The 57671-nt window shown below is 70.0% G+C and carries 45 protein-coding genes (2 of these 45 cut by a window edge); 20 read left to right on the top strand and 25 right to left on the bottom strand.

Annotated features, from left to right (window positions below):
* The 4 genes in view from IEZ09_RS07975 to IEZ09_RS07960 are tightly spaced (at most 23 nt apart) and all read left to right on the top strand, a layout consistent with a single transcriptional unit that may run on beyond the window.
* Positions 1-9704 carry the 3' portion of a non-ribosomal peptide synthetase gene (locus IEZ09_RS07975; protein ID WP_189252939.1) on the top strand. The gene continues 1060 nt to the left of window position 1, outside the view, so 9704 of the gene's 10764 nt are visible here — the last part of the coding sequence; its start codon lies off the left edge, out of view; it ends in the stop codon at positions 9702-9704.
* Entirely contained in the window at positions 9691-11382 is a 1692-nt protein-coding gene (locus IEZ09_RS07970; protein ID WP_229812332.1) for an ABC transporter ATP-binding protein, read from the top strand. Before IEZ09_RS07975 ends, IEZ09_RS07970 begins: the two co-directional genes overlap by 14 nt.
* Positions 11379-12338 (top strand): alpha/beta hydrolase-fold protein, encoded by a 960-nt coding sequence (locus tag IEZ09_RS07965; protein ID WP_189252938.1) that lies wholly within the window; start codon positions 11379-11381, stop codon positions 12336-12338. Before IEZ09_RS07970 ends, IEZ09_RS07965 begins: the two co-directional genes overlap by 4 nt.
* 23 nt (positions 12339-12361) lie before the next feature.
* Complete coding sequence (locus IEZ09_RS07960) at positions 12362-12745, top strand: VOC family protein (RefSeq protein ID WP_189252937.1); 384 nt, start codon at positions 12362-12364, stop codon at positions 12743-12745.
* Here the strand turns inward: IEZ09_RS07960 and IEZ09_RS07955 are convergent.
* On the bottom strand, positions 12731-13063 hold the full coding sequence (locus IEZ09_RS07955) for a YciI family protein (protein WP_189252936.1): 333 nt from the start codon (positions 13061-13063) through the stop codon (positions 12731-12733). The two genes, IEZ09_RS07960 and IEZ09_RS07955, sit on opposite strands and share 15 nt — an antisense overlap.
* Before the next feature lie 160 nt (positions 13064-13223).
* Between IEZ09_RS07955 and IEZ09_RS07950 the strand changes: the two genes are divergently transcribed.
* The 7 genes from IEZ09_RS07950 to IEZ09_RS07920 are packed head-to-tail and all read left to right on the top strand — an operon-like array spanning position 13224 to position 20918.
* Positions 13224-14297 carry a hypothetical protein gene (locus IEZ09_RS07950; RefSeq protein WP_189252935.1) on the top strand — a complete coding sequence of 358 codons (1074 nt, stop codon included), beginning with the start codon at positions 13224-13226 and terminating at the stop codon, positions 14295-14297.
* 1 nt (position 14298) lies between these two features.
* The gene (locus tag IEZ09_RS07945; protein WP_189252934.1) at positions 14299-15435 is read left to right on the top strand and encodes a toxic anion resistance protein; all 1137 of its coding nucleotides are present in this window, start codon (positions 14299-14301) and stop codon (positions 15433-15435) included.
* Positions 15432-17039 carry a substrate-binding domain-containing protein gene (locus IEZ09_RS07940; protein WP_189252933.1) on the top strand — a complete coding sequence of 536 codons (1608 nt, stop codon included), beginning with the start codon at positions 15432-15434 and terminating at the stop codon, positions 17037-17039. The genes IEZ09_RS07945 and IEZ09_RS07940 overlap by 4 nt, the downstream gene beginning before the upstream one ends.
* Complete coding sequence (locus IEZ09_RS07935) at positions 17026-17610, top strand: hypothetical protein (RefSeq protein WP_229812331.1); 585 nt, start codon at positions 17026-17028, stop codon at positions 17608-17610. Before IEZ09_RS07940 ends, IEZ09_RS07935 begins: the two co-directional genes overlap by 14 nt.
* 10 nt (positions 17611-17620) lie before the next feature.
* Positions 17621-17986: a cupin domain-containing protein gene (locus IEZ09_RS07930; protein WP_189252932.1), complete on the top strand. Its 366-nt coding sequence runs from the start codon at positions 17621-17623 to the stop codon at positions 17984-17986.
* A gap of 32 nt (positions 17987-18018) precedes the next feature.
* Entirely contained in the window at positions 18019-20337 is a 2319-nt protein-coding gene (locus IEZ09_RS07925; protein ID WP_189252931.1) for a glycoside hydrolase family 3 protein, read from the top strand.
* Positions 20338-20360: 23 nt separating this feature from the next.
* The gene (locus IEZ09_RS07920) at positions 20361-20918 is read left to right on the top strand and encodes a hypothetical protein (RefSeq protein ID WP_189252930.1); all 558 of its coding nucleotides are present in this window, start codon (positions 20361-20363) and stop codon (positions 20916-20918) included.
* Here the strand turns inward: IEZ09_RS07920 and IEZ09_RS07915 are convergent.
* Positions 20909-22216 carry a nucleobase:cation symporter-2 family protein gene (locus IEZ09_RS07915; protein WP_189252929.1) on the bottom strand — a complete coding sequence of 436 codons (1308 nt, stop codon included), beginning with the start codon at positions 22214-22216 and terminating at the stop codon, positions 20909-20911. The two genes, IEZ09_RS07920 and IEZ09_RS07915, sit on opposite strands and share 10 nt — an antisense overlap.
* 77 nt (positions 22217-22293) lie before the next feature.
* Between IEZ09_RS07915 and IEZ09_RS07910 the strand changes: the two genes are divergently transcribed.
* Positions 22294-23013 carry a YqjF family protein gene (locus IEZ09_RS07910; protein ID WP_189252928.1) on the top strand — a complete coding sequence of 240 codons (720 nt, stop codon included), beginning with the start codon at positions 22294-22296 and terminating at the stop codon, positions 23011-23013.
* 293 nt (positions 23014-23306) lie between these two features.
* Positions 23307-25994, top strand: coding sequence for an AfsR/SARP family transcriptional regulator (locus IEZ09_RS07905; RefSeq protein ID WP_189252927.1), 2688 nt, complete (start codon positions 23307-23309; stop codon positions 25992-25994).
* Here IEZ09_RS07905 and IEZ09_RS07900 read toward each other — a convergent pair.
* The 6 genes from IEZ09_RS07900 to IEZ09_RS07875 are packed head-to-tail and all read right to left on the bottom strand — an operon-like array spanning position 25984 to position 33390.
* A complete protein-coding gene (locus IEZ09_RS07900; protein WP_189252926.1) occupies positions 25984-26268 on the bottom strand; it encodes a hypothetical protein in 285 nt (94 codons plus the stop codon). The genes IEZ09_RS07905 and IEZ09_RS07900 overlap by 11 nt on opposite strands.
* A 9-nt stretch (positions 26269-26277) precedes the next feature.
* On the bottom strand, positions 26278-27279 hold the full coding sequence (locus tag IEZ09_RS07895) for an acyl-CoA dehydrogenase family protein (protein WP_189252925.1): 1002 nt from the start codon (positions 27277-27279) through the stop codon (positions 26278-26280).
* On the bottom strand, positions 27276-28817 hold the full coding sequence (locus IEZ09_RS07890; protein WP_189252924.1) for an aldehyde dehydrogenase family protein: 1542 nt from the start codon (positions 28815-28817) through the stop codon (positions 27276-27278). The genes IEZ09_RS07895 and IEZ09_RS07890 overlap by 4 nt, the downstream gene beginning before the upstream one ends.
* A gap of 23 nt (positions 28818-28840) precedes the next feature.
* A complete protein-coding gene (locus IEZ09_RS07885) occupies positions 28841-29698 on the bottom strand; it encodes a 2Fe-2S iron-sulfur cluster-binding protein (RefSeq protein WP_189252923.1) in 858 nt (285 codons plus the stop codon).
* Positions 29695-31464: an NAD(P)H-dependent oxidoreductase subunit E gene (locus IEZ09_RS07880; RefSeq protein ID WP_189252922.1), complete on the bottom strand. Its 1770-nt coding sequence runs from the start codon at positions 31462-31464 to the stop codon at positions 29695-29697. The genes IEZ09_RS07885 and IEZ09_RS07880 overlap by 4 nt, the downstream gene beginning before the upstream one ends.
* Positions 31465-33390, bottom strand: a complete 1926-nt coding sequence (locus tag IEZ09_RS07875; protein WP_189252921.1) for a molybdopterin oxidoreductase family protein — start codon at positions 33388-33390, stop codon at positions 31465-31467.
* Positions 33391-33693: 303 nt separating this feature from the next.
* Here IEZ09_RS07875 and IEZ09_RS07870 point away from each other — a divergent pair, with 303 nt between their 5' ends.
* Positions 33694-34899: an HNH endonuclease signature motif containing protein gene (locus tag IEZ09_RS07870; protein WP_189252920.1), complete on the top strand. Its 1206-nt coding sequence runs from the start codon at positions 33694-33696 to the stop codon at positions 34897-34899.
* Positions 34900-35530: 631 nt separating this feature from the next.
* Here the strand turns inward: IEZ09_RS07870 and IEZ09_RS07865 are convergent.
* A complete protein-coding gene (locus tag IEZ09_RS07865) occupies positions 35531-36508 on the bottom strand; it encodes a 2-dehydropantoate 2-reductase (protein WP_189252919.1) in 978 nt (325 codons plus the stop codon).
* Positions 36509-36614: 106 nt separating this feature from the next.
* Between IEZ09_RS07865 and IEZ09_RS07860 the strand changes: the two genes are divergently transcribed.
* The gene (locus tag IEZ09_RS07860; RefSeq protein WP_189252918.1) at positions 36615-37328 is read left to right on the top strand and encodes a GntR family transcriptional regulator; all 714 of its coding nucleotides are present in this window, start codon (positions 36615-36617) and stop codon (positions 37326-37328) included.
* 240 nt (positions 37329-37568) lie between these two features.
* Positions 37569-37754: a hypothetical protein gene (locus IEZ09_RS07855; RefSeq protein WP_189252917.1), complete on the top strand. Its 186-nt coding sequence runs from the start codon at positions 37569-37571 to the stop codon at positions 37752-37754.
* Here the strand turns inward: IEZ09_RS07855 and IEZ09_RS07850 are convergent.
* From IEZ09_RS07850 to IEZ09_RS07825, 6 genes are all read right to left on the bottom strand, one after another.
* The gene (locus tag IEZ09_RS07850; protein WP_370467659.1) at positions 37745-38695 is read right to left on the bottom strand and encodes a TerC family protein; all 951 of its coding nucleotides are present in this window, start codon (positions 38693-38695) and stop codon (positions 37745-37747) included. The two genes, IEZ09_RS07855 and IEZ09_RS07850, sit on opposite strands and share 10 nt — an antisense overlap.
* Before the next feature lie 24 nt (positions 38696-38719).
* The gene (locus IEZ09_RS07845) at positions 38720-39139 is read right to left on the bottom strand and encodes a hypothetical protein (RefSeq protein ID WP_189252915.1); all 420 of its coding nucleotides are present in this window, start codon (positions 39137-39139) and stop codon (positions 38720-38722) included.
* A gap of 1 nt (position 39140) precedes the next feature.
* Entirely contained in the window at positions 39141-40547 is a 1407-nt protein-coding gene (locus IEZ09_RS07840; protein ID WP_189252914.1) for an Nramp family divalent metal transporter, read from the bottom strand.
* Between the two features lie 212 nt (positions 40548-40759).
* Positions 40760-42910 carry an acetate--CoA ligase family protein gene (locus tag IEZ09_RS07835; RefSeq protein ID WP_189252913.1) on the bottom strand — a complete coding sequence of 717 codons (2151 nt, stop codon included), beginning with the start codon at positions 42908-42910 and terminating at the stop codon, positions 40760-40762.
* A gap of 22 nt (positions 42911-42932) precedes the next feature.
* A complete protein-coding gene (gene frc / locus IEZ09_RS07830; protein ID WP_189252912.1) occupies positions 42933-44162 on the bottom strand; it encodes a formyl-CoA transferase in 1230 nt (409 codons plus the stop codon).
* Between the two features lie 9 nt (positions 44163-44171).
* Positions 44172-45893, bottom strand: coding sequence for a thiamine pyrophosphate-binding protein (locus IEZ09_RS07825; protein ID WP_189252911.1), 1722 nt, complete (start codon positions 45891-45893; stop codon positions 44172-44174).
* 125 nt (positions 45894-46018) lie between these two features.
* On the opposite strand from IEZ09_RS07825, the gene sucC reads away from it, so the two are divergent.
* Positions 46019-47125, top strand: a complete 1107-nt coding sequence (gene sucC / locus IEZ09_RS07820) for an ADP-forming succinate--CoA ligase subunit beta (protein WP_189252910.1) — start codon at positions 46019-46021, stop codon at positions 47123-47125.
* Entirely contained in the window at positions 47125-48003 is an 879-nt protein-coding gene (sucD, locus tag IEZ09_RS07815; protein ID WP_189252909.1) for a succinate--CoA ligase subunit alpha, read from the top strand. Before sucC ends, sucD begins: the two co-directional genes overlap by 1 nt.
* Here the strand turns inward: sucD and IEZ09_RS07810 are convergent.
* The 8 genes from IEZ09_RS07810 to IEZ09_RS07775 all read right to left on the bottom strand — a co-directional run bounded on the left by IEZ09_RS07810 (position 48000) and on the right by IEZ09_RS07775 (position 54599).
* Positions 48000-49043, bottom strand: coding sequence for a serine hydrolase domain-containing protein (locus tag IEZ09_RS07810; protein WP_370467655.1), 1044 nt, complete (start codon positions 49041-49043; stop codon positions 48000-48002). The two genes, sucD and IEZ09_RS07810, sit on opposite strands and share 4 nt — an antisense overlap.
* Positions 49040-49846: a hypothetical protein gene (locus IEZ09_RS07805; RefSeq protein ID WP_189252908.1), complete on the bottom strand. Its 807-nt coding sequence runs from the start codon at positions 49844-49846 to the stop codon at positions 49040-49042. Before IEZ09_RS07805 ends, IEZ09_RS07810 begins: the two co-directional genes overlap by 4 nt.
* Positions 49843-50142 (bottom strand): type VII secretion target, encoded by a 300-nt coding sequence (locus tag IEZ09_RS07800; protein WP_189252907.1) that lies wholly within the window; start codon positions 50140-50142, stop codon positions 49843-49845. Before IEZ09_RS07800 ends, IEZ09_RS07805 begins: the two co-directional genes overlap by 4 nt.
* Positions 50139-50483: a YbaB/EbfC family nucleoid-associated protein gene (locus tag IEZ09_RS07795; RefSeq protein WP_189252906.1), complete on the bottom strand. Its 345-nt coding sequence runs from the start codon at positions 50481-50483 to the stop codon at positions 50139-50141. The genes IEZ09_RS07800 and IEZ09_RS07795 overlap by 4 nt, the downstream gene beginning before the upstream one ends.
* A 14-nt stretch (positions 50484-50497) precedes the next feature.
* The gene (locus IEZ09_RS07790; protein WP_189252905.1) at positions 50498-51115 is read right to left on the bottom strand and encodes an ESX secretion-associated protein EspG; all 618 of its coding nucleotides are present in this window, start codon (positions 51113-51115) and stop codon (positions 50498-50500) included.
* Positions 51112-51414, bottom strand: a complete 303-nt coding sequence (locus IEZ09_RS07785) for a hypothetical protein (RefSeq protein WP_189252904.1) — start codon at positions 51412-51414, stop codon at positions 51112-51114. Before IEZ09_RS07785 ends, IEZ09_RS07790 begins: the two co-directional genes overlap by 4 nt.
* The gene (locus tag IEZ09_RS07780; protein ID WP_229812330.1) at positions 51411-52406 is read right to left on the bottom strand and encodes a hypothetical protein; all 996 of its coding nucleotides are present in this window, start codon (positions 52404-52406) and stop codon (positions 51411-51413) included. Before IEZ09_RS07780 ends, IEZ09_RS07785 begins: the two co-directional genes overlap by 4 nt.
* 99 nt (positions 52407-52505) lie before the next feature.
* The gene (locus IEZ09_RS07775; protein ID WP_189252902.1) at positions 52506-54599 is read right to left on the bottom strand and encodes an XRE family transcriptional regulator; all 2094 of its coding nucleotides are present in this window, start codon (positions 54597-54599) and stop codon (positions 52506-52508) included.
* An 86-nt stretch (positions 54600-54685) separates the two neighbouring features.
* Here IEZ09_RS07775 and IEZ09_RS07770 point away from each other — a divergent pair, with 86 nt between their 5' ends.
* On the top strand, positions 54686-55285 hold the full coding sequence (locus tag IEZ09_RS07770; RefSeq protein WP_189252901.1) for a DedA family protein: 600 nt from the start codon (positions 54686-54688) through the stop codon (positions 55283-55285).
* Here the strand turns inward: IEZ09_RS07770 and IEZ09_RS07765 are convergent.
* Entirely contained in the window at positions 55248-55967 is a 720-nt protein-coding gene (locus IEZ09_RS07765; RefSeq protein ID WP_189252900.1) for an SDR family NAD(P)-dependent oxidoreductase, read from the bottom strand. The genes IEZ09_RS07770 and IEZ09_RS07765 overlap by 38 nt on opposite strands.
* A gap of 107 nt (positions 55968-56074) precedes the next feature.
* Between IEZ09_RS07765 and IEZ09_RS07760 the strand changes: the two genes are divergently transcribed.
* Positions 56075-56917 carry an alpha/beta fold hydrolase gene (locus tag IEZ09_RS07760; protein ID WP_189252899.1) on the top strand — a complete coding sequence of 281 codons (843 nt, stop codon included), beginning with the start codon at positions 56075-56077 and terminating at the stop codon, positions 56915-56917.
* 30 nt (positions 56918-56947) lie between these two features.
* On the opposite strand, the gene IEZ09_RS07755 is transcribed toward IEZ09_RS07760, so the two are convergent.
* On the bottom strand, positions 56948-57671 hold the 3' portion of the coding sequence (locus tag IEZ09_RS07755) for a Gfo/Idh/MocA family protein (RefSeq protein WP_189252898.1). It continues 188 nt past the right edge of the window; the window shows 724 of its 912 coding nt (coding positions 189-912); the start codon falls outside the window, past its right edge; it ends in the stop codon at positions 56948-56950.

Genomic DNA, 57671 nt, shown 5'->3' with positions numbered 1-57671 from the left:
TGCTGCACACGATCGCCCGCCACCGCGTGACGTTCGTGTACCTGGTGTCGTCGATGCTCGACGTGCTGCTGACCATCGCGGGCGACGGCGAGCTGGACAGCCTGCGGCACGTGTGGTGCGGCGGCGAGGTGCTCACGCCCGAGCTGTACGACCGGTTCCGCACGCAGCTCGACATCCCGATGTACCACGGTTACGGCCCGGCCGAGACCACGATCGGCGTCTCGCACGTGATCTACCGCGGCGAGGCGGAGCGGTTGTCGACGTCGATCGGCAAGGCCAACCCGAACACCGACCTGTACGTGCTCGACGACCGGCTGCGGCCGTGCCCGCCCGGTGTCGGCGGCGAGCTGTACATCGGTGGTTTCCTGCTGGGCCGCGGTTATGTGAACGCTCCCGGCCTGACGGCGTCGCGGTTCGTCGCCAACCCGTTCGCGTCCGACGGGTCGCGCCTCTACCGCACCGGCGACCTGGCCCGCTTCGCGCCGGACGGGTCGCTCGACTTCCTCGGCCGCGTCGACAACCAGGTCAAGATCCGCGGCATGCGGCTGGAGCTGGAGGACGTCGAGGTCGCGCTCGCCGAGCACCCGCGGATCCGCCACACCTGTGTGCTGGTCAAGAAGAACTCCGCGGGCGGCAACTACCTCGTCGGGTACGTCGTGCCCGCCGACGAGGGCCTGACCGCGGACGCCGTGAAGCAGTGGGCCTCCGAACACCTCGTCGAGTACATGGTGCCCGCGCACATCGTGGTGATGCCGGAGTTCCCGTTGACCCCCAACGGGAAGCTGGACCGCCGCGCGCTGCCGGAGCCCGTCGTCGAGACCGGGCCGGTCACCACGGCCGCCAACGACGTCGAGGCCGCGATCTGCACCGCCGCCGCGTCGGTGCTGCGGGTCGAGCAGGTCGGCGCCGACCAGGACTTCTTCGAGCTGGGCGGGGACAGCATCCTCGCGATCTCGCTGCTGTCGGCGTTGCGGGCGGAGGGCATCTTCGTCACGGCCACCCAGATCTTCGTCAACCGGACTCCGCGTGCGCTGGCCGCCGTCGCGTCGCTCGACGGTGCCTCGGCTGTCGACCACGACGACGTCCCGATCGGGCCGGTGGCGGGTCTGCCGATCGTGCAGTGGCTCGGTGAGACGACGGACGCGATCGACGGGTTCGTGCAGTCGGTCGTGGTCAACACCCCGGCCGCGCTGACCGGCGAGGCGCTCACGGCGATCCTCGACGCCGTGGTCGAGCGGCACGACATGCTGCGGGCCAGGCTGGTTCGTGGTGAGCGCTGGTCGTTCGACATCCCCGCGAACGGCGCCGCGTTGTGGGGGGAGAGCAACGCACCGGTCGAGGAGTGCGTCGCCGCGGCGACCGAGGGCCTGAACCCGGACGAGGGCGTCATGCTGCGGGCGGTGTGGCGGTCCGCAGCGCGGCAGCTCGTCATCGTGATCCACCACGTGGTGATCGACGGTGTGTCGTGGCGGATCCTGTTCGACGATCTCGCTCAGGCGTGGCAGCAGATCTCCTCAGGTGAGCCCGTCGAGCTCCGGGGAGTCGGGACGTCGTTCCGCCGCTGGACCCAGCTGCTGGAGAAGGCCGACTTCTCGGCGGACCTCGGTTACTACCAGCGCGCGCTGCCGGGAGTGGACCAGCTGCTCGGCCGGCGTGAGCTCACCGACGAGGACGTCGTTGCGGCAGAACGGACGCGCACGTTCACCGTCGGCGCGAGGGCCACGGCCGCGCTGCTCGGTGACGTGCCCGCGCTGTTCCACGCCAAGGTCAACGACGTGCTGCTGACCGGTCTCGCGGTCGCGCTCGCGAAGTGGCGCCGCGACAACGGCCAGGACCAGACGTTCGCGCACATCGAGCTGGAGGGGCACGGCCGCGAGGGCCGGTTCGTACCGCTCGACCCGGACCTGTCCCGCACGGTCGGCTGGTTCACGACGTTGTTCCCGGTCACCGTCGATCCGGGTGCTGACGACGACCTGGCCGTCGCGTTGAAGCGGGTCAAGGAAGACCTCGCGCGGGTGCCGAGCAACGGTGTCTCGTACGGTGCGCTGAAGTACCTGGGGGGCTGGGAGTTCGACTCGCCGCGTCCGCAGGTGTTGTTCAACTACCTGGGCCGGTTCAGCGGTGGCACCACCGGCGACTGGCAGCTCGCGGAGAACGCGGGCCAGCTCGGCGAGAAGCGCGACCCGGCGATGCGGCTGCCGCGCGCGTTGGAGTTCAACGCCTCCGCCGAACCCGGTGCCGACGGCGAACTGGAGCTCGTCACGGTCATCTCGTGGCCGTCCGGCGTCTTCAGCGAGACCGACATCGCGAAGATCGGCTCCTACTTCGTCGAGGCGCTGGAGGGCCTGGCCGCGTTGACCCGCGGCGGGCACTCCCCCAGCGACTTCGACCTGGTGCCGCTCACCCAGGCCGACGTCGATGCGCTCGACAGCCTGGCGTTGCGGGACGTGCTGCCGCTGACGCCGTTGCAGGAGGGCATGTACTTCCACTCGGTGTTCGACGACGAGTCTGCGCACCGGTACGTCGAGCAGCAGCTGCTGACGCTCACCGGATCCGTGGACGCCCGCAGGCTCGAAGCGGCCGCCACGCGTCTGCTGGAACTCTTCCCGAACCTCGCCGCTCGCTTCGTCAGCCTGCCCGACGGCCGGGTCGTCTCCGTGCTGGAGTCCGGCGTCCGGCCGGAGTTCTCCACTGTGGACGGTCAGGGCATGACCGACGAGGAGGTGCTGGAGTTCGCCGAGCGGGACCGCGCCGCCGGGTTCGACCTCGCGCGCGGGCCGTTGATGCGCTTCACGCTGATCCGCACCGCGCCGGGCCGCTACGTGCTGGTGCAGACCGTGCACCACATCATCGCGGACGGCTGGTCGGTGCCGCCGATGCTGCGCGCGCTGCTCGCCGAGTACGACGCGCCGGGTTCGGTGCACGCTCGCGGCAGCTACGCCGACTACGTGCGCTGGCTGGTTCGCAGCGACCCGGCGGAAAGCGACCGCGTCTGGGCCGCGGAACTCGAAGGACTGCCCGGTCCGTCGCTGGTCGTGGAGGGTCATCAGCCGTCGGAACGGTTCGCGGACACGGCGGTCGACGCACCTGCCGGTTTCGACGACATGCTCCGGGCGGCCGGCGTGTCCTTGAGCGTTGCCGTGCACAGCGCGTGGGGCGTGACGCTCGGCGCGATCCTCGAACGCCAGGACGTCGTGTTCGGCTCGACGGTGTCCGGCCGCGACGCCGACGTGCCCGGCATCGACTCCATGGTCGGGCTGTTCATCAACACGATTCCGGTGCGCGCCAAGTGGTCCGACACCACCACGTCCGGCGAGTTGCTGGCTTCGGTACAGCGGCACCAGACCGCCGTGCTGCCGCACCAGCACGTGTCGCTGACGCGGATCGGGCGGCAGGCGGCGTTCGACACCCTGGTCGTGTTCGACATCGCGCTGGACGTGTCCCAGTTCTCCTCGGCCGGTTTCGAGATCGCCGACGTCGTGAACGAGGGCGCGCCGCACTACCCGTTGACGGTCGAGGTCCAGCGCCGCCACGACGGCACGCTGCGGTTCAACCTGATCTACGACACCCTCGTGGTGCGGGAGACCGGCGCGCGACGGATCGTGCGCGCGTTCGCCGACACGCTGACGGCTCTGCTGACCGGTTCCCGGATCCCGGCGCCCGCGCTGACGGACACCCGTGCCGGGGCGGACATCGAGCCGGTGACGCTCGCGCAGCTCTTCGACCGCGCGGCACTGCGCGACCCGGCCGCGACCGCCGTGACGTTCTGCCGCCTCGACGGCACGTCCGAGTCGATGACCTACGCCGAGCTGGCGGAGGCCAAGACCAGGATGGCGGCGACGTTGCAGGCTTGCGGTGTCGGTCCGCACACGCGGGTCGCCGTCGCGCTGCCGCGGTCGCTGGAGCAGGTCACCGCGCTGATCGCGGTCGTGTCGGCGGGTGCCGCGTACGTGCCGCTGGACCTCGCCTACCCGGACGACCGGCTGGAGTTCGTCCTGGCGGACGCCGCGCCTCAGGTCGCGTTGGTCGAACCGGGCCAGCAGGAACGCTTCTCGGCGATGCTCGCGCGCGCCGGGGTGCCGGCTCAGGTGCTGTGCACGGACGACGTGGTGCCCGGCTCGTTCGTCGAGCCGGCGAGCGACTGGCGGCACCCGGCGTACATGATCTACACGTCCGGTTCGACCGGCCGCCCCAAGGGCGTCGTGGTGTCGCACGAGAACGTGGTCTCGCTGCTGGTCAACACCGCGCCGGAGATGGAGTTCGGACCCTCCGACGTGTGGACCCAGTTCCACACCTACTCGTTCGACGTGGCGGTGTGGGAGCTGTGGGGCGCGCTCACCCACGGCGGTCAGCTGATCGTGCCCGAGCACAGCCTGACGCGGTCGCCGGTGGACTTCCGCAAGCTGGTGCTCGACCGGAACGTCACGGTCCTGTGCCAGACGCCGTCGGCGTTCTACCAGTTCATCGACGCCGACCTGAACGCTCCTGTGCCGCTGACCGCGCTGCGCCGGGTGATCTTCGCCGGTGAGGCGCTCGACCTGGGCCGTCTGCGCGGGTGGGTCGCGCGGTACGGCACCGGCCGGCCAGAGCTGGTCAACATGTACGGCATCACCGAGACCACCGTCCACACCACCTACCGGCTGCTGGAAGACCGCGACTTCGGTCTGGACGTCAGCCCGATCGGCGGGCCGATCGCGGGTCTGTGGTGCTATCTGCTCGACGACCGGCTCCGCCCGGTGCCGCCGGGCCAGGTCGGCACGATCTACGTAGCGGGCCCGCAGGTGACGCTCGGCTACAACGGCCGTCCCGGTCTGACGGCGTCGCGGTTCGTCGCGGACCCGTTCGCGGGCAACGGTTCGCGCATGTACCACTCGGGCGACCTGGCTCGGCGCAACCTCGACGGCGAGCTGGAGTTCCTCGGCCGCGCCGACCTCCAGGTGCAGCTGAAGGGTTTCCGCATCGAGCTCGGCGAGGTGGAGTCGGCGATCCTGGAGATCCCTGGCGTCGTCGACGTGGCGGTGACGGTGGCGGACAGCGCCGACCACCTCGTGGCCCACGTCGTGGGCACGCCGTCGGTCGACATCCCGGCCGCTCTGGGCGCCAAGCTGCCGGTGCACATGGTGCCGCAGCGGGTGATTCCGCTGGACGCGTTGCCGCTGACCGTGAACGGCAAGCTCGACCGCAGGGCACTGGCCGAGCGCGCTCGTGCGCAGGACGACGCGCCGCTGCCGGTCGGGTCCGAGGCTCCGGCGCTGGCGGCGCTGGTGGAGGTGTTCGCGGCCGCGCTGCCGGGGTCCTCTGTGGACGCTGACACGGACTTCTTCGCGGCCGGCGGGGACAGCATCATCGCGATCGGCGTGGTGAACCGGGCGCGGGCGCTCGGGGTGCGGTTCGCGCCCAGGGACCTGTTCCTGTGCAAGACGCCGCGGGCTTTGGCGGCGAAGTTCGGTGTTGCCCCGGCTCCTGTCGTGGTGGCTCCGGTGGAGCGGCAGGACGGGCCGGTCGTGCCGACGCCGATCGTGTTGCGGCAGCGGGAGATCGGCGGGGATCTTCGGCGGTTCGCTCAGGCGCGGCAGCTGCCGTGCGCGAGCCTGGCCGAGGCGGAGCGGGCCGCGAACGCCGTGGTGAAGGCTCATGCGGCCCTGCGGATGCGGCTGACGGTCACGCACGGCGTGTGGACGCTCGGAATCGATCCCGATTCGCAGGCCCCCCAGGTCTGCAGCGGAGTTGACGACGCCGAGCTCGCGGCGAACGAGGCCGCCTCCCGGCTCGACCCCGAGGCCGGTGTCATGGCGGCGTTCACCTGGCTGGAGTCCACGAAGACGCTGGTCGCGGTGGTCCATCACCTCGCCGTCGACGCCGTCTCGTGGCTGATCCTCCTCGACGACATGGCGGCGGCCATGCGCGGCGAAGAGCCCGCCCCGACGACCACCCCGTTCCCGGCCTACGCCGCCGCCCTCGCGCTGGACGCCCAGTCCGGCGGCGACCTGCGGCGCTGGGTCGAGGTGCTGGACGCACCGGTGCTCACGCCAGAGCTCGGCGACCTGCGCGAGGTCACCGTCACCCTGTCGGCCGCGATCACCGACCGCGTCGTGCACACCGCCCCGGCCGCGCTCGGCCTGGGGCTCACCGAGCTGCTGTGCGGCGCGTTGCGCACGGCGTTGACCGAAACCCAGGGCACGCCGTCGGATCTGGTGATCGACCTCGAACGCCACGGCCGCGTCCCGGTGCGGGAGCACCACGACTACACCCGCACGGTCGGCTGGTTCACGTCGATCGCGCCGGTGCGGCTCAGCCCGCACACCGACCCGGTCGAGGCCGCCCGCGAGCTCACCGAACGCCAGCCGGACGAGGAAGCGCACGTCGGCTACGGCCAGCTGCGGTACCTCAACCCGCAGACCGCGCCGGTGCTGGCGGCGCTGCCGCGGCCGCAGGTGCTGTTCAACTACCTGGGCCGGGGCAGCGAGTCGCAGGCGCTGCACGTCGACTGCCCGCTGCCCAGCCCGTACGCCGTCGAGGTCAACGCGTGGCTCGACCCGAGCGGCTGCCTGCGTGCGACGTTCGCGCTGACCGAGGAGGTGAGCGACGAGATCGCGGCGCGCTGGTTGCTCGCGCTGGAACGGATCGCGGACGCCTCGGCGACCGCGCGCAGGACCGCGCCGGTCACGCCGTTGCAGCGCGGTCTGTACTTCCAGGCCGAGCTCGCGGGCGACGCCGGGCACTACGTGGCGCAGAGCTGCTTCACGTTCGACCGCAGGCTCGAGGTCAGCGCGCTGGAACAGGCGATGGCGCACGTCATCGCGAAGCACCCGGTGGTCGGTGCCGGCTTCGAGTCCGACGAGAACGGGTCGCCGGTCCAGGTGCTCACGCCCGGCGGCAGGGTCGAGGTCAGCGTGATCGACGTGCTGAACTCCGAAGCCGTCGACGCGATCAAGAACGAGGACCGCGCGACGGGCTTCGACCTCAAGGCGCCGCCGCTGGTGCGGATGGCCGTGCTGCGGCTGCCGGACGGCCGGGACGCGTTGCTGTTCAGCCACCACCTGCTGCTGTGGGACGGCTGGTCGCGCGAGATCGTGCTGCGCGACCTCTTCGACGCCTACCGGGCGATCCTGGCCGGTGACCCGGTCGACTCCGCCCCGGCGACGCCGAGCTTCGAGGACTACGCCCGCGCGCTCGCCGCGAAGGACGCGGGCGCCGCCGAACGGTTCTGGGCGCGCTACCTCGCGGACCTCCCCGGACCGACGCTGCTGGCCGGACCGTCCGCTTCGGACGCATTGCCGGTCAAGATCCTGCGGACGCTGTCGGTCGAGCAGTCCGACCGCGTGCGCGAGGCGGCGCGGGCGCACGGCGTCACGCTCAACTCCGTGGTGACCGGCGCGCTCGGGCTGCTGCTGGGCAGTGAGACCGGGCGTGGCGACGCGGTGTTCGGCGTGACGGTCTCCGGCCGGGAGGAGGAAGCCACCGAGGGAATCGTCGGTGTTCTGCTGAACACCGTGCCGATGCGGGTGACCGCGCGGCCGGGCGACAGCGTCGGGCAGTTCCTCGCCGGGGTGCAGGCGGCGCGGGTCGACGCGATGGAGCACGAGCACATCGGGCTCGGCGAGATCCAGCGCGCGAGCGGCCAGGACCAGCTGTTCGACAGCCTGTTCGTGCTGCAGAACTTCCTGGACGACGACACGTTCACCGAGTTCAACGCCATCAACCACATCACGGCGCACGACTTCGAGGACTCCACGCACTACCCGTTCACGTGGGTGGTGACGCCGGGCAAGCAGCTGACGGTCAAGCTCGAGTACCGGCCCGCGATCACCGCACCCGCCACCGCGGAGCGGTTGTTCGACGAGTACCTGCGGATCCTGGGCGAACTCGCCGAGAGCGACGGCCCGGTGGGAGCGATCCGCGCCACCGGCCCGGAGCCGCAGCTCAACGCGCCCAACGACTTCGGCACCAAGACCGTCGTCGACCTGTTCGACGAGGCGGCCGACCGCAACCCGGACCGGGTCGCCCTGGTCGCGCACGGCAGCACGATGACGTTCGCGGAGCTCAGGGACCGCAGCCGCCACCTCGCGGGGGTGTTGTCCGGCAAGGGCATCGGCGTGGAGACGTCGGTCGCCATCGCGGTGCCGCGCTCGTTGGACTGGGTCGTGGCGCTGTTCGGCATCCTGCGCTGTGGTGCGGCCTACGTGCCGCTGGAGCTCGACCACCCGGACGAGCGGATCGCCGCGATCGTCGAGGACGCGCGACCGTCGTTGATCATCACGACCACCGCGGTAGCGCCCCGCATCCACGGCGAGCTGTTCGTGCTCGACGAGCCGTGGCCAGACGCCGAGCCTGTGACCACGTTCGAGCCGGACAACCCGAACAGGCTCAAGCACGCGGCCTACACCATCTACACCTCGGGTTCGACAGGCAAGCCCAAGGGTGTCGTGACGGAGTACGCGGGCCTGACCAACATGCTGGTCAACCACCAGCGGCGGATCTTCGAGCCGGTGCTGGCCGAGCACGGGCACCGGACGTTCCGGATCGCGCACACCGTGTCGTTCGCGTTCGACATGTCGTGGGAGGAGCTGCTCTGGCTCGCCGACGGCCACGAGGTGCACATCTGCGACGAGGAGCTGCGGCGCGACGCGACCGGGCTGGTCGAGTACTGCCTTGAGCACAAGATCGACGTCATCAACGTGACGCCGACCTACGCGCAGCAGCTGGTGGCCGAGGGCCTGCTGAGCGGGAACCACAAGCCCGCGCTGGTGCTGCTGGGCGGTGAGGCCGTGACGCCGACGCTGTGGGAGCTGCTCGCCGAGACGCCCGGCACGATCGGCTACAACCTCTACGGGCCAACGGAGTACACGATCAACACGCTGGGCGTCGGCACGTTCGACTGCGTCGACCCGGTGGTCGGTGTGGCGATCGACAACACCGACGTCTACGTGCTCGACCCGTGGCTGCGGCCCGTCCCGGACGGTGTCGCCGGCGAGCTCTACGTGTCGGGCGTCGGCATCGCGCGGGGTTACCTCGGGCAGCCGGGGCAGTCGGCCGAGCGGTTCGTGGCGTGCCCGTGGGTGCCCGGTGAGCGGATGTACCGCACGGGCGACCTGGTGATCCGGCGTCCCGACGGCAACCTGCTCTACCTGGGCCGCACGGACAAGCAGGTCAAGATCCGCGGACACCGGGTGGAACTCGGCGAGGTCGAGGCGCGGTTCGCCGCGCATCCGGGCGTGAAGTTCGTCGCCGCCGTCGCGCAGTCCGACCCGCAGGTCGACGGCGCGTACCGGCTCGCGGCCTACCTGGTCCTCGAAGACGGCGCCGACCTCCCGGCGATCGCGGCCGAGGTCGGTGCCGGGATGCCGGACTACCTGCGGCCGTCGCACTACGCCGCGGTGGACGCGATTCCGTTGACGGTCAACGGAAAAGCCGACACGAGCGCCTTGCCCGAGGCCCGTCCGCTCGGCACCCTGGTCACGCGGGAAGATCGGGAACTGACCGAGACCGAGACCGTCGTGCGGGAGCTGTTCGCCGAGGCGCTCGACCTCGACGAGGACGAGGTGGGCATGACGAGCGGCTTCACCGACCTCGGTGGGCACTCGATGCTCGCGGTGCGGCTCATCGCGTTGCTGCGGCGCGAGTTCGGTCCCGTGGTCACGATCCGCGACCTGCTGTCCCTCTCCACCCCCGAAGCGATTGCGCGGCACGTTGACGAACACTGAAGTCCGCACCGGCCGGGAGATCCTGCGGATCGCGTTGCGCCGCAACGTGGGCGCGATGGCGTCCGGCACGGTGCTGATGGGCTCGTACCAGGCGGCCGAGACCGCCGTGCCGATCCTGCTCGGCGTGATCGTCGAGTTCGCGTTGCGCGGCGGCCGGCTGAGCTCGCTCGGGCTGGCGCTGCTCGCGCTCGGGCTCGTCATGGCGACCGTGTCGTACTCGTGGCGGTTCGGCATGCGGATCCTGCAGAAGGCGAACACGACGGAGGCGCACCGGTGGCGGGTCGCGGTCGCCGACCACGGCCTGCAGCCGGTGGCCCGCGACGTCGACCTGAAGTCCGGCGAGGTGCTCACCATCGCCACCGAGGACGCCGACCAGACGGCGGACATCATCGAGGTGGTGCCGCTGCTGGTCAGCTCCCTGGTGTCGGTGGTGATCACCGGGGTGGTGCTGGCGGTGATCAGCGTCCCGCTCGGCGTGCTCGTCTTCGCCGGCACGGTGACGATTCTGAGCGTGCTCAGCGTGCTGTCGCGCCGGATCGGGGCGAGCACGCAGGTGCAGCAGGCGAAGGTCGCGCGGGCCGGGGCGAAGGTGTCGGACCTGATCGCGGGACTGCGGCCGTTGCACGGGTTCGGCGGCAGCTACGCGGCGTTCCAGGCGTATCGCCGGGTGAGCACCGAGGCGAAGAAGCAGTCGATCGTCGTGGCGCGGGTCAACGGTGTCTACGCCGGTCTGGCGCTGGCGTTGAACTCGTTGCTGGCGGCGGCGGTGACGCTGTGGGCGGGGTATCTGACGTTCCAGGGCCGGATCTCGGTCGGTCAGCTGGTGATGGCGGTCGGTCTGGCGCAGTTCCTGATCGAGCCGCTGAAGATGTTCTCCGAGATGCCGAAGTACGTCATGATCGCGCGGGCGTCCGCCGAACGGATGGCGTTGATCCTGGCGGCACCCCCGCGCATGACTCCGGGCGTGGAGGTGCCCGGCCCGGACGGCGGCCTGGAGGTCGAGGCGCTGACGCACGGGACGTTGCGGGATCTGACGTTCTCGGTGCGGCCGGGCGAGTTCGTGGCGATCGCGGCCTACCAGCCGCAGGTCGCCGCCGAGCTGGCATCGGTGCTTTCCGTCGACGTGCCACCGTCTTCGTACTCGGGCGTCGTCAGGGTGGGCAAGCGGGAGCTCTCGTCGCTGTCGATCGAGAGCGTCCGAACGCACCTGCTGGTCAACCCGTCGCACCACGAGGTGTTCGCGGGAACGTTGCGCGACAACGTCGATCCGTCCGGCACCAGCGCGCTGGTGGACGAGGCGGTCGAGGCCGCGATGCTGACCGACGTCGTGGACCTGCACTCCGAAGGCCTCGACCACCAGGTGCGCGACCGCGGCGCGAACCTCTCCGGCGGTCAACGCCAACGGTTGTCACTGGCCCGCGCCCTCGCCGCCGATCCGGAGATCCTCGTGCTGCACGACCCGACCACGGCGGTCGACGCGGTGACCGAGCAGCTCATCGCCCGCAACGTCGCGGCGTTGCGCCGCGGCCGCACCACGATCGTGATCACCAGCAGCCCGGCGCTGCTCGACGTGGCCGACCGCGTGATCGTCCTCGACGACGGCACGGTGACCGGCGAGGGAACGCACCGCGACCTGCTCGGCCGCGACTCCTCCTACCAGCTGGCGGTGGCCCGATGACCCTGTTCGAGTGGCGTGGCGGCCCGGCGACGCTGCGGTTCGAAAGCGTGCTGGAGCCGGTCGAACTGCAACGCCGGGACGACGGTGTCTGGTTCGCCGAGGTCGAGATGCCGGCCCGGCTGCGCGTGACGTACCACTTCCTCTCCGAGGGCGAGGAGCACGCTGATCCGCTCAACCCCGCCGGAGCGGGCCCGAACAGGTCGATCTTCTCGACGCCGGACCTGGAACCGCAGCCGCACTGGCCGGTCGTCGGGCCGGACGAGGTGCTGGACGTGCCTCCGCTGCGCATCCGCTGGAACGGCACGTTGGGGCGCAAGACCGTTCGGGTGCACCAGGGCGGCGAACCCGTCGTGCTGCTGCTCGACGGCGACGACTGGATGTACGTGCACCCGGCCGTGGCGGCGTTCGAGTCGGCGGTGAAGAACGGCGAGATGCCGCCCGCCACCCTGGTTTTCCTGCCCACGCCACGTGATCGCGCCGCCGAGTACAGCAATCCCGCTCTGTGGCAGGCGATCCGGGACGAGCTGCTGCCGTTGCTCGCGTCCAACGGAGTGACGGTCGACCCCGCGCAGCTCGTGGTGGCGGGCCAGAGCCTCGGCGGGCTGAGCGCGTTTCAGGCCGCGCTGGACTTCCCGGACCTGGTGTCGCGCGTGGCGTGCCAGTCCGGCTCGTTCTGGTGGGCACGCGACCTGCCGGGCCACGGGATCTCCCTGGACGGCCCGGCGGGCGGCGACACCGCCGCACGTCTGTCGGGTGCCGATCGGTCCGGGCTGCGCGTCGCGTTCGACGTCGGCGAGCACGAACCCAAGATGCACCGCCACTGCGAGGCCGTGGAGGAGCTGGCGTCGGCCGCGGGCGCGACCGTGCGGGTGAACCGGTCCCCCGCCGGGCACGACCGCGTCGGGTGGCGGCATGCGCTGGTGCGGGACGTGGCCTGGTTGCTCAGCGATCTGTGAGCGGATCCGGCAGGCTGGGCGGCATGTCCGAGCCTCCGGTGATCTCAGTGATGCTGATCGTCCCGGACGCCGGCGCGGCGGTCGCCTGGTACCGGACCGCGCTCGGCGCCACGGAGCTGTGGAACCTCGGTGGCGTCGCCGGTCTGTCGATCGGTGGCGCTGCCTTCTTCCTCCACCAGGTCAACCCCGCCAACCCCGCGGAGGACAGCCCGGACGGCGTGACGCACGTCCGCGTCGAGGTGTTCTGCGACGACCCCGACGGGTTCGTCGAGCGTGCCGTGGCCGCCGGAGCCGTGGGATCGGCCGTCGTGGACCACCAGATGCCGTGGGGCACGCACCGGCAGGGCGGTTTCACGGATCCGTTCGGGCACAAGTGGTCCGTGGGCGACCGGTCACCCCTGCGCTGACTCCAGCGGCCACACCTCCACCACTCCGTGAGCGACCGCGCACGGAGTGTTCGACACGAGCTTGATCGCCTCCTCCAGCGACTCCGCCTCGATGATCGCGAAGCCCGCGACCGGGAGGGTCGCCCGCAGGAAAGGCCCGTGGTCCACCATCGTGCCGGTGTTGCCGGGATTGCGGACCTGCACGGGTTCCCCGGCCACGCCCATCTCGACTCCCGCCGCGCGCAGCCGTTCGTCGTGCGCGTGGGCTTCGTCGCGGACGGCCTCGTCCGTTCGGTCGTATCCCTCGCGGTTTCCATAGCCGATCGTCACGAACTTCATCGCTGAACCTCCTGTTCCTCCGTACCGACTTGGGCGACGTCCGGAACTCATCGGCCCGTTCACCCAGTGTTCATCTCACGATTGCGACGACCTGCCCCGTAACAACGTCGGAGTGACGAAGGATCTGTTCTCCGACAAGAGGTTTCAGCAGAGGTGGACAGTGAAGAGAACGCTCGGCATCGGCCTCGCCGTCGTCCTGTTGGCGGGCGTGGTCATCGCGATCGTCCTCGGCCAGGGCGGTGACGAACCGGCCGGCCTCCGAACGGTGCGCGGCGTGATCGGCTCGGAGAAGCTCGCCTTCTTCGCCGACCAGCGCGTCAAGGACGTGTTCGCGAAGCACGGGCTGAAGGTCGAGGTGGATCCGGCCGGGTCGCGGCAGATCGCGACGGCGACCGACCTGAACTCGTACGACTTCGCGTTCCCGTCGTCGGCGCCCGCAGCCGAGAAGATCCAACGCGATCGCAAGGCAGCCCGGACCTACGCGCCCTTCTCGTCGCCGATGGTGGTGGCGACGTTCGACCCGATCGTCGACCTGCTGACCAAGGCCGGTGTGGTCAGGTCCGGCCCCGGCTACCAGACGTTCGACGTGCAGGCCTACCTCGACCTCGCAGCCAAGGGCACGCGCTGGGATCAGCTGCCGGGCAACACCGCGTATCCCGCGCGCAAGAACCTCCTGGTGACGACGACGGATCCGCGTGACTCGAACTCCGCGGCGATGTACCTGGCGATCACGTCGTTCGTCGCGAACGGCGGGGTGGTGTCGTCGCAGGAGGCCGAGGCGAAGGTGCTGCCGGGGGTGTCGAAGTTGTTCCTGGACCAGGGTTACACGCAGAGCAGCAGCGAAGGGCCGTTCGAGGACTACCTGTCCGCGGGGATGGGCAAGACGCCGCTGGTGCTGGCGTACGAGGCGCAGTTCGTCGACAGGGTGGTGCGGGGCGACTCGACGATCCGGCCGGACATGAAGCTGCTCTACCCGGCGCCGACGGTGCTGTCCAAGCACACGCTGGTGCCGTTGCGCGAGGCGGGAGACCGCGTCGGACAGCTGCTGTCGGGCGACGCCGAGCTGGGCAGGCTCGCGGCGACGTTCGGGTTCCGCACGGCCGATCCCCGGCACTTCAACGACGTCGTGAAGGAGAAGAACCTGACGGTGCCGCAGACGATCGTGGACGTCGTCGAACCGCCCGCCCACGAGACGCTGGAGCGGATGCTCGAAGCGATCGCGAAGCAGTACTGACATGGCCGACTTCGTGCTGACGCCACCCGAGCCCGTCGAACCGGTACCGGTCGACCGCGCGGCCGGGCTGATTCCGATCACCGACAAGGCCGCGCTCGCCGAGAAAGCCGCCGCGTTCGTCGCCGCGCTCGCCGCCGTCGACCCGCAGTCGCCGGACTTCGGCCGGATCGTCGACGACGCGCTGGTGCTGGGCGAGGCGGAGATGCGGGTGGCGGCCCAGATCGCGGGCCGGTTGCTGGACCGCACGCTCGCGTCCGTCTCGTCGCCGTCGTCCGCGCAGATGTCGCTCAGCCTGACCGAGCTGCGCCGTTCGGTGCGGGAACTGGACCCGCAGGACCTGACCAAGCTGACCGGCCGCAAGATCCTGGGCTTCATTCCCGGCGGGAACTCGGCTCGCGGCCTGCTCGCCCGGCTGCGGGCGGCCGACGAGCCCGTCAACCGCATCGTGCTGAAGCTGCGGTCCGGTCAGGACGCGCTGAAACGCGACAACGCGGCCATCAAGGGCGAGCGGCAGCGGTTGTGGGACCTCATGACCGAGCTGTCGCGGCACGCCTCGCTCGCCGCCGAGATGGACGAGGCCGTCGAACGGCAGGCGGCGATCTTCGAGCTGTCCGATCCCGGCCGTGCGCAGGCGTTGCGCGCCGACGTGCTGTTCGGGTTGCGGCAACGGCATCAGGACCTGCTGACCCAGCTCGCCGTGTGCGCGCAGGGGTACCTGGCGCTCGACGTGGTGCGCCGCAACAACGACGAGCTGATCAAGGGCGTCGAACGCGCGGTCAGCACGACCGTCACGGCGTTGCGGATCGGCGTGGCGGTCGCGGCGGCACTGGCCGGGCAGCGCGAGGTGATCGACCAGGTCGACGCCGTGCGCGGGCTCACCGACTCCATCCTGCGTTCCAACGCGGCGCTGATGTCGGTGCAGGGCCAGGACATCCAGCGCATCGCGTCCACACCGGCCGTCGGCATCGAGGCGGTGCGGACCTCGTTCGACCAGATCTACGCGGCGATCGACGCCATCGACACGTTCAAGGCCCGCGCGGCGGACTCGCTGTCGGGAACGGTGTCCGCGCTGGACGCCGAGATCCGCCGCGCCCACGACCACCTGAGCCGCGTGCGCGGCGCTGAGGAGCAAGCATGAACCGCCGCCTCGTCCCCGCGGTCGCCGTTCTGGCGCTGCTGACGGGATGTTCCGACGAAGCCGACCCGTCCAGACCGGTCGGCGATCCCTCCCCCGGCGTCCTGCGCGTGCTCGCCGGCAGCGAGCTCGCCGACCTCCAGCCTGTCCTCGACGAGGCCGCCAAGGCGACCGGCGTCACCGTGAAGTTCAGCTACTCCGGCACGATCGAGGGCGCGGAGAAGGTCGCGAACGGCACCGCCGACCAGGGTTTCGACGCCGTCTGGTTCTCCTCCAACCGCTACCTCGAACTCGTGCCCGACGCCCAGAAGCGCCTGGGGACACCGGCCAAGGTCATGTCGTCGCCGGTCGTGCTGGGCCTGCCCGCCGCGAAGGTGCGCGAACTGGGCTGGGAAGGCAGGCGCGTCGGCTGGGCCGAGATCGCGCAGGCCGCGGGCGAGCGGAAGTTCACCTACGGCATGACCGACCCGTCCGCCTCCAACTCCGGCTTCTCCGCACTGGTCGGCGTCGCGGCCGCGCTGTCGGGGTCGGGCTCCGCCCTCGACGCGGCCCGCATCAGCGCCGTCGCCCCGCAGCTCAAGCAGTTCTTCTCGGCCCAGACGCTGTCCGCGGGTTCGTCCGGCTGGCTGTCCGAGGCCTACGCCCGGCGCGCGACCGAACCGGGTGCCAAAGTGGACGGTCTGATCAACTACGAGTCGGTGCTGTTGTCGCTCAACGCGACGCTGCCAGAACCGCTGACCCTGATCTACCCGAACGACGGCGTCGTGACGGCGGATTACCCGCTCACCCTGCTCACCTCCGCGAGCTCCGAAGCCCGCGAGGCCCACCGGAAGCTCTCCGAGCACCTGCGCGGCGCCGACGTCCAGCGCAGGATCATGGACTCCACGCACCGCCGACCCGCCGTCCCGCAGGTGCAGCCGGACGCGAAGTTCGCGGTGAAGGACCTCGTCGAGCTCCCGTTCCCCGGCAGCCAGTCCGCTGTGGACGGTCTGATCACCACGTACTTCGACCAGCTGCGCCGCCCGTCCCGCACGCTCTACGTGCTCGACACGTCCGGCTCGATGCAGGGCGACCGCATCGACGGCCTGAGGCAGGCGCTGGCCGGGCTGACCGGCGCCGACTCCTCGCTCGCCGGAAAGTTCAACCGGTTCCACGGCCGCGAGCAGGTGACGTTGCTGCCGTTCAACAGCACCGCGCGCCCGCCGGTGAAGTACGAGGTGCCCGCCGACGACCCGCGCCCCGTCCTCGACCAGATCCGCGGCACCGCCACCTCGCTCGACGCGGCGGGCGGCACGGCGATCTACAGCAGCCTGCGCGACGGCTACGACGTGCTGCGCGAGCAGATCAACGCCGATCCGGACCGGTTCACGTCGATCGTGCTGATGACCGACGGCGAGAACACCGGCAACGAGAACATCGACGACTTCGAGCGGTTCCACAGCGGCCTGCCGCAGACCCTGAAGGGCATCCCGATCTTCCCCGTGCTGTTCGGCGAGAGCGCCACGGCCGAGATGGAACGGGTGGCGAAGATCAGCGGCGGCAAGGTGTTCGACGCACGCAGCCGCTCGCTGTCCGCGGCGTTCAAGGAGATCCGTGGCTACCAGTAACCCGGTGGTGCGCTACCTGGCGTCCTGGAAGAACCTCGCGGGCTGCGCCGGCGGCCTGCTCGGCCTCGGCCTGCACTTCGCAGGGCTCGCCGGTTCCTACTGGGTCCTCGTGGTGATCGGCCTGTACGGGGTGGGCGCGCTCGCCGCGCCGCCCGAGCGGATCATCCTGGTGACGGACCCGGAGGAGGAAGCAGGTCAGCTGCGCACCGAGCTGGACGCGCTGGTGAACCGGGTGCGCGGCTTCGGCGGCCGCGTGCCCGGCGAGGTGGCGCCGAGGCTCGGGGAGATCGCCGAGGTCCTGCGCGGCATGCTCAACCGCCCGCGCGAGCTCCGCGCGGACCCGGACGCCCTGCACGCCGTCACCCGGCTCGTCGGCACCGACCTGCCGCTGTCGATCCAGACCTACCTGAACCTCCCGTGGTGGTACGCCGCCGCGCGCGGTTCGGGTGCGGAACTGGTGCGGCAGCTGGACCTGCTGCTGGCCGACGCCGTCCGGGTGGCGGAACGGTTCCACGCGGCCGACGCGCAACGCCAGGCCGACCACACCCGCTACCTCGAAGATCGCGAGTAGCCTCCCGATCATGCGTTACGTCAGGGTTTTCGCGGACGAGAACGGCAAATCGGCCTTCGAGGACGTCGAGGTGGAAGGCACACCGACGGTCGCGGTCGAGGGCGTGCCGCCGCTGCTCGTGTCCGGCCCCTTCCCGGCGTCCGAGATGCTGGTCGTGGAGCAGCCGCCGGGTGGCACGCCGGAGTGGGAGCCGCACGTCGCACCGCGCTCGCAGTGGCTCGTCGTGCTGACCGGGCGGGCCGCCGTCACGGTGTCGAACGGCGAGCGCCGCGAGTTCGGACCGGGATCGCTGCTGTCCTTTGAGGACACCGAGGGCGAGGGGCACGTGTCGGCCCCGCTGACGGACGACCTGTCGTTCGCGATGTTCCCGCGTTGACCGCGGACGCGCCATCTGGTGCGCTCGACCACATGGACATCGAGAAGGCGATCGCGGGTCTGGACCTGCCGCGGAAGGTGCGGCTGCTGACCGGGTCCGCGCTCTTCGCGCTCTGGCCGGAGCCGGAGATCGGGCTCGCGCCGCTGACGCTGTCCGACGGGCCGACCGGGGTCCGCGGCGCCGAGCTGCGGGGCGGGACGATCGCCTGCGTGTTGCCCAACGCCACGTTGCTCGCCCAGCACTGGGACACCGCGCTCGCCCACGAGGCCGGCGAGGTGCTGGCCGACGAGGCGGCCGCGCAGCAGGTGCACGTCCTGCTCGGCCCGACGATCAACCTGCACCGCACGCCGCTCGGCGGCCGGTTGTTCGAGGCCTTCAGCGAGGACCCGCTGCTGACCGGCGCGCTCGCCGCCGCGTACGTGCGGGGCCTGCAGGGCAAGGGCATCGCGGCAACGCCGAAGCACTACGTTGCCAACGAGTCCGAGACCGAGCGGCGCACGGCGAGCTCCGAGCTGGACGCGAAGACGTTGCGCGAGGTGTACCTGCTGCCGTTCGAGATCGTCGTCGAGGACGCCTCACCGTGGGCGATCATGGCGGCCTACAACAGGGTCAACGGCGTTCCCGCGACCGAGCACACCGAACTGGTCGAGGGAGTGCTCAAGGGCGAGTGGGGCTTCGACGGCCTGGTCATGTCCGACTGGTTCGCCACCTCGTCCACCGCCGCGAGCGCGAACGGCGGCCTCGACCTGGTGATGCCCGGTCCCGGCGGTCCGTGGGAGGACAGGCTGGTCGCGGCGGTCCAGGCGGGCGAGGTCGCCGAATCGACCGTCGACGACCACCTCCGCCGCCTCCTTCTTCTCGCCCAGCGCACCGGCGCGTTCGGCACCGTGCGCGAGTGGCCCTCCGACGTGCCCGCGCCGGACAGCACCACCCGGCGCGAGCAGCTGCGCCGGTTCGCCGCGGGTGGCATGACCGTGCTGACGAACAACGGTGTGCTGCCGCTCGACGCGCCAGGGGTCGCGCTGATCGGCCGGCACGCGATCGACACGGTCGCGCAGGGCGGTGGTTCCGCCGGGTTGCGGCCGCCGCACGTCATCAGCATCGCCGACGGCCTGACCTCGCTGCTGGGCGATCGGGTGTCCGTTGTGGACGGTGTGGAGGTCCGGCTCCGGTACGCCGCTCCCGGTCCCGGCGTGCTGCGTGACATCCGTGCCACGACGTTCGACGCGTCCGGCGAGGTGCTGGCGTCGCGCGAGCTGGAGGTCGCCGAGCTCGCGGCGTACGGCGGATGGGCGCAGGGGGCCGCGTCGATCGAGGTGTCCGGCGAGGTCGTGCTGGACGAGCCGGCCCGGATGGTGGTCGGGGTGCGGGGATTCGGCGCCTGGACGCTGGACGTGTCCGGCGAGCAGCACGCCACGAGGCTGGCGTGGGCGGGCGGCGTGGTCGAGGAGGCACTGCTCAAGCCGCCGTTCTGGACGACCGAGGTCCTGGTCTCCCCCGGCGACCGGATCACGGCTCGTGTGCGCGAGGCGGCCGCGCTGGTCGGCCTCATCACCCAGCCGATCCCCCGTCCTGCCGCCGAGGCGATCGACGCCGCCGTGCGGGCCGCGCGCGAGGCGGACGTCGCGGTGGTCGTCGTGGGCCTGACCGAGGAGCAGGAGACCGAGGGCTTCGACAAGACCACGCTGGCGTTGCCCGGCGAGCAGGGCGCGCTGGTCGCGGCGGTGGCGGCGGCAGCGAAACGCACCGTGGTCGTGGTGAACGCCGCGACGCCCGTGCTGATGCCGTGGCTCGACCAGGTCGACGCCGTGCTGTGGGCGGGGTTGCCCGGCCAGGAAGCCGGTGACGCCGTCGCGGCCGCGTTGCTCGGTCACGTCGAACCGGCCGGACGGCTGGTCACCACGTTCCCGCGGACGGACGCCGACGCGGTGAGCCCGGTGCCGGTCAACGGCTCGTTGCGCTACGACGAGGGCACGGCCATCGGCTACCGCGGCGCGTCCGATCCGTTGTTCTGGTTCGGCCACGGGCTCGGCTACACGACGTGGGAGTACGGCGAGGCGACCAAGTCCACTGTGGACGATGTGATCAACGCGGTGTCGGTGTCGCTCACCAACACCGGCGAACGGGCCGGGCGTGAGGTCGTGCAGGTGTACCTGCGGCCGGACGACGAACCCGTGCGGCTGATCGGCTGGGCGATCGCGGACGTCGCGGCGGGCGAGACCGTGCGGGTCGAGGTGCCGTGCTCCCCGCGCGTGCAGCGGATCTGGCAGGACGGCTGGCAACCGCTGCGAGGCGGCGAACTGCTGATCGCCCGCGGGCTGGGCGACGTCCGGGCCACCCTGGAACCGTAGGCAGCTCCGGACGTCCTCAGGACATGCGACTCGTTCCGGTTCGGCGCAGACGTCTGCTCGTCGTGCTCGGCTCCGTGATCGTGCTGACGGCCGCCGCCGTCGGGTACTGGGCGGTGTTCGTCCGCTCGACCGTGGATCCGGGACGGGAACTGGCCCTGCAAATAGCGATCGCCGATCATCTCCAGCAGAACCACTGGGGTTCCGGGGATCAGCGGGCCCGGTGGTTCTGCGAGGTCCGGGTGATCGAAGAGGATCAAAGCTCCGAGGAGTCCGAGGTCGGCTTCCTGACGATGTGCAACCAGTTCTCCGCAGAGCGCGGCGAACTGCTCAACAGCAGCGGCGAGGTAGGTCCGAAGCTCGCCATCGTGACATCACCGCCCAATCCCGTCGAGGTGCTCCGGATCGAGTCGCCTGGCGACGGCTCCGCCTACTCACCGTGGATCAAGGCCAACTTCTCCTGGACCGGAGCAAAGAAGCTGCATCGGCTGCAGGCGAGCGAGGTCCGGAACCTGGAGAACGCGACGAGGGACAAGGCCCGCGCCGCGTTCGGGCTGCCCCCAGACGCACCGGTTCATCGCTGAGGCCGCCGGGTGTGGTGGAACAACAGGTTCAGCACGAAGGCCGTCAGCGCCGCGCTGGTGATGGCGCTGCCGGCGATCACCTGCGCCCACGCCGGAAACGACTGGTAGATCTTCGGCGCCACGACCGGGAGCAGACCCACACCGATCGTCACCGCGACGATCAGCAGGTTCCCGGTGTCCTCGAACTCGACCCGCCGCAGGATCCCGATGCCCAGCGCCGCGACGGTCGCGAACATGACCAGCCCGGCCGCACCGACCACGGGGCCCGGCAGAGCCGCGACGATCTCGCCGAGCTTCGGGATCAGGCCCAGCACCACCAGGATCCCGCCCGCGACCGCGGCGACGTACCGGCTGCTCACCTTCGTGATGCCGACCAGGCCGACGTTCTGGCCGAAGACGGTGTCGAGGAACCCGTTCATCACTCCGCCCAGCACACCGGAGACGCCCTCGGCGGCGAGACCGCGGGCGAGATCACGTGACGTGACCGGACGGCCCGTCATCTCCCCGACCGCGAGCATCGAGGCGGTCGACTCGGTGAAGGTCACCAGCATCACCACGCACATGGAGATCACCGCGGCCGGCGGGAACTGCGGCACGCCGAAGTGGAACGGAGCGGCGATCCCGAGCCACGCGGCGCCGCCGACGCCGGAGAAGTCGGTCATGCCCAGGAAGATCGCCACGATCGTGCCGCCGACCAGCCCGATCAGCACGCCCAGCTGGCCGACCAGGCCACGCGCGAACCGGCCGACGAGCACGATGACCAGCACGATGCCGAACGCCAGCGCCAGCTTCGACGGCGCGGCGTAGCCGGGAGCCGACTCCTGACCGGTGATCAACCCGGCCGCGACACCGATCAGCGACAACCCGATCACCGTGATCACCGAGCCGGTCACCACGGGCGGGAAGAACCGCACGGCGCGCGCGAACGGCACCGCGATCAGGATGCCGAACACACCGGCGGCGAGCATCGACCCGTAGACGGCCTGCACGCCGTACTGCCCGGCGATCAGGATCATCGGTGTCACGGCGGTGAACGTCGCCCCCGCCACGACCGGCAGCCGGATACCCAGGACGTTCCCGACGCCGAGCGCCTGCAGCAGCGTGATCAAGCCGGCCACCAGGAGGTCGGCGTTGACGAGCAGGCCGATCGTGTGGGTGTCGAGGCCGGCGGCGGCGCCGAAGACGAGCGGCACCGTGACGCAGCCGGTGTACATGGCGAGGACGTGCTGCAAACCGAGCAACCCCAGCCGCGCGGGTGGCAGCACCTCGTCGACCGAATGCTTCAGGGCGGTCTCCATGTGCCTTTCGTAGCCCGTCCGGATTGCGGTGGCGTCACGTCGGTGAGAAGTCGCCCGCTCAGCGGTACGTTCGGGGCATGACCGAGCCGCTGACGCCGGTGACGCCGCGGCCTGTGCGGTTCGCGACCGTCGGGCAGTGGTGGCGTGACGTCACGTTCCTCCACTGGGCCGTGCCGCCGGAGCCGGTCGCGGGGTTCCTGCCCGCCGGCACCCGGCCGGACGTGCTGGGCGGCGTCACCTACGTCGGGCTGGTGCCGTTCCGGATGCACCCCATCGGCGGCCGGGTCGGGCCGAGATTGCCTTACGTGGGAACGTTCTGCGAGACCAACGTCCGGCTCTACTCGGTCGACGCGCTGGGCAGGCGCGGGGTGGTGTTCCTGTCGCTCGACGCGAGCAGGCTGGTGCCCGTTCTCGGTGCTCAGGTGAGTGCGCGGCTGCCGTACAAGTGGTCGGCGATGCGGCTGGAACGCTCCGGCGACCTGCTGACCTACACGTGCCGGCGCATCTGGCCCGGACCTCGTGGCGCCTCCAGCCGCGTGGTCGTGCGGGTCGGGCCCGCCGTGGTGCCCGGCGAGCTGGACCGCTTCCTGACGGCGAGGTGGGGCCTGCACGTGGCGTGGCACGGGCGGACGCTCTACCTGCCCAACGATCATCCCGAGTGGCCGCTGCACGCGGCGGAGCTCGTCGAGCTGGACGACGGGCTGGTGGCGGCGGCCGGTCTGGCAATCCCCGCGGGACCACCGGTCAGCGTGCTGCACTCGCCCGGCGTGCCGGTCAGGTTCGGCGTACCCGCCTAGTTGGGGTGGTGGCCCAGCTCAGTCTGGGGGACCCGACCAGGCCACCGGTCCAAAGGTGGCCGACGTGCGCGGTGACTTTCACACGCCGGCCGGGTTCTTGGGGGAACCGGACCCGGCAACTGCGCCGACCCCCTGTCCCGGGTGTTCGGGCCCGGCGGCGCAGGTACCGGATCTGGGTACAAAGGTGCCAGGCGCCGCGCACAGATTTCGCCCAGGCGGCGCACAGAGCATCCGAAGTACGCGAGGATGGCTCGACCCCGAACGACGGTGACCGGTCGAGGAGAGATGCACCTGTGGAGTTCCTGCTGCTCGGACCGCTGGCGGCACGGCGGACGGGCACACCGCTGGAGCTGGGCGGACCCCGGCAGCGAGCGGTGCTCACGATGCTGTTGCTGCACGCCAACCAGGCGGTCAGCGTCGCACAGCTCACCGAGGCGGTCTGGGACTCGCCGCCCGTTTCGCCCGAGTCGAACCTGCGCACGTACGTGGCGGGCCTGCGCAAGGTCCTCGGTGACCGGCTGATCACCAGGCCCGGCCGCGGTTACCAGCTCGTCGTCGAGCCGGGCGAGCTCGATCTCGACGCGTTCGACGACCTCGTGCGGCAGGGCGAGGAGGCTCTGGCCGAAGCCGACGTCGAGGCGGCCGCGGAGTTCTTCGCCCAGGCGCTGGCCAAGTGGCACGGCACCCCGACCGCCGAGCTGAGCGCGGGACCGTTGCTGCGCGCGGAGTTCACCCGGCTGCAGGAACGCAGGCTGGCCGCGGTCGAGCGGTACGCGAAGGCGGCGCTGGAGCTGGGCCGGTTCGACGACGTGATCGACAGGCTGCGGCGGGAGACGGCGCAGCACCCGTTGCGCGAGGAGCTGTGGGCGCAGCTGATGCTGGCGCTCGACCGGTCCGGCCGCCGCGGCGAGGCGCTGGAGGCCTATGCGGCCGCCCGCAAGCACGTGGTCGAACAGGTCGGGGTCGAGCCGGGCGCGCGGCTGCGGCAGCTGCAGCAGGTGATCCTGGAGAGCCGGGTGCCCTCGCCCGCCGCGTTGAACGCGCATCGCCAGCTGCCGATGGACATCGCCGAGTTCACCGGACGAGAGACCGAGCTGCGCAGGCTGTGCGAGCCGGGACCGCAGACGACCGTCGTGATCTCCGCGATCGAGGGCATGGCGGGAGTCGGCAAGACGAAGCTCGCCGTGCGGGCGGCGCACCAGCTCGTGCCGCGGTATCCGGACGTGCAGCTGTGGGCCGACCTGCACGGGTTCGATCCGGACGAGCTGCCCTCCGACCCCGCCGCCGTCCTGGAGAGCTTCCTGCGTCTGCTGGGCGTGCCCGGCGGGCAGATCCCGGAGTCGCTGGAGGCACGGGCGGCGCTGTACCGCGATCGGCTGGCGGGCAAACGGGCGTTGGTGCTGCTCGACAACGCGGCGGGCGAGGACCAGGTCCGGCCGTTGCTGCCGGGTAGCGCGAGCTGTCTGGTGCTGATCACCAGCCGCCGCACGCTGCTCCGGCTGGACGGCGTGAAGTCGGTCTTCCTGGACGTCTTCACGCCCGGCGAGGCCATCGCGCTGCTCTCCCGCATCGCCGGAGAGGACCGGGTGCACGCCGACCACGAGGCCGCCCAACGGGTCGCCGAGCTGTGCGGCCACCTGCCGATCGCGGTCGCGCTGGCCGCCAAACGGCTCGCCCGCCGTCCACAGTGGACGGTGCGGGACCTGGTGGCGCAGCTGGAACGGGGTGGTGTCGGCGCGCGAGGCGTGTTCGACCTCTCCTACCAGGCGTTGCCGGACAACCAGCGACGATTATTCCGGCTTCTCGGGCTCCACCCAGGCGAGGACGTCACGGCCGAGTCCGCCGCCGCCCTCGCCGGGCTGACGGCGTACGAGACCGAAGACCTGCTGGAGACGTTGCTCGACGAACACCTGCTCCAGCAGCACACGCCCGGCCGCTACGGGCTGCACGACCTGTTGCGCGCGTACGCCGTCGAGCAGGTCATGGCCGCGGAACCGCCTCCTGCCAGGGATCTGGCGCGGCGGCGGGTGCTGGACTGGTACGTGCACACCGCCTGGCACGCCGAGCTGCAGCTCAACCCCGTGCGGAAACTGGAGATCGGCACGGCGGACCCGGCCGTGCATCCGCGCACGTTCGCCGACCGCGACGCCGCACTGCAGTGGTGCGACACGGAAAGAGCCAACCTGGTGGCCGCGATCCGCGACGCCGCCGAACACGGCCTGCCGGAGCACTGCTGGAACCTCGCCCAGTGTCTGTGGGACTTCTTCAACCTGCGCAAGCACTGGGCCGACTGGATCGACACGCACGGCGTCGCGCTGGCGGCGGCGCGGTCGGCCGGTGACCGCAGTGCCGAGGGCCGGATGCTGATCACGCTCGGCATCGGGCTGCGCGAGATCCGGCGGCACGACGAGGCGATCGAGTGCTACCAGCAGGCCCTGGCCATCTTCCGCGCCCTCGGGGACAGGTCGCGGCAGGAACCGACGTTGAACAACCTGGGCATCGCGTACATGGTGCAGGGACGGGTCGACGAGGCGTTGTCGTGCTACGAGCAGTCCGCCGAGATCGCGCGCGAGCTGGGCAACCTGCACTCGGAAGCCGTGACGCTGAACAACATCGGGCTGCTGCACGCCGACGCCGGACGGTTCGACGCGGCGCTGGAGCGGTACCTGCGGGCGTTGGAGCTGCGGCAGCAGATCAAGGACCCGTACAGCGAGGCGATCCTGCTCAACAACATCGGCGAGGTGTACCGCGGGCTGCTCGACTTCCCCGAGGCCGTGTCGTACATCGACCGCGCGCTGGAGACGTTCCGCGCGATCGGTGATCTCTTCGGTCAGGCCGAGGCGCTGGACAACCTCGGGCTGGCGCTGGACGGTCTCGGGGACCGGCGCGGCGCGGAGAAGTGCTGGCTCGAGTCGGTGACGTTGTTCGAGGAACTGGGCGAGCCCAGAGCCGACGAGGTTCGTGAGCGGCTCAGTGCATGACGACGTTGGCCATCGCGATCGCCCCGATGACCAACGCCAGCAGGGACAGCATCGCCCCGATCGCGGCCATCGGCTTGCCCTTGCGGTGGCCGAGCAGGCCGAGGGCCGCGATCACGAGTCCTGGCAACCCGAACGTCCACGCGACATAGGGACGCGCGAGGTCGAGGTTGACCGGGAGGAACGTGACCACGACCGCGAACGCCCCGAGGACCAGTGCGAGGAGACCGAGCAGGGGTCCCCTGGGAGGTGCCTGCTGCGGTGATCCGTACGACATGCCGCGACCCTAGCCAAGCGACCTTTGGATCTCCACTGAATCCACCAGGGAGGCCACGGTCGGCTCGATCGCCGCGGCGGCCCGCGCGTCCCGAAACCTGCGCTCGATGCCCAGATCCCGGCGGAACGCCGCGTCCCCGCACACCTTCATGGCCAGGTCCGTCACGGCGACGGCGGCTTCGGTGGCGGTCACCGCGAGCAGCCTGGCCCGGTCGGCGGACCGCTCCGGATGCCACGTCACCGCGGACAGGGTGTCGTTGTACAGCACGCGAACCGAGTCGGTGCGCAGCCGCATCCGCACCAGGTCGGCCCTGGTGCGCGGATCACCGCCGCCGAGATGTCCCAGCGCGGCGGCCAGCGCTCCCTCCATCAGTCCCAGCGACACGGCGGCCCCGAGCACCAGGAACCACGGGAACGCCGGCTCGTCCGACCACAGCCGGTTGGAGGCGGGCACCCGCACGGGATCGGCCTCCACACAGGTGGCGACGGTGCCTCGCAGGCCCATCCCGGCGTGGTCGGCTGGCACCAGCAGTCCCGGTGCCTGTGCCGGTACCAGCCACAGCTGTGAGCCGCACGACCAGACGTAGCTGTCGGCCTCCCCTGCCGCGATCACCCAACTCTTGCGCGCCCGCACCTGCACCACGTCGCCGTGTGACGACACCGTGCCGGACGAGCCGAAAGCCGCCAGCGTCGACAGGTGCCGTCCCGCCGCGATCTCCGCGCGCAGCCGGTGCGGGCCGGAGCGGTCGAGCACGGCGGCCGCGGCGTAGTGCGAGCGCAGCACGGAAGCCGTTGCGCCGCAGACACGAGCGACCTGTTCGACCACCCGCCCCGCCGATCTCAGGTCCTGCCCGCCCCCGCCGGCCGTACGGGAGATCGTCATGCCCAGCAGGCCGCACGCGCCCAGGGCGTTCAGGGCGGCGCGCGGGAATCTGGCGTGCTGGTCGATGTCGGCGGCGTTCGGCGCCACCACGTTCTGCACGATGCGGAGCAGGTCCGCCCGGTACGTCACGTCGGCGGGTAGAGCGAGTAGGAGGGGAAGTTGCCGTACGGCCGTTCGCCGGGAGGTCCTTCCGTCACGGCGTGGACCAGCAACTCACCGCCCACGAACGCGCCGCGCCACGAGGCCCCGCGCCCGCCGAACACCTCGTCGCGGTCACCGCGGGACCGCGGCTTGTTGATGCCGACCTTGAACGCCTGGACGTCCGCGCTCAGCCGGCGGGCCGTGGCCTCGTCGTCGCAGGCCAGAGACGCGACCAGGGCACCGTTGGACGCGTTCATCGCGGCCAGCAGCTCGGCTTCGGTGTCGACCAGGACGATCGTGTCGACCGGCCCGAACGGTTCCGCGTGGTGCAGCACGGACGACCGCGGCGGGTCCAGGATCGCGACCGGCGCCAGGTAGGCCGAGGTGTGCTGGCCGGGCAGAAACCGACCCTCGTCCAGCGATCCCCGGTACAGCGGCACGCCACCGGCGCGGATCGCCTCGTCCACCACGTCTCCGAGTTCCTTGGCCTTCGCGTCGTTGATCAGCGGCCCGAAGTCCAGCGCCGGCAGCTCGTCGCCGGGCGAAGAGACGGCGAGCGGGTGTCCGAACGTGACCTCGCGAACCGCGGGCAGGTACACGGACAGGAACTTGTCGAACAACGACCGCTGCACGACGTAGCGCGGGTAGGCGGTGCAACGTTGCTTGCCGTAGTCGAAGGCCTTGCGGATCTGGGTGCCGAGCAGGTCCCAGGAGTCGAACTCCCAGACGCCCCAGCAGTTCAGGCCCTCCTGCTCCAGCACGTGCCGCCGGTTCGAGTCGACCAGCCTGGCCGCGATGGCACTGCCGACGTCCCGGCCGCCCACGAAGGACACACAGCCGAGGAACGACGAGCCGACCAGCACCGGCGCCAGCTCGGCCCCGCTGCCGCTCACCAGCGTCAACGGCAGACCGGACCGAACGGCCAGCGCGGTCGCCAGCGTCAGGCAGCTGACGCCGCCGTCGGTCGGTGCCTTGGCGATGACCGCGTTGCCCGCCAACGCCTGCACCAGCATCGCGTGCATCAGCACGCTCATCGGGTAGTTCCACGAGGCGATGTTGCTGACCGGGCCGGAGAGCGGCTCCCGGCCGTGGAGCATCCCGTCGATTTCCTCGACGTACCAGCGCACGCCCTCGATGCAACGGTCGACATCGGCCGTCGCGAGCCGCCACGGCTTGCCGATCTCCCACACCAGCAGCAACGACAGCAGGTCGCGGTGCTGGGTCAGCGCGTCCAGGGCTGCCGACACCCGCGTCTTGCGTTCGGCGAGCGGCACGTTGCGCCACTCGATGTGCTGGTCGACGGCGGCGACCACGGCGCGGCCCGCGACGTCGAAGTCGAGGAACGGCGGGCCCGCGATGGTGGAGCCGTCGACGGGGCTGGTGGCGGGCATCGGTTCACCGGACCGGCTCCACCCGCCGCCGAAGTGGTTGAGCAGCCGATCGTCGTGGAACGCTTCGGGTGCGAGCCGCACGCACTGCGAGTAGACCTCGTCCCACGAGGTGCCAGGCTTGAGGATCAACGACATCGGGCGCCCTCCCTGCAGAAGGATCAGCGGTTTTGCACGTGCTGCCAGCCGAACCGGCCCTTGATGCACAGGTTTCCGTGCGTGACGGTGCTGTCGTGCGGTGACGTCACCTTCACGATCTCGTTGTCCTGCACGTGCAGGGTGAGGTTGCACCCGACACCGCAGAACGTGCACACGGTCGTGGTCCGGGTCTGCTTCGACTCGTCCCAGGTGCCGTCCTCGCGCTTGTCGTGCTCGCGCTTGAAGCTCAGCGCCCCGGTCGGGCAGACCTCGATGCAGTTGCCGCAGTAGACGCAAGCGCTGTCGGGCAACGGCGTGGCGAACTCCGTGGAGATGTGGGCGTCGAACCCGCGCCCGGCCACGGAGATGGCGAAGCTGTTCTGCCACTGGTCGCCGCACGCGTCGACGCACTTGTAGCACATGATGCACTTGCCGTAGTCGCGGACGTAGAGCGGATTGTCCACTGTGGTCGGTTGGAGCTTCGTTTCGGCATCGGGACCGAACCGGGAGGGGTCGGCGCCGCACGCGGACATCCACTCGTCCACGTGCGGCGTGGTGGACAGGTCGGTTGCGGACCCCAGCAGTTCCAGCACCAGCTTGCGGCTGTGTTGCGTGCGCTCGGAGTCGGTGCGCACGACCATGCCCGGCTCGACCTTGCGCGAGCACGACGGCACCAGCGTGCGTGAGCCCTCGACCTCGACCATGCAGACGCGACAGGCGTTGGCGGGCTTCAACGTGTCGCCGTAGCACAGCGTCGGGATCGACTTGCCCACCGCCGTGCACGCGTCCAGGATCGTCGCGCCCTCCGGCACCCGCACACTTTCGCCGTCCAGCGTGAACTCGACCAGACGCTTCGGAAGTCCGATTTCGACGATCGTCATTTCGTCGCCTCCTCGGCGTAACCGAGCCTGTCGAGCGCTGATTCGATGGCGTTCCAAGCGGTTTGACCCAAGCCGCAGATCGAGGAGTCGCGCATGACCTGCCCGACTTCCCGCAGCAGTTGGAGATCAGCCGCGCTGGTGCTCAGCGGACGTTTGCCGACGAGCCGGTGCAACGCTTCTTCCTGCCGCACGGTCCCGATCCGGCACGGCACGCACTGCCCGCACGACTCGTCGCGGAAGAACGCGGCGATGCGCAACAGGAAGCTGCCCAGGTCGGCGGTGTCGTCCAGCACCAGCACGACACCGGAGCCGAGCGTGGTGCCGGCGGCGCGCGCGTCCTCCAGGGTGAGCGGCAGGTCGAGCTCGTCCGGGCGGACGAACCCGCCTGCCGCCCCGCCGAGCAGTACCGCTCGCAGCTCCCGGCCTGGCGGCACGCCACCCGCCAGATCGAGGAGTTCGGAGAGCGTGGTGCCGAACGGCACCTCGTACACGCCCGGACGACTCACGTTCCCCGACAGGCAGAAGAGCTTCGGCCCCGTGGAACCCTCGGTGCCGATGCGCGTGTAGGCCTCGCACCCCTCCGTGAGGATCACCGGGACGTTGACCAGCGTCTCCACGTTGTTGACCACGGTCGGCTTGCCGAACAGCCCCTGCTCCACCGGGAACGGCGGCTTCGACCGCGGCTCGCCGCGGAAGCCCTCGATGGAGTTGAAGATCGCGGTCTCCTCGCCGCAGATGTAGGCACCGGCGCCGCGGCGGATCTCGATGTCGAACGAGAAACCCTCGTGGCCCATGACGTTCGTGCCGAGGAAACCCCGCTCGCGCGCCTTCGAGATCGCGTTGCGCAGCAGGTGCAGCGCCCGCGGGTACTCGCCGCGCAGGTACAGGTAGCCCTTCGAGCACCCGGCCGCGAACCCGGCGATCGTCATCGACTCGATCACCGCGAACGGGTCGCCCTCCATGAGCAGCCGGTCCTTGAACGTGCCGGGCTCGCTCTCGTCCGCGTTGCACACCAGATAATGCGGCCGCACAGGCTGGCGGGCGGTGGCGTCCCACTTGCGTCCCGTCGGGAACGCCGCGCCGCCACGCCCCATCAGCTTCGCGTCGCTCACCTCGCGGATCACCCCGGCCGGTCCGAGCAGCAGCGCGGTGCGCAACGCCTGGTAGCCGCCCGTCGCCCGATAGTCGTCCAGGCTCTCCGGATCCACCACCCCGACCCGCTTGAGCAGCCGCAGGCCGGGCGCACCGGCCTGCGGCACCTCCGCGCGCTCACCGTCCACACGGGAGGGACCGGCGGCCGCCACCGCGATCACCTCACCGGCGTGAGTGGGCGCGAGGAGCTGCTCCTTCGCCACCTCTCCCGCCTCGAACGCGAGCGCTGCCGGAGCCTTCTCGCACACCCCGAGACAGGGGCTGCGCAGCCATCCGCTCCCCGCCCCCGCCGGCCCGAGTTCGTCGGTCAGCCTGTCGCACACCGCTTTCGCGCCGTTGACCTGGCACGCGAGGTCGACGCAGACGTGCACGACCTTCGCGGGCCGTTCGGTGAGCGAGAACAGCGAGTAGAAGCTCGCCACGCCGTACGCCTCGGCCGGCGGGACGTGCAGCACGCGGCAGATGTGGTTCAGCGCGCCCTGGCTGATCCAGCCGACCCTGTCGTTGACGGCGTGCAGTGCGGGCAGCAGCTGGTCCCTCCCCATTCCGGTGAACAGGTCGACGACGACGCGCTCGGCCTCGGTGGGCTCGGCGTCGAGCAGTTTGAGGTCCACTCAGCCCACCTTCACCGGGAGCTTGTCGATGCGGATCGCCGCTGCCTTGTACTCGGCCGTTCCCGCGATCGGACAGGTCGCCTCGATCGTGATGATGTTGACGTCGATCTCGTCCGGGAAGTGGAACGTCATGAACACCAGGCCGGGCGTGAGCCCGTCGTCGATCCGCACCGGAGCCTGGATCTGCCCGCGCCTGGACGTGATCCGCACTTCCTCGCCGTCCTCGACGCCGAGCTTCGCCGCGTCCTGCGGTGACAGGTCGAGCGTCTCCCCCTTGCGCAACGGCGACTCGAACCCGTGCGACTGCACGCCGGTGTTGTAGGAGTCGAGCCGGCGCCCGGTGGTGAGCCGGAACGGGAACTCCTCGGTCAGCTCGTCGACCGGCGGGCTGTGCAGCACCGGAGAGAACGGCGCCGGCCTGCCGCGCTTCACCGGGTCGGACTCCCACAGCCGCGCGTGCAGATAGCTGGGTTCGAGGCTGTCCTCGCTGGGACACGGCCACTGGATGCCACCGAGCGCTTCGAGCCTTTGGTAGCTCATGCCGGTGTGCAACGGCGACAGGCCGCGCAGCTCGTCCCAGACCTCTTCACCGGTCATGTGCTGCCAGTTCGCACCGAGCCGCTTCGCGATCTCGCTCATGATCTCGATGTCGTCCCGCGCACCCTCAGGAGGGTCGAGCGCTTTGCGCACCCGCTGAACGCGGCGCTCGCTGTTCGTGAACGTGCCGTCGGTCTCGCACCACGCGGCCGCGGCCGGCAGCACGACGTGTGCCATCTTGGCGGTCTTGGTGAGGAAGATGTCCTGCACGACGATGTGGTCCAAGTTGGACAGTCGCTTGATGGTGTGTTCGCAGTCGGCCTCGGACTGCACCGGGTTCTCGCCGATGATGTAGACGGTGGTCATGTCACCGCGCTCCATCGCCTCGAGCATCTGGGTGAGGTTCCAGCCCTTCTTCGGCTGGATGCTCGCACCCCAGGCGGCGTTGAACCTGGCCGTGACGTCCGGATCCGTGATGTCCTGGAAGCCGGGCAGGCGGTCAGGAATGGCCCCCATGTCACCGCCGCCCTGGACGTTGTTCTGCCCGCGCAACGGGTTCAGCCCGGCCCCGTACCGCCCGACGTGCCCGGTGAGCAGCGCCAGGTTGATGAGGCTGAGCACGTTGTCCGTGCCGTTGTGGTGCTCGGTGATCCCGAGGGTCCAGCTGAGCTGCCCGCGATCGGCCTTGGCGTAAGCATGTGCGAGCTCGCGGATGAGCTCAGCTGGCACGCCGGTCTCCAGCTCGGCGACGGGCAGCGTCCACGGCTCGACCGCCTTGACGAACTCCTCGAACCCTTCGGTCGCACGCTCGATGAAACTCAGGTTCGCCAGGTTCGACGCGATGATCTCCCGCGCGATGGCGTGGGCCAGCGGGATGTCGGTGCCGACGTTGAGCCGCAACCACCTGTGCGCCCACTTCCCGGTGCTCGTCAGCCGCGGGTCGACCACGTACAGCTTCGCGCCCTTGTTGACCGCCTTCAGCACGTGCTGGAAGAAAATCGGGTGCGCCTCGCGCGCGTTGGACCCCCACAGGATGATGAGGTCGGCGTCCTCGATCTCCTGGTAGGACGATGTCCCACCACCACTGCCGAAGACCTTGGCCAGCCCCGCCACACTGGGCGCGTGACACGTGCGGTTGCACGAGTCGACGTTGTTCGTGCCGATGACCGCCCGCGTGAACTTCTGCGCCATGTAGTTCATCTCGTTGGTGGCCCTGGCACAGGAGAACATCCCGAACGCGTCCGGCCCGTGCCTGGCCACGTTCCTGCGAAACCCCTCGGCCGCGCGGTCCAGCGCTTCGTCCCAGGTGGCAGGGCGCAGGATGCCTGCGTCGCGCACCAGCGGCTGGGTGAGCCGCACGTACGGCTCGGTCTTCTTCCGCCTGCTCATCACGACACCTCCTGCCCTCCATACTGTATGCAATCTTCGGTATGCGCTAGCCCCTGTTGCGGTTTGGCGGCTGGGACGCGGGCCGCGCGCGGGTCGGCTCGCAGCGGGCCGGGTCGCGGTGGCCGGGTCGTAGCGGGCCGACAGAGGGGTCTTAGCTTGCGTGACGCCACCTCGCTTCGGCCGTTGCGTGGGTGTTTTACCGAGCGAGGACATTTCATCGCCGCTTCCGGAAATTGCCACTTCACTCGATAGTGTTCATTTTCGACCGTAATATTCTCGTGATCTTGCGGTAGAGTCGAACACGTGAGCGACCCCGGGCTTTCCCTCCTCCCTACTGACGAGCTGCTGCGCAGCATCGTCGGCAAGGTGACGGAAATCCGGGCCCGCGAATATGCGGTGATGCAGGACATCGCCGAGTTGAATCGGCGCGGAGCCGCCGCGGAGCTGGGGTACAAAACTCTGCCGCAGGTGCTGCGGCACGCCCTCCGCTGGGACCCGGCGACCGCCAAGCGCTGGGTGGATCAGGCCGTCCTGCTCAGCAGTGAGATCACTCCGACCGGCAGCGAACTCGCCCCCGCCCTTCCGGTGACCGCCGCGGCGGCGGCCGAGGGCGCGCTGTCGCTCGACCACGTCGTCGCGGTCGCGGAGGCGATGAAGAACCTGCCCGCCGAGGTCGAGAACCTGGTCGTGGACTGCGCCCGCGACCACGAGCCCGCCGCGGTGCGCACGTTCGGCAAAGACCTGGCCTACGGCCTCTACCAGAACGACCCCGAACCCCGCGACCCCGAACCCGCCCCGCCGGGCAACCGGCTCACGCTGCGCCAGAACAAGGCCGGGGACTGGAAGCTCGCGGCAACCCTGGACGCGATCACCGGCGCCAAGTTCGCGACCCTGCTCGACCCGCTGGCCAAGCCCCGCCCGACCACCGACGAAGGCCCCGACCCGCGCTCGCTCGACGAACGCCAGGGCGACGCCCTGGCCGAACTGATCGACCTGACCCTGCGCGCGGACCAGCTGCCCGAACACGGCGGCGAACCGGTCGCGTTGACCCTGACCATGGCCTACGAGGACCTGGCCGCGCAGATGGGTCACGCGGTGCTGGACAACGGCGACCGCATCCCCGCTGACCAGGTCCGCCAGCTCGCTTGCTCTGCGGGCATCATCCCGATCGTCCTGGGTGGGAAATCCCAGCCGCTCGACGTGGGCCGCCGGTCGCGGCTGTTCACCGCCGGGATCCGCCGCGCGCTGGTCGCCCGCGATCACGGCTGCGCCTTCCCCGGCTGCCACCGCCCGCCGAAGCATTGCGATGCCCACCATGTTCATCACTGGGCCGACGGCGGCGACACCCGCGTCGACAACGGCGTGCTGCTGTGCCGTCACCACCACACGCTCATCCACCGCAGCGGCTGGGAAGTCACGATCGAGCAGGGCGTGCCGGTCTTCTACCCGCCCGCCTGGCTCGACCCTCAACGCAGACCCAGACGCAACCAGCTCCACACCGCCGCCTGACCCCGACCAGGGGAACGCGAGCGGCCCCCACGCCAACCGCCACGGCCGTGCAGCACCACCACGGCCGTGGCACAGCCATGCCCACAACCCGGCCAGACACAGCCGGAAGCCGAGACAACGACAAGAGCGATCACCCGAAGACAAGCACCGATCCCACTGCGGCAATACGACACAAACCACAAAGCCCCCGCCGCCACGCATTACCAACGGCAAAGCCGAGGTGCCTCCCCGAAACTGCGACGGCGAAGCCGAGCCGTAAAGGCCTGATGCCACGCTGTTCAAGCGGTAATCTCCGGAACCCGACCGCCTAACGCAACCACGCACGCTCGCGATTGGGGCTTGACTTTGGGTGCGAGGTGCTACCGTGTTCGGATCGGCCGGGCTCCTCATGCCCGGCTTTTGAAGGCCGATCTGCGCCTCGCAAGGGCCCCGAAGTCAAGCCCCAATCGCGAGCGTCGCGAAGCGGCGATGAAATGACCCGGCTCGTCAATGCCCACGCAACCACCCACGCAAGGCGACGTCACGCCCACGAGTCCACATGGCTGCCACGACCACGGAACCAGCTCACGAACGGTCACACCCATCACCGTTAGAACAGCACGCGAACAGTGCCCGCAAACCCAGCACCGGCTCAGGACACCAGCGAGGTGCGCGACAGCAGGTCGATGGCCGCGTAGACGTGCCGCAGCGTCGGCGCCGGCACGCGGGTCAGCGAGGCGATCTCCACCACTGCGCCGATGATCGCGTCGATCTCCAGCCGTTTGCCGGCCTCCAGGTCCTGCAGCATCGAGGTCTTGTGGTGTCCGACGCGCCGCGCGCCGTCGATGCGCTTCTCGATGGAGATCTGCGGGTCGCAGCCCGCGGCTCGGGCGATGGTCAGGGTTTCGGCCATCATTTGCGCCACCAGCGAGCGGCTGTCCGAGTGGTCGCAGATCTCCACCATCGTCGCGCGGGTCAGGGCGCTCAGCGGGTTGAACGCCACGTTGCCCATCAGTTTGATCCAGATGTCCTCGCGGACGTCCTTCTCCACCGGGCACTTCAGGCCGCCCGCGATCATCGCCTCGCTCAGCGCCACGCAGCGCGGGGAGATCGACCGGTCTGGCTCGCCGATCGAGAAGCGGGTGCCTTCGAGGTGGCGGATGATGCCGGGCGACTCGATCTCGGTCGAGCAGTAGACAACGCAGCCGATCGCTCGTTCCATCGGCAGGACGGCCGTCACCGCGCCGCCGGGGTCCACGGCCTCGATGCGGTGGCCTTCGAGCGGGTGGCCCGTCATGCCGTGGAAGTACCACCACGGGATGCCGTTCTGCGCTGCGATCACCGCGGTGGAAGGGCCCAGCAGCGGTGCCAGCAGGTCGCCCGCGGAGGCGTACGAGTACGCCTTCAGGCCCAGGAACACGTAGTCGACCTCGCCCACCTCCGAAGGTGAGTCGGTCGCGTGTGGACGCGCGGTGAAGTCACCGCGCGGGCTCAGCACTCGCACGCCGTGCTGCTGCATGGCGGCGAGATGGGCTCCGCGCGCGATCAGGTGGACTTCCACGCCCGCGCGGTGCAAGGCCGCACCGACGTAGGCACCGATCGCTCCGGCTCCGAGAACAGCGATCTTCATGTCACGCCCCGCTCCGCCAGCCAAATCGATTGCATACAGTATACGGACAACACGACCAAAGCCCTAGAAGTGCTTTTTGCATACCAAAAGCTGTATTCTGTCGCGCATGACCTCTTTGCCCAGTGGCCGCCGAGCCGGCAAGAGCTCGCTCAGTGCCGCAGCGAGCCGCCGGGTCGAGCGGCCGGCGCCGTTGCGCCAGGCCGTGTACGACGCCCTGCTCGAGCTCATCGTCAACCGCACGCTCGCACCCGGCCAGCACCTGGTCGAGGCCGAGCTCGCCGAGTACCTGGGCGTGAGCAGGCAGCCGGTGCGAGAGGCCCTGCAGCGGCTGCAGACCGACGGGTGGGTCGACCTGCGTCCCGCCCAGGGCGCCTTCGTGCACACCCCGACCGAGGAGGAGGCCGACCAGCTGCTCGCCGTGCGCAGCGTGCTGGAGACCTACTCCGCGAAGCTCGCCGCCGAGCACGCCACCCCGCAGGACGTGAAGCAGCTCAAGAAGCTGCAGAAGGCCGGCGAGGACGCGCTGGCCGCCGCCGACGTCGAACGCCTGGTCCAGGCGAACGCCGACCTGCACGCGGCCGTCGCGGCGATCGGCCGCAACAAGGTCCTCGCCGAGATGATCGGGCTGGTCGACCGGCGGGTGCGGTGGTACTACACGCCGATCGCCCGTCCGCGCAGCCGCGACTCGTGGAACGAACACGCTGAGCTGATCGCCGCCATCGCCGACGGTGACGCAGAGCGAGCAGGCGAGGTCATGCACCACCACGCGGAGCAGACCCGGCAGACCTACCACGACCGGAAGACGACCGAGAGTAACTAGGTCATTACGCTCAGATCATCCTAAATCGGTCATTTGGTGCCACACGGGTGATCCGCGACACGATGGCCGTGGATTGCATACAAAACGCAGTATGCTGAATGTCGACGGGGATGGGATCACCGAGGCCCCCGAGTGGGTACCCGGTGGACGACATCCCAGCCGCACCCCCGTGACCCCCGCGCGACACCGCCTGGTGGGCTGGTGCGCGCCTCGGGGACGACCATCGACAGGAGGAAGACCATGTCCCGCTTCAAGAACTTCGTCCGCGGGCTCACCCAGCCGCGTCAGGGATTCTCCGCCGACGGCCGCACGCTCGGCCTCGGGCTGACCACCGCGCTGAACGAACAGCGCAAGGACGCCGAGGCCGTCGCGGCCGTGGCCAAGACGCTCCGCAAGGACGCCGAGGGCCACACGATTCACGGCTGAGCGCCCTCGATGCGTTGAGAGCGCTGAGCTTCCGCCTCCTCCACGGCGGCACGGGCGGCCCGCCGGGAGGTGTGCAGGCTCCACACCGTGGTGATCGCGAGGGTCACCACGATCACTCCGAGAGAGACCACGATCGGGAACTCCGGCGCCCAGGGAACACCGTGGTGGTGCATCGCCTCCAGGATCAGCTTGAGCCCGATGAACGCGAGCACCACCGCAAGGCCCTTGCTCAGGTGCACCAGGCGATCCAGGAGACCGCCCACCAGGAAGAAGAGCTGGCGCAGGCCCATCAACGCGAACGCGTTGGCGGTCAGCACCAGGTACGGCTCCTTGGTCAGCCCGAAGATCGCCGGGATCGAGTCCACGGCGAACAACAGGTCCGTGGTGCCGACCGCCACCATGACGATCAGCAGCGGACTCGCGCGGGGGAACACCTTGCGCACCGCGCGCAAAGCGGCGTTCTCGGAGAACTCGGCCTCCTCGCTCTCGTTGTGCGCCACCAGCTTCCACGCGGTGTAGATGAGGAACGCGCCGAAGACGTAGAAGAGCCAGTCGAACCGGGAGATCGCCTCGGCGCCGATCGCGATGAAGACCGCACGCAGCAGCAACGCCAGCAGGATGCCCACGATCAGCACCTTCTGCCGCTGTTCCCGCGGCACCGCGAACCGGGCCATGATCAGGACGAACACGAACAGGTTGTCGACGCTGAGCGAGTACTCGGTGATCCAGCCCGCGAAGAACTCGCCTCCGTGCCGGCCGCCGGCGAGCAGCGTCACGCCGAGTCCGAAGAGGACGGCCAGGCCCACGTAGAACACGACCCAGCACACGGATTCGCGGAACGAGGGTTCGTGGGGCTTGCGCACCACCAGGTAGAAGTCGAACGCGATCACCAGGGCGAGCCCGCCCATGGTCGCGATCCACACCCAGACAGGAAGATCCAGCATTCTCGCTCCTCCGGCGGAAGGTCAGCGGGCAGCGGTGGCACGGAGGCGAAGACGCATCGCGACGCGCTCGTGCAACCACAGGAAGCCGATCGCCCAGCCGAGGCTCACGATTCCCTGGTAGGCGAGGAAACCGGCCAGGTCAGAGGGCAGCCGGACCTGGCCGGTGAGCACGACGCTCACCGAGATCTCGTGCAGCAGCCGGGCCAGCGGGAATCCCACCAGCCAGAAGAGGGCCACCGGGGCGAACCTGCCCGCCGGGAGCCGGCCTGCCGCCACCAGCAGGCCGAATCCACCGCCGAGCAACGCGAGCGGCACACCGAGCGAGAGGACCGTCACCAGGGCCCACGCGACGGGCTGACCGACGAGCGCGGCCAGCCCACCTGCGATCAGCCCGGCAGCAAGTCCCACGAACGCACCGGGGATTGCTTCTCGGATCTGCATGTCAGCCCACCACCACGCCGAACTTGACGAGGCTGAAGAGCAGCATGCCCAGGTAGAACACGGCACCGAAGCCCACGATGAGGTTCGTGATCAGCTTGGGCCTGATGGGTTTGGGCAGCATCCGGTTGTTCACCAGCAGCAGCACCACGCAGTAGGCGCCCATGGCGAACGTCGACAGGAACGCGAGCACGTCGAGGATCGCTCCCGGTCCGTCGGCCGGTCCGAACAGCAGGATCAGGATGCCGAACGTGATGACACCCCACAGGAAGCCCGCGTAGAGGTGCGACATCCGGAACCTCTTCGCGCCGGGCACGAAGTGGTAGGTCATGTCCGCCTGGCCGCGCGAGAACGAGTCGAAGAGACCGAGCGTGGCGTTGAGGCCGATCAACGCGATGAACCCGAGGAACACCGCACCGAGCACCGGTCCGCCCGCCGACGCGAAGGCGTCCGACATGGCGTTGAGCGCCGCCTCGCGTTCACCGGACTCGATGAGCGCCTTCACGTCCGGCGACGTGCGGCTGGCCGACTGCGCGAGAACCGTGAAAGAAACCGTGACGAGCATCGTGATGCCCCAGAACAGCAGCAGGGCGTCGAACGTCACCCAGCGCCGCCAGCCCTTCCACTTCGCGAGCTCCGCGGAGTCGTCGGTGTCGAACATGTAGCCGCGCGAGGGCATCTGCTCCTCCTCGCCCGCGTGCCGCAGGCCGCGCAGCTTCGGGATGTGCGCGCCCATGCCGGCGCCGCTGTCGCGCAGGTGCAGCGTGTACCACATCTGCTGCATGCCGGACGGGCCGGCGAACGCGATCGAGCCGACGATGATCGGGAACCACTCCGGCGACATCGCCTGCGCCGGGAAGTACCCGAACTGGAACATGCCGGTCACGGTGCTGGTCAGATCGCCCCACGTGCCGACCATCGCCGCCACCACCGCGGTGCCGACGACGAGCAGTCCGATGAGGATGGACAGCAGGTTCTCGAGCAGGTTGTAGATGACCTTGGCGAGGCTGAACAGCACCCCCACCAGCACCAGGCCCACACAGGCCGACACCGTCCAGGGTATACCGGTGATCCGTTCCAGAGCCGCCGCTCCCGCGGACAGGTGGCCCGGCCAGATGTAGACGAGTATCGCGACGACGAAGAAGAACCACATGATCGGTTTGAACACGCGGGCGGCGCCGAAGAAGATGCTCTCCCCCGTCGCCATCGCGTACCTCGCCATCTCGAGCATGACGACGGCCTGCAGCGTCACGCCGATCAGGAAGAGCCACCTGATGTCCGGTCCGAAGACCAGCACCAGGCGCGGCCACATGTAGGACTCGCCCATGCCCACGCCGAGAGCCACCAGGAAGACGGTGGGGCCCAGCAGGTGGATCGACGGTGGCGCGTCGGGCAGTTTCCTGATGGGCATCGCTTCCAGCCTGCCCGCAGGCCAGACACGCTCCTTCAGAGAGTCTTTCTGAGGCGGTGCTGACACTTCCGTGCGGGCGACCAGATTTGGATCATCCACGGTTAACAACCTCCAGAGGACCGGCTGTCTTCGTTGACCTCCCTGGCGGGTTCGCGACCGTGGGCGTGACACGGTCGCGGACGGGCCATCTCCCTTACAAACTCGCGTTGCCGCTAGCCCAGCAGCCCGGCGGCCCTTGCCCACCGGTACTTGGCGCCCAGTACTGCGACAGGTTTCTCCGTTGTGTACGGATACGCAACCACTCCGTTCCGGTACAGGTACTCGCTGGCCTCCTCCACCTGGACGTCGCCGGCGAGCGAGGCGACGACGGGCTTGTGGATGCCGTTCGCCCGGTACTCCTCCACGACGTCGACCACGAGCTTCGCGAACACCATCGGTGGCGTGACGATGGTGTGCCAGTAGCCCAGGATCAGCGAGTGGATGCGGTCGTCCGCGAGGCCGAGCGCGATCGTGTTCCGGTACGTCGAGGGCGGTTCGCCGCCGGTGATGTCGACGGGGTTGCCCGCCGCGCCGAACGGCGGGATGAACTTCCGGAACGCCGCGTCCAGATCGTCCGGAATGCTCATGAGCGACAACCCGTTGTCCACACAGGCGTCCGAGAGCAGCACACCCGAGCCGCCCGCGCCGGTGATGATGACGACGTTCTCGCCCTTCGGCGTGGCGAGCAGCGGGATGCCCCGCGCGTACTCCAGCAGGTCGTTGAGGCCGGGTGCGCGGATCACGCCGCTCTGCCTGAGGATGTCGTCGTAGACCCGGTCGTTGCCGGCCAGCGCGCCGGTGTGCGAGCTGGCCGCCTTGGCGCCCTGATCGGTTCGTCCCGCCTTGAGCACCACGACCGGTTTCTTCTGCGACACGCGCTTCGCCGTCTCCGCGAAGGAACGGCCGTCCTTGAGGTCTTCCAGGTGCATCGCGACGAGCTGGGTGTTCGGGTCGGACTCGAAGAACGTCAGCAGGTCGTCCTCGTCGATGTCGGCCTTGTTGCCCACGCCGACGATCGCGGAGACGCCCATGCCCGCGGAGCGGCTGAAGCCCAGGATCGCCATGCCGATTCCGCCGCTCTGCGACGAGAGCGCGACTCCGCCCTTGACGTCGTACGGCGTGCAGAACGTCGCCGAGAGGTTCTCCGGCGTGTAGTAGTAACCGTAGATGTTCGGCCCGAGGATGCGGACGCCGTGCTTGCGCGCGATCGCCACGATCTCGTTCTGCAGCTCGACGTTGCCGGTCTCGCCGAAGCCGGACGGGATCATGATCGCGCCGGCGACGCCCTTCTTGCCGACCTCCTCCAGGGCGGCGGGCACGAACTTGGCCGGGATGGCGAACACCGCCACGTCGACGTCTCCCGGCACGTCGGCGATGCTCGCGAACGCCTTGCGGTCGAGGATTTCGTCGGCTTTGGGGTTGATCGGGTGGATCTCGCCCTGGAACCCTCCGTTGACGAGGTTCTTCATCACCGAGTTGCCGATCTTGCCCTCTTCGTTCGAGGCACCGATCACGGCGACGGCGGCGGGCTTCATGATGCGGTTCATCGCGGTCAGGATCTCGTCCTGCGTGAACCGCTGCGGTTCGGCGGCGGCGTTCTCGTCGACCAGGATCCGCACGTCGACCGCGGTGGCACCACTCGGAGTGGCCAGCACCGGGTTGAGGTCGACCTCGGCCAGCTGCGGGAAGTCGGTGACCAGATCCGACACCCGGTGGATCAGGTCGGCGAGTTTCGCGGCGTCAACCCCTTGCGCGCCACGGACCCCGCGCAGGATCTCCGCGGCCGCGATGCCGTTGACCATGGAGAGCGCCTCGGACGTGCTCGTCGGTGCCAGCCGGAACGTGACGTCCTTGAGCACCTCGACCAGCACACCGCCGAGGCCGAACGCGACGATCTTGCCGAACGTCTCGTCCGTCACCGCGCCCACGATCACCTCGTGAACGTCGTTGCCGGTCGGCAGCTGCTGCTGGACCTGGACGCCGGTGATCTCCGCGTTCGCCTTGTAGTTGCGGGCGTTGTGGATGATCGTGCGGTAGCCCTCGGCGACCTCGCTGGAGTTCTTCAGCCCCACGAGGACGCCACCGGCCTCGGTCTTGTGCAGGATGTCCGGTGAGACGATCTTGAGCACGACCGGGTAGCCGATCTCCTCGGCGAACGCGACGGCGCCCTCCGACGACTTCGCCAGCGCCTCGGCCGGGGTCGCGATCCCGTAGGCGTCGCAGACCCGCTTGCCCTCCGGTGCGGTGAGCGACGACCGTCCCTCCGCCCGCACCTTCGCGAGTACGTTCTCGACCGCGGCGCGGTCGTAGCCGTTGTCCGGCATGAGGATTCGTCTCCCTAAAGGTTCAGATGACGCCGGCGGTGCGGAGTTCGGCCAGTCGCTCGCTGCTGTAGCCCAGTGCGCCGAGCACCTCCTCGTTGTGCTCACCGAGCAACGGCGAGCGGTGCACCTCGACCGGCGAGTCGGAGAGCTTGAGCGGGCAGCCGACCGTCTTGAACGTGCCGCGCTCGGGGTGCTCGACGGAGACGACGGTCTCCAGCTCGGCGAGCGTCTCGTCCTCGATGATCTCCTTTGTGGACAGAATGGGTCCGCACGGGATGTTGTGGGCGTTGAGCATGTCCATCACCTCCCACTTGGTGTGCTTCTCCGTCCACTCCTCGATCAGCGCGAACGCCTTGTCCAGCTTGGAGAGCCGGACCTCCGGCGTGGCCCACGCGGGGTCGTCGGCGAGCTCCGGCCTGCCGATCAGCTCGGTCAGCGGCCTCCACCCGACCGGCTGGATGATCACGTAGATGTAGTCGTTGGGGCCGCCGGGGGCACAGCGCACCGCCCAGCCGGGCTGGCCACCACCGGATGCGTTGCCGGAGCGGGGAACCTCGTCACCGAACTGCTCGTTCGGGTACTCCCCCAGCGGCCCGTGGGCGAGTCGCTGCTGATCGCGCAGCTTCACCCGGCACAGGTTGAGCACCGCGTCCTGCATCGCCACCTGCACGCGCTGCCCTCGCCCGGTGTTCGTCCGTTGGTAGAGAGCGGCCAGAATCGCGGCCACCAGGTGGATCCCGGTGCCCGAGTCGCCGATCTGCGCGCCGGTGGCGAGCGGCGGCCCGTTCTCGAACCCGGTGGTGCTCATCGAGCCGCCCATGGCCTGCGCGATCACCTCGTACGCCTTGAAGTCGGCGTAACGGCCGGGGCCGAAGCCCTTGATGGACGCGTAGATGAGCCTGGAGTTGAGCTCGTGCAGCTTCTCCCACGGGTAGCCGAACCGCTCGACGACGCCGGGACCGAAGTTCTCGACGAGGATGTCGACCTCGCCGACGAGCTTCTCGAAGATCTCCTTGCCCTCTGGGGCCTTCATGTTGAGGGTGATGCTCCGCTTGTTGCAGTTGAGCATCGTGAAGTAGAGACTGTCCACATCGGGCAGATCGCGCAGCTGACCGCGGGTGATGTCGCCGCGGCCCGGCGTCTCCAGCTTGATGACGTCCGCGCCCAGCCAGGCGAGCAGCTGGGTCGACGACGGTCCGGACTGCACGTGCGTCATGTCGAGGACTTTGACGCCCTCCAGGGCCTTGGTCATCCCACTCACCTACTTGTACATCGTCTGGTTCATGGTTCCCGGCGCGTACACGTCCGGGTCGATCCACACGTTGATCAGCGAGGGCTTGCCGGACTCGCGGGCGCGCCGCAACGCCGGTCCGATGTCCTTGGGATCGCGCACCTCCTCGCCGTAGCCGCCGAGCATCTTGGCGAACTGGTCGTACTTGACGTCGCCGAGCGTGTTGCCGACGCGCTCCCGCTCGAGGCCGTACTTGGCGGCCTGGCCGTAGCGGATCTGGTTCATGGACGAGTTGTTGCCGACGATGCCGACGAACGGCAGGTCGTAGCGGACGAGCGTCTCGAAGTCCCAGCCGGTGAGGCTGAACGCGCCGTCACCGAAGAGCGCCACGACCTCCTTGTCGGGCCTGGCGAGCTTCGCGGCGAGCACGAACGGGATGCCGACGCCGAGCGTCCCGAGTGGACCGGGGTCCATCCAGTGGCCGGGCGACTTGGGCTGCACGACCTGGCCGGAGAACGTGACGACGTCGCCGCCGTCGCCGATGTAGATGGAGTCCTCGGTGAGGAAGTCGTTGATCTCGCTCACCAGCCGGTACGGGTGGATCGGCACGTCCTCGGAACGCAGGTGCTCCAGGCGCTTCTGCCGGGCCTTCTCCTCGACCGCCTGCAGTTCCTCCAGCCACACCTTGCGGCCCATCGCGCCGTTGTCCTCCCGGCCGGAGGCGGCCTGCGAGACCGCCGACAGCACCAGGTCCGCGTCACCGACGATGCCGAGGTCGACGTCGCGGTTCTTGCCGACGGTGCGGTAGTCGAGGTCGATCTGGACGACCGTCGCGTTCGCGGAAAGCCTGCGGCCGTAGCCCATCCGGAAGTCGAACGGGGTGCCGACGATCACGATCACGTCGGCGTTGTCGAAGGCGTACCGGCGCGACAGCTGGAAGTGGTGCGGGTCGCCGGGAGGCAGGGTGCCGCGGCCAGCGCCGTTCATGTAGGCGGGGATGTTCAACGTCCGCACGAGCTCGATCGCGGAGTCCGTGGCGCGCGTCGTCCACACCTGGCTGCCCAGCAGGATCGCCGGCTTCTTCGCGTGCACCAGCAGGTCCGCGAGCCTCTCGACGTCCGCCGGGTCACCGAGGCTGCGCGTGGACGCGCGGTAGTGGCCAGCCTGCGGGATGCGGGCCGAGCTGAGGGGAACCTTGGCGTCGAGGACGTCGCGCGGGATCTCCAGGAACGACGGGCCCGGCGCGCCGGCGTTCGCCTCGCGGAACGCCATCGACACCATGTCGGCGATGCGCGCGGTGTGCGGGACGTTCGCGGCGAACTTGGTGATCGGCGTCATCATGTCGACGTGCGGCAGGTCCTGCAGCGAGCCCATCTTGTGCTGGCTCAGCGCACCCTGGCCGCCGATCAGCAGCATCGGGCTCTCCGCGCGGAAGGCGTTGGCGACGCCCGTGACGGCGTCGGTGGTGCCGGGCCCTGCCGTCACCACGGCGCAGCCGGGCTTGCCGGTGATGCGCGCATAGCCGTCGGCCGCGTGCGCCGCGACCTGTTCGTGTCGTACGTCGACGACGGCGATGCCCTCGTCCACGCAGCCGTCGTAGATGTCGATGATGTGGCCGCCGCACAGCGTGAAGATCGTGTCGACGCCCTCAGCCTTGAGCGCCTTGGCGACCAGATGGCCGCCTGAAATCGACCCGGAATCGGGCCCGGAATCCGGCCCGGATTCCGGCACAGCCTCCGCGGAACTCGTCATCGGCGATCAGCTCCCCTTGGCGCTCGACTGTAGATTGCATACCGTATGAGGTAGGCATATCGTTACTCCGCTACCAACCGGATGTCCATAGATGGCCGCAAGTTTTCGGCGAGAGGACGCAGACGGTGGATCTTTTCGAACACGAGGCCCGGGACCTCTTCGAGCGGTACGGGGTGCCCGTTCCGCGCGGTTTCGTGGCGGACACTCCTGAATCCGCGCGCGAGGCCGCAGCGAAGCTCGGCGGCACCGTCGTCGTGAAGGCTCAGGTGAAGACCGGCGGACGTGGCAAGGCGGGCGGCATCAAGCTCGCCACGTCTCCCGAGGAAGCCGCTGCTGCCGCCTCCGTCATCCTCGGGATGGACATCAAGGGTCACACCGTGCACAAGGTGCTGGTGACCGAGGCGAGCGAGATCGCAGAGGAGTACTACCTGTCGTTTCTTCTCGATCGTGCCAACAGGACGTTCATCGCGATGGCGTCGGCCACCGGCGGCATGGAGATCGAGGAGATGGCGGACACGATCACTCGAATGCCAGCTTCGTCCTTCGACGCAGCTGCGGTGTTTTCACCTTCGGTGGCCGACGAAGTGAATGCCGTCGCTTCCGCTTTGTGGAAGGTCTTCGTTTCCGAGGACGCCACTCTCGTCGAAGTGAACCCGTTGGCGCTCACCAAATCCGGCAGGATCGTCGCGCTGGACGGCAAGGTGACGCTCGACGACAACGCCGCGTTCCGGCACTCCCGCACCGATTCAGGCGCGCAGGGTGACCCGCTGGAGGTGCGGGCGGCCGAGAAGGGCCTCAACTACGTCAAGCTCGACGGCACGGTCGGTGTCATCGGCAACGGCGCAGGCCTCGTCATGTCCACATTGGACGTCGTGGCGCTGGCCGGTGCGCAGCCCGCGAACTTCCTCGACATCGGCGGCGGCGCCTCGGCCCAGGTCATGGCCGACGGTCTCGACGTCGTCCTGTCCGACCCGTCGGTGCGCAGCGTGTTCGTGAACGTGTTCGGCGGCATCACCGCGTGCGACGCGGTGGCCGGCGGAATCGTGCAGGCACTGGGCCTGCTCGGCGACCGCGCCGACAAGCCGCTGGTGGTGCGGCTCGACGGCAACAACGCGGAGGCGGGCCACCGCATCCTCGACCAAGCACGACACCCGCTGATCACGGTGGCGCACACGATGGACGACGCGGCCGGCCGTGCCGCCGCGCTCGCCGGCGCCGGTGAGGAGTCCTGATGGCGATCTTCCTCGACGAGCACAGCCGCGTGGTCGTGCAGGGCATGACCGGGTCGGAGGGCTCCAAGCACACCCGCCGCATGCTCGCGGCCGGCACGCAGGTCGTCGGCGGCGTCAACGCGCGCAAGGCCGGCACGTCCGTGGACTTCGACGACGTCTCGTTGCCGGTCTTCGGCACGGTCGCCGAGGCGATGGAGCAAACCGGCGCGAACGTGTCCGTGCTCTTCGTCCCGCCCGCGTTCACGAAGGACGCCGTGATCGAGGCGGTCGACGCCGGGATCGGGCTCGCCGTGGTGATCACCGAGGGCGTCCCGGTCCACGACACGGCCCGGTTCTGGGCGCACGCGCAGGGCAAGCGGACGCGGATCATCGGGCCGAACTGTCCCGGCATCATCAGTCCCGGCAAGTCGAACGCGGGCATCATCCCCGCCGACATCACCAAGCCCGGCTCGATCGGGCTGGTGTCGAAGTCGGGAACCCTGACCTACCAGCTGATGCACGAGCTCAAGGACTTCGGCTTCACCACCTGCGTCGGCATCGGCGGCGACCCGATCGTCGGCACCACGCACATCGACGCGATCGCGGCGTTCGAGGCCGATCCGGAGACCGAGCTGATCGTGATGATCGGCGAGATCGGCGGCGACGCGGAGGAACGGGCAGCGGAGTTCGTGCGGGACAACGTGTCCAAGCCCGTGGTCGGCTACGTCGCCGGCTTCACCGCGCCCGAGGGCAGGACGATGGGCCACGCGGGCGCCATCGTCTCCGGGTCCTCGGGCACGGCGGAGGCCAAGAAGCAGGCCATGGAGGCGGTGGGGATCAAGGTCGGCAGGACGCCGTCCGAAACCGCCGCCCTGGCCAGGAGCATCCTGACCAGCTAACCGCAGATCGCCTTGTCCGCCACGTCGATGGCGGACGGCGACGTGCCGGGCGCGTTCGTGTTGGTGACCACGGACGCGAACCGGCCGTCGTCGGTGACCAGCGTCAACGAGTAGTGACCGGTGGTCAGGGCACCGTTGTGACCCCAGGCCACACCACAGCTCAACGGCACCTGGGCCAGGGCGAGCCCGTAGGAGTTGAACGTCCGGCGCATCTCCGCGAGCGCGGCCGGCGACACGACCCGCCCGCCGAGCAACGCGCGGTAGAACCGCTGGATGTCGTCCAAAGTGGACGACATCGCGCCGGCGGTGCTCCAGAACGACAGCTCGATCGCGGTGGTCATCTCGGTCCAGAAGAAGAACGGGCCGAGGCGGCCGCCGACGTAGCCGTTCAGGAACGGGCTCTTCAGCGCGCGGTTGCCCGCCGCGGGGAACTCGGTCTCGGTCAGGCCCAGCGACCGGATGATCCGTTCGGTGATCACCTCGCCGGCCGGCTTGCCGGTGATCTTCTCGATCAGCAGGCCGATCACCAGGTAGCCGACGTTCGAGTAGTTCAGCGCGGCGCCGGGTGCGGACTGCGCGGGCTCGTCCATCGCCGAGCGGACCAGCTCGGCGAGCGTGAACGTGCCGTCCGGGTTCGCCCGCGCGTCGCGGACGTCCCGCACCAGGCCGCTGGTGTGCTGCAGCAGCTGGCGGACGGTGATCACGTCGCCGTTGTAGTTGCCCGTGACGACGCCCGGCAGGTACCGGGAGATCGGCGCGTCCAGCTCGACCCTGCCCTCGTCGACGAGCTGCAGGACCACCGAGGCGGTGAACGTCTTGGTCTGGCTGCCGATCCGGAAGTGGTCGGCCGCGGTGATCGGCCGCTGTTCGTTGATCTTCCCGGTGCCCGCGGTGCGAGTTCCGGAAGCCGAGTGCACGGCGGCACCCGGCCCTGCCTGCGCCTGGTACCGGTCGAGCACCGTCTGCACCGCGTCGTCGGCCCTCGCCGGGGCGGCGCCGACGAGCATGATCGCGCAGACGATCGTGACGAGACGCTTCACGCCGTCGCCCCCTTGGCGGTCGGCAGCTTCGCGGTGCCGGAACCTGTGCCCTGGGCCTGCTCACCGATCACCGACAGGGCCTGTTTCACGACCTTCAGCACGGCCTGCGCACCCTCGACCAGCTTGATCAGGTTCTCGCCGCTGGCCAGCAGCTCACCGAGCTTGGCCGCGATCTGCACTCCGCAGTCGACGGCGATCTGCACGCACTGCGGGATCGCGACGGCGATGCTCTGCCCGAACGTCGCCGGTGCCGCCGCGATCGCCTCCGTCATGATCGGCACGATCTTGCCGATCGCCTCGGTGATCAGCCGGGTGACCTCGGCGACGACCTGCGCGACGACCTGACCCGCCTTGATCAACGCGGTCGCGCTGCCGAGCGCGGTCTCGGCGACCGACAGCACGCCGTCGACGAGCTGCTTGCCGGTCTTGGCGTAGTCGGTCGCGCTCTGTCCCGACCAGCCGTCGGTCTCGCTCTTCGCCTTGTCCTGGTAGTCCTGGGCCAGCGAGGTGGCCGACCTGCTCGCCTTCTCGAACTCGCCGGCGCCCTGCTGGACGCCGTCCGGGTCGCCCTTGAGCTGGTTCAGCGGCTCTTCCAGGAACGAGATCATCGGCGTCAGGAAGCCGACGCCCGCGCTGTCGAGCGCCTGCAACGGTTTCCCGTTCGACCCGAGCTCGCTGATGTCGGCCTTCGGCGCCGCGGCCAGGTCCGACGAGAGCCACTCGTCACCGGCGATGGCCTTCGTGGTGGTGCGGAGTTCGCTCAGCAGAGCGGCGATCGTGCCCGCGTCCGTCGCTGTCGTCATCGGGCGGCTCCCACGACCGTCGCGGCGTTGTCGTCGTCAGTGCGCTGGTACAGGTCCGCGGTCTGCCGCATGCCCTCGCCGACTTTGTCCATTGTGGACGCGATATGGGCGAACGCGTTCAGGGTCTCCCCCATCGCACTGCCCAGACCGGACGTGAGGAACCCGGCGAACGAGCCCAGCGACTCCTGGCCGAGCCCGCCGGGCAGCTGCGTTCCGGTCGCGGAGAGCTGGTCGGCGTACCCGGCGAGCGTGGCCGCGTGCTTGCGCAGCTGCTCGTGGTCGACGGTGAACGTCATCGGACGGCCTCCGGCAGATGTGAGGTGATCTGGTGCAGCGCATCGCTTTCACCGAGGTAGTTGGCCATCACCTCGGCCATGCGCGCGCTCGCCAGCCGTTGCGCCTCCCGTGCGGTGGAGACGATCAGCGTCGCGAGCGTGTCGACGTCGAGCTTGCGCGCCGCCGGCGTCAGGGCGACGTCGCCGAGCACACCGCCCGCGTTGACGGTCACCGTCACCTCACCGCGCGGCGAGGTCGCGCTCGCCCCGACCTCGGCCAGGCTCGCGCTCGCCGACCGCGCGCTGTACGCCACCCGTTCCAGGCGTTCCTGGTAGTCGGCCAGCCACTGTGCTGGATCCACTTCTTCCCCCTCTTCTAGGCTCGCGCCATCGCGGCGAGCTCACCGATCACGCGCACCACGTCGTGGTGCCGCATGGGATTCACACTCACCCAGCCGTCGTCGCCGACGTCCACCCTGACCCTGCCGCCCGGACTGTCCAACCAGGACACTTCCCGCCGCTGCCCGCCGAGGACGACCCCGGCCTGGCCCTGTCCGGTGACCTCGAGGTCGAGCCCGGCGCCTGGCGGCAGGGTGATCGGCATCAGCTGGGCGGGCCGCAGTTCGGGGACCAACGCCACGAGCTCGTCGCCCAGCGTCTCCGCCTCGACGTGCGTCACGCGGACCGTGCTGCCGGACTGCGTGCACACGACCGCGTCGGCGCCGTAGACCATCGCGACGGCACCCGTTCCCGGCACGACGAGGTCCACGACGGCGGTGTGTTCGCGCAACGCGGTGACGAGCTCGGCGGCCATGCCCGTCGGTCCGTGCGGCTCGGCCAGTCCGCGCGCCTGCAGCCCGTGGCCCGCCTCGGCGAGCAGCGCGGCCCGTTCGTCGGCGAGTTTGCCGAACGACGGCACCCGCAGCGGGAACGGCCAGCGCACCCCGGCGTGGGTGGCGAGCAGGTCCATCTCCACCAGGTCGAACGCGATCATCGTCCCGCCTTGCGCGCCTGCTCGGCGTCCGTCTCGGTGTAGGTGCTCCTGATCTCGGCGAGCATCCGCTGGAACTCGCGCACCTCGCGTTCGGCAGCGCCCACCTCACCCGCGAGGCCCGAGCCCGCGGCCTTGAGCCGGCGCGCCAGGTCCTGGGCGGGCGGGGCGGTGCCGAGCAACGGCTGCCGCTCGGCGAGCCTGCTCGCCGTCGCCACCAGGTCGCCGGTCAGCTCGGCCAGCCTGGTGAGCGTCCTGATCCGGTCCTGCAACGCCTCCGGCGCGACCTCGTACCCGGTCACGACTCCTCCCCGATCACCGCGGGCGACACCCGGTCGTCCACCACGAACAGGCCGTGGTCGAGCGTGGGCATCTGGTTCTCGTGCGGCTGGTCCTCGTCCTTGCGCGCGCCACCGGCCGGTGGTGCGGCCATCGCGTTGTTCTGGCCGCTCGTCCGGGTGTCCGCGGTGAGCGCGCCCGTCGCGGCGGCTCCGACTGGCTGTCCGAACATCACCCCAGCCCGCATGCCGGGGCTGACCTGCTGGTTCACCGGAGTGGCGCCGATCACCGGGCCTCTCGCCGACACCGCGGAACCACCGACGAGCCGTTGCCACGGGACACCGCCTGAGCTGGGCGTTCTCACCGGCTGCGGCACGGCACGCGGTGGCGGTGGGGCGGCCTGCGGGATGTTGCCGCGGGCGTCGTCGATGAGGCGGCCGCTGCCGTTCAGGCTGGACTCGTAGGTCTGCATCGCGCGGACGGCCTGCGCCTTCTGCGTGTCGGCGTCGACGGCGCCGAAGTAGAAGTAGAAGCCGGAAGTGGCTCCCGCGGGCATGGTCGGAGCGCTCGGCAACGCCATCGGCGCCGGTGCGCTCGGCAACGTGAACGGCATCGACGGAACCGTCGGCAGCCCCGCGAACGCGGGCATCGTCGCCGCGTCCGGTGGCGGTGGCATGGCCGCCCTCGCCGCAGCCAGCGCGTCGGCCGAGTCCTGCGCGGCCTTCTGCCCGGCGGCGGCCAGCTCGCTGATCTTCTCGATCCGCTCGGCCAGCGCGGTGAGCCGGGCCGCGGCCTCCTCCGCCGCTGTCCCCTGCCACCCGTCGAGCAGCGCGGTCCGTTGTTCCCTCAGCACCTCGGCGTGCGTGTCCAGCGCGGCGCGGTGCCGCGTCCACTCGTCGGCGACCTTGCTCACGTCGGCGACGTCGGCGTCCTGCCACAGCATCCGGTGGAGCTCTTCGTGGCTGTACGCCTCCCAGTTGATCTCGCTCGGCGGCGGCGACTCGTTGCCTGACACCCCTGCGTTCCCTCCCTCGGTCCGGCATGGCAAACGATCACAGCCGGGCCAAACGAAGGACAGGCCAGACGACCGGCCACTTATGGCCGGTCGGTCTGATCAGCGCAAACGCGCGAAGTGTTCCTGCAACCGCGCGTGCCGGAACTGGTAGACGGCACCCGCCCGCCGCAGGACGCCACGCCGGTAGGCGTCGTCGAGGAACTCCGGCAACCGCCACGGCAACCGTCCGGTCAACGGCAACCACACCCGCGCGAAGACCACCCACTGCCCCCACGCGGTCAGGCTCAGCACGTAGGCCAGCCCACCGCCGACACCGGTGACGAGCCCGAGCGTCAGCGCTCCTGCCGGAGTCCACAGCACCGGCCACCGCACCGCTCTGAGCCCGCCCACGGCGACCGCGGTGGCCGCCACGACGAACAGCCCGAACACCGGCACCACCACCGCGACCAGGCCGAGCACGTGGCGCCGGTTCGCGTCGATCACGTCGCCGGGACTGCCCGCCGACCGAACGTCCAGCGGCGCCTCCATCGCGGCGACCAGCCCGAACGCGAGCGCGGCGCCGAGCCCGAACACCGGGACGTACACACCGGCGTCCACCAGCAGGTCCGCCGCGCTCCTCAGACCGGGCGAGAACAACAGGAACGCCAGGCTCTGCACCAGCGAGAACGCGCCGCCGACCGCCCCGCCGAACCCGAGCCCGAGCAGGCCGCGCGACCACACCCGCTTCCCGAGGCGGCCACGCAGCCGCAGCCGCGTCCGCACAGGTCCGAGCGGCGCGGTGCGCGCCACGTACCGATGCACCACGCCGAAGACCACACCGGCGACCAGGCCGATCAGTGCCGCGAACACCAGCCCTCTGGTGGTCAGCGCACCGAACACCACGGCCTCGATCAGCAGGTCCGCCAGCCCGACCGCGATCCCCACCGCCGCCCCGGTCACCTTCGCCGAGGTGCCGAACTGCCACCACGCCACGTCGTGCGTGCCCAGCCGGGTCAGGTGGTCCGCCAGGTAACCGAGCCACGGCCGCACCCGCTCGGCCTCGGCCCCGTACACGGCGGGGACGAAGCTGCCGAGCAGGTGCCGTTCGATCTCGTCGGCGTCGTGGAACCGCAGCAGCTCGGCCGGATCGTGGTCAGGGGTGTCGCTGTAGATCCGCCTGGCGAGCGCCACCATCAGCGGCGTCGTCAGCACCTTCGCCAACGCCCCGCCGCCGCGCACCTCGTCGAGCACCGGCGTCCACACGTTCTTGCGCGTGGTCCGCGGCAGGTAGTCCGCCAGGTCGTCGCACGTCAGGTCGGCCAGCACGATGGCGGCCGCCGAGGTCAGCACGTCCGTGCCCTCGACCGCGTCGCGGTACTCGTCCACACGGCTCGTGAGCAGCAACGGCAGGGTGGTGGTGTTCAGCGCGTTGAGCGCCGGGCGGTGCAACCCGGCCGCGATCTCGTCGAACCCGTCCAGCACCGGCAGCACCCGTTGCGCGTCCACGAGAGCCGCGGCGACCGTTCCACCGCTGGGACCCGGCGCCCCGAGGAACGGATGATCGCGGATGAGCTGCTCGGCCATCCAGTCGCGCAGCCCGACCCGTTCCGGATGCCACGACCCGAGGCTGAAGATCACCGGCACCGGGTCGGTGACGTCCCGCGCCTTGAGCAGGTCGAGCACGAACCGCGTGGTCAGCACCGTCTTGCCGGATCCGGCGCGCCCGAGGACCACGAGCCGCCGCGACCCGACCTTCCGGTAGACCTCGACGACCTGGTCCAGCCGCCCGCGCAGGTCGGCCTCGCCGCCGATGTTGAGCCAGCTGTCCTGCAGCTCGACCGGCGCAGGGTCCCACCGCACGGGCAACGGCACCGGGTCGTGGATCTGCCGCTGCTCTTCCTCCCGCCGCCAGCGCGCCTCGACCGCGACCTTCAACGTCTCCGCGGCCTCGGCGAGCGGGTCGAAGCGCACCGGCTCGGCCTGGACCGGTTCGTCACGCCCGGCGGCGGCGAACAACTCGGCCCGCTCGGCCCCGGTCAGCTTCAGCGCATCCGCCAGCGACCGCACGGTGCCCATGCGCGGGTCGGTCCGTTCCCCGATCTCCAGCCCGCGCACCGTGCGAATTCCCACGCCGGCGAGCTGGGCGAGCGCTTCCTGGCTCAACCCCGCCCGCTGCCGCCACTGGCGCAACAACACGCCGAACTGGCTGCTCACGCCGCCCCCTCGATCCGGTGATCCACACCTTATCGAGACGCCAGAGTTCACGGCGCGGATCCCGCTGCTGGAGGAAGATCGGGAGTGTGCTGACCCAGTGGCTGCAGACCGTTCCACCGCTGCTCGTCTACGTCGTCGTGGGCCTGGTGGTCGGCATCGAGAGCGTCGGGATCCCGTTGCCCGGCGAGATCGTGCTGGTCACGGCCGCGCTCATGGCCTCACACCACGACGGCGTCTCGCCGGTCCTCGTCGGCGTCTGCGCGTCGGCCGGCGCGATCATCGGCGACAGCACCGGGTACGCGCTGGGCAAGCGGTTCGGGCCGCGCCTGTTCGGGTGGGCGGGCGAGAGGTTCCCCCGCCACTTCGGCGAGGACAGGATCGGCCGCGCGCAGGCGCTGTTCGACCGCTACGGCGCCTGGGCGGTGTTCTTCGGCCGGTTCGTGGCGTTGCTGCGGATCCTCTCCGGTCCGCTCGCCGCCACGATGGGCATGCACTACGGGAAGTTCCTGCTGGCCAACGCGGCTGGCGGCATCGCGTGGGCCGGCGGCACGACGGCGGCGGTCTACTTCGTGGGCGAGGCGGCCGAGCACTACCTCGCCGAGTTCTCCTGGATCGCGCTGCTCGTCGTCGTGCTGGCGGTGATCGGATTCAGCGTCCGAGCCCGGCTCCGCCGTTCACCCCGATGACCTGGGCGGTGATGTGCCCGGCCTCGGGTGAGGTCAGGAACGCGACAGCGGCGGCGACGTCCGCCGGGGTGCCCGCGCGGCCGTTCGCCGGGTTCCCGACGAGTTTCCTGCGCCGCTCCTCGCTGAGGGTGCCGCCGAAGAACTCGGTGTCCTCGGTGACGCCCGGCGAGACCACGTTGACCGTGATCCCCCTCGCTCCCACGGCGAACGCGAGGTCCGCCGTCCACGCCTCGACGGCCGCCTTGGCCGCGCCGTAGGCACCCGAGCCGCGCCGTGCGGCGATCGACCCGAGCGTCACCACGCGGGCGTTGTCGGCGAGGCGCGGTTCCAGGGCCGTCGTCACCAGCACGGCGCTGATCACGTTGGACTCGTAGTTGGCGAACCAGAGGTTCTTCACATCCGCCAGGTTCTGCGGCGCGGGCAGGCGCCTGGTCATGTTGCCGCCCGCGTTGTTCACCAGGACGTCCACAGAGGACGGCAGGTCGACGAGCGCCGCCTCGACCGCGTCCGGGTCGGCCGCGTCGAACACCACCGCCCGCGCGCCGATCTCCTCGGCCGCCGCCTTCAGGACGTCCTCCCGCCGTCCCGTGATCACCACGTCCAGGCCCTGCTCCACGAGCCGGGCCGCCACCGCCTTGCCGATGCCCGTGCCGCCGCCGGTCACCACTGCTGTTCGCGTCATGCGATCTTTGATAACAGCCGAATACATGCAGGTCGATCGGCTTGTTGGCCCATCGGGGTTCACGTCTGTGACTAGGCTGCTCACACCTACCGAACTGGGGAGCAACGATGCCAACTCACACTCTGGAAACCGACGGAGCAGCCGTCGTCTACGACGTGCACGGCGAAGGTGGCCGCCCGTTGATGATGATCGGCCAGCCCATGGACGCGAGCGGCTTCAGCGCCCTGGTCGCCCAGTTCCCGGACCGCACGGTCATCACCTACGACCCGCGCGGCCTCGGTCGCAGCACGCGGTCGGACGGCAGCACCGAGAACAGGCCCGAGATCCAGGCCGCGGACGTGCACGCCGTGATCCAGGCGGTCGGCGGCCCGGTCGACCTGTTCGCGTCCAGCGGCGGCGCGGTCACGGCGCTCGAGCTCGTCGCGACCTACCCGGACGACGTGGTCACGCTCGTCGCGCACGAGCCGCCGATCATCGACGTGCTGCCCGACGCCGATGCCGCCCGCCGTGCCCGCGACGGGTTCATGGAGGCCTACCAGGCCAAGGGCTGGGGCGCGGGCATGGCCGCGTTCATGCAGATGAGCTCGTGGCAGGGCGAGTACACCGACGAGTACTTCGCGCTGCCCGCACCGGATCCGGCACAGTTCGGCATGCCCGCGGAGGACGACGGCAAGCGCGACGACCCGTTGCTGGGCACCGCCTCGGTGGCGATCACCGACTACCAGCCGAAGGTCGACGCGCTGAAGGCCGCGCCCACCCGTGTCGTGATCGCCGTCGGCGAGGAGACGGGCAACGCGTTCACCGCGCGCACGGCCGTCCACACCGCTCGGTTGCTCGGCCAGGAGGCCGTCGTCTTCCCCAGCCACCACGGCGGGTTCATGGGCGGCGAGTTCGGCTACGCGGGCAAGCCGGAGGAGTTCGGCGTCAGGCTGCGCGAGGTGCTCGGCTGAGGATCACGGCGGTCGACCGCTTCTCCGCGCTCAGCGCAGGAAGGCCTCGATCACCTCGGCCACGCGCAGCCCGCTGTCGAAGTTCGCCAGGTCGCGCGGGTGCTCACCCCGCACGGCCTGCGCGAACAGCGTGAGCCGTGAGTAGTCGGACCCGGTCTGCGTCAACGGCGCCGGCTCCCACGCTCCTCCGTCCGAAGTGGACAGGTCGGCCCACTGGTCGAGGCGCAGCGACCGTTCGGTGCCCCACACGGTCCACTCGTAGATCTCCGGTCCCGCAAGTCCGGAGAACGCCGACACGTGCACCGGCACACCGCTGCCGCGCAGCAGGCCGCGTGCCGCCACCTCGGCGGCACCGGCCTCGGGGAAGTCCGCCGACACCCACTCGACGGTGAGCGGCCCGAGCAGCCGGTCGGTGAGGTAGACGAAGTGCGACAACACCTCGCGGACGAACCCGCCCTGCTCAGCGCGCGCGAGCCAGGCCGCCTCCGCCTGGAACGCCCGCGGCCAGCGCGGGAACTGCAGCCTGATCTCCACGCCCCGCAGCGCGCCCAGCTCCAGCAGCTGCCGTTCGATCTCCAGCGTCGCCACCATGTCCGACAGCGCGAAGTTCACCGCGTTCGGCCGTCCCCTGGCGGCGTCGGCCATCGCCCGCGCCTCGCCGAGGTCGACGGCGAGGGGCTTCTCGCAGAACACCGCCTTGCCCGCGGCGAACGCTTCGAGCACCAGCTCGGCGTGCGACGCGGGCGGCGTGGAG

Source organism: Lentzea flava, assembly GCF_014648475.1.
Lineage (GTDB): Bacteria > Actinomycetota > Actinomycetes > Mycobacteriales > Pseudonocardiaceae > Lentzea > Lentzea flava.
The sequence above is the reverse complement of the archived record's forward strand: the minus strand, read 5'-3'. Positions and strand labels throughout refer to the sequence as shown.

Coding starts and splice junctions, on each gene's coding strand:
- IEZ09_RS07965 (WP_189252938.1), top strand. CDS start 11,379: ATGACCCTGTTCGAGTGGCGTGGCGGCCCGGCGACGCTGCGGTTCGAA.
- IEZ09_RS07860 (WP_189252918.1), top strand. CDS start 36,615: ATGACCTCTTTGCCCAGTGGCCGCCGAGCCGGCAAGAGCTCGCTCAGT.
- IEZ09_RS07930 (WP_189252932.1), top strand. CDS start 17,621: ATGCGTTACGTCAGGGTTTTCGCGGACGAGAACGGCAAATCGGCCTTC.
- IEZ09_RS07945 (WP_189252934.1), top strand. CDS start 14,299: ATGGCCGACTTCGTGCTGACGCCACCCGAGCCCGTCGAACCGGTACCG.
- IEZ09_RS07960 (WP_189252937.1), top strand. CDS start 12,362: ATGTCCGAGCCTCCGGTGATCTCAGTGATGCTGATCGTCCCGGACGCC.
- IEZ09_RS07910 (WP_189252928.1), top strand. CDS start 22,294: ATGACCGAGCCGCTGACGCCGGTGACGCCGCGGCCTGTGCGGTTCGCG.
- IEZ09_RS07915 (WP_189252929.1), bottom strand. CDS start 22,216: ATGGAGACCGCCCTGAAGCATTCGGTCGACGAGGTGCTGCCACCCGCG.
- IEZ09_RS07845 (WP_189252915.1), bottom strand. CDS start 39,139: ATGCAGATCCGAGAAGCAATCCCCGGTGCGTTCGTGGGACTTGCTGCC.
- IEZ09_RS07925 (WP_189252931.1), top strand. CDS start 18,019: ATGGACATCGAGAAGGCGATCGCGGGTCTGGACCTGCCGCGGAAGGTG.
- IEZ09_RS07800 (WP_189252907.1), bottom strand. CDS start 50,142: ATGACGTTCACCGTCGACCACGAGCAGCTGCGCAAGCACGCGGCCACG.
- sucD (WP_189252909.1), top strand. CDS start 47,125: ATGGCGATCTTCCTCGACGAGCACAGCCGCGTGGTCGTGCAGGGCATG.
- IEZ09_RS07765 (WP_189252900.1), bottom strand. CDS start 55,967: ATGACGCGAACAGCAGTGGTGACCGGCGGCGGCACGGGCATCGGCAAG.
- IEZ09_RS07940 (WP_189252933.1), top strand. CDS start 15,432: ATGAACCGCCGCCTCGTCCCCGCGGTCGCCGTTCTGGCGCTGCTGACG.
- IEZ09_RS07865 (WP_189252919.1), bottom strand. CDS start 36,508: ATGAAGATCGCTGTTCTCGGAGCCGGAGCGATCGGTGCCTACGTCGGT.
- IEZ09_RS07825 (WP_189252911.1), bottom strand. CDS start 45,893: ATGACGAGTTCCGCGGAGGCTGTGCCGGAATCCGGGCCGGATTCCGGG.
- IEZ09_RS07760 (WP_189252899.1), top strand. CDS start 56,075: ATGCCAACTCACACTCTGGAAACCGACGGAGCAGCCGTCGTCTACGAC.
- IEZ09_RS07920 (WP_189252930.1), top strand. CDS start 20,361: ATGCGACTCGTTCCGGTTCGGCGCAGACGTCTGCTCGTCGTGCTCGGC.
- IEZ09_RS07890 (WP_189252924.1), bottom strand. CDS start 28,817: ATGTCGTTGATCCTCAAGCCTGGCACCTCGTGGGACGAGGTCTACTCG.
- frc (WP_189252912.1), bottom strand. CDS start 44,162: ATGACCAAGGCCCTGGAGGGCGTCAAAGTCCTCGACATGACGCACGTG.
- IEZ09_RS07805 (WP_189252908.1), bottom strand. CDS start 49,846: ATGACGACAGCGACGGACGCGGGCACGATCGCCGCTCTGCTGAGCGAA.
- IEZ09_RS07855 (WP_189252917.1), top strand. CDS start 37,569: ATGTCCCGCTTCAAGAACTTCGTCCGCGGGCTCACCCAGCCGCGTCAG.
- IEZ09_RS07955 (WP_189252936.1), bottom strand. CDS start 13,063: ATGAAGTTCGTGACGATCGGCTATGGAAACCGCGAGGGATACGACCGA.
- IEZ09_RS07790 (WP_189252905.1), bottom strand. CDS start 51,115: ATGATCGCGTTCGACCTGGTGGAGATGGACCTGCTCGCCACCCACGCC.
- IEZ09_RS07885 (WP_189252923.1), bottom strand. CDS start 29,698: ATGACGATCGTCGAAATCGGACTTCCGAAGCGTCTGGTCGAGTTCACG.
- IEZ09_RS07900 (WP_189252926.1), bottom strand. CDS start 26,268: ATGTCGTACGGATCACCGCAGCAGGCACCTCCCAGGGGACCCCTGCTC.
- IEZ09_RS07835 (WP_189252913.1), bottom strand. CDS start 42,910: ATGCCGGACAACGGCTACGACCGCGCCGCGGTCGAGAACGTACTCGCG.
- IEZ09_RS07840 (WP_189252914.1), bottom strand. CDS start 40,547: ATGCCCATCAGGAAACTGCCCGACGCGCCACCGTCGATCCACCTGCTG.
- IEZ09_RS07875 (WP_189252921.1), bottom strand. CDS start 33,390: ATGAGCAGGCGGAAGAAGACCGAGCCGTACGTGCGGCTCACCCAGCCG.